This window comes from Mycobacterium sp. SMC-15 (genome assembly GCF_045310925.1).
Classification (GTDB): domain Bacteria; phylum Actinomycetota; class Actinomycetes; order Mycobacteriales; family Mycobacteriaceae; genus Mycobacterium.
On the sequence record NZ_JBJIAJ010000006.1, the window covers coordinates 114,356 to 168,010 of the forward strand.

General features: G+C 66.8%; 68 protein-coding genes (2 of these 68 only partly in view). 41 read left to right on the forward strand and 27 right to left on the reverse strand.

Annotated features, from left to right (window positions below):
• Positions 1-1,042, reverse strand: partial view of an FAD-dependent oxidoreductase gene (locus tag ACJH71_RS10910; RefSeq protein WP_406758037.1) — the 5' portion only. 464 nt of this gene lie to the left of the window's left edge; 1,042 of the gene's 1,506 nt are visible here — the first part of the coding sequence; its start codon is at positions 1,040-1,042; its stop codon lies beyond the left edge, outside the window.
• A gap of 126 nt (positions 1,043-1,168) precedes the next feature.
• On the opposite strand from ACJH71_RS10910, the gene ACJH71_RS10915 reads away from it, so the two are divergent.
• Positions 1,169-2,347 carry an alcohol dehydrogenase catalytic domain-containing protein gene (locus ACJH71_RS10915; RefSeq protein ID WP_406758038.1) on the forward strand — a complete coding sequence of 393 codons (1,179 nt, stop codon included), beginning with the start codon at positions 1,169-1,171 and terminating at the stop codon, positions 2,345-2,347.
• A gap of 1 nt (position 2,348) precedes the next feature.
• Here the strand turns inward: ACJH71_RS10915 and ACJH71_RS10920 are convergent, their stop codons facing one another.
• Positions 2,349-4,109 (reverse strand): glycoside hydrolase family 15 protein, encoded by a 1,761-nt coding sequence (locus ACJH71_RS10920; protein ID WP_406758039.1) that lies wholly within the window; start codon positions 4,107-4,109, stop codon positions 2,349-2,351.
• Positions 4,110-4,152: 43 nt separating this feature from the next.
• Here ACJH71_RS10920 and ACJH71_RS10925 point away from each other — a divergent pair, with 43 nt between their 5' ends.
• A complete protein-coding gene (locus ACJH71_RS10925; RefSeq protein ID WP_406758040.1) occupies positions 4,153-5,265 on the forward strand; it encodes an enolase C-terminal domain-like protein in 1,113 nt (370 codons plus the stop codon).
• On the opposite strand, the gene ACJH71_RS10930 is transcribed toward ACJH71_RS10925, so the two are convergent.
• The gene (locus tag ACJH71_RS10930; protein WP_406758041.1) at positions 5,228-5,878 is read right to left on the reverse strand and encodes a cutinase family protein; all 651 of its coding nucleotides are present in this window, start codon (positions 5,876-5,878) and stop codon (positions 5,228-5,230) included. The two genes, ACJH71_RS10925 and ACJH71_RS10930, sit on opposite strands and share 38 nt — an antisense overlap.
• 164 nt (positions 5,879-6,042) lie before the next feature.
• On the opposite strand from ACJH71_RS10930, the gene ACJH71_RS10935 reads away from it, so the two are divergent.
• From ACJH71_RS10935 to ACJH71_RS10955, 5 genes are all read left to right on the forward strand, one after another.
• Positions 6,043-6,465, forward strand: coding sequence for a hemophore-related protein (locus ACJH71_RS10935; protein WP_406758189.1), 423 nt, complete (start codon positions 6,043-6,045; stop codon positions 6,463-6,465).
• 3 nt (positions 6,466-6,468) lie between these two features.
• The gene (locus ACJH71_RS10940) at positions 6,469-7,005 is read left to right on the forward strand and encodes a DUF1360 domain-containing protein (protein ID WP_406758042.1); all 537 of its coding nucleotides are present in this window, start codon (positions 6,469-6,471) and stop codon (positions 7,003-7,005) included.
• A gap of 146 nt (positions 7,006-7,151) precedes the next feature.
• The gene (locus ACJH71_RS10945; protein ID WP_406758043.1) at positions 7,152-7,580 is read left to right on the forward strand and encodes an oxidoreductase; all 429 of its coding nucleotides are present in this window, start codon (positions 7,152-7,154) and stop codon (positions 7,578-7,580) included.
• Positions 7,577-9,067: a molybdopterin-dependent oxidoreductase gene (locus tag ACJH71_RS10950; RefSeq protein WP_406758190.1), complete on the forward strand. Its 1,491-nt coding sequence runs from the start codon at positions 7,577-7,579 to the stop codon at positions 9,065-9,067. The genes ACJH71_RS10945 and ACJH71_RS10950 overlap by 4 nt, the downstream gene beginning before the upstream one ends.
• A gap of 1 nt (position 9,068) precedes the next feature.
• A complete protein-coding gene (locus tag ACJH71_RS10955) occupies positions 9,069-9,335 on the forward strand; it encodes a hypothetical protein (RefSeq protein WP_406758044.1) in 267 nt (88 codons plus the stop codon).
• 69 nt (positions 9,336-9,404) lie between these two features.
• Here the strand turns inward: ACJH71_RS10955 and ACJH71_RS10960 are convergent, their stop codons facing one another.
• Entirely contained in the window at positions 9,405-9,689 is a 285-nt protein-coding gene (locus ACJH71_RS10960) for a hypothetical protein (RefSeq protein ID WP_406758045.1), read from the reverse strand.
• Entirely contained in the window at positions 9,686-10,717 is a 1,032-nt protein-coding gene (locus ACJH71_RS10965) for a hypothetical protein (RefSeq protein WP_406758046.1), read from the reverse strand. Before ACJH71_RS10965 ends, ACJH71_RS10960 begins: the two co-directional genes overlap by 4 nt.
• A gap of 112 nt (positions 10,718-10,829) precedes the next feature.
• On the opposite strand from ACJH71_RS10965, the gene ACJH71_RS10970 reads away from it, so the two are divergent.
• The 5 genes from ACJH71_RS10970 to ACJH71_RS10990 are packed head-to-tail and all read left to right on the forward strand — an operon-like array spanning position 10,830 to position 13,984.
• Entirely contained in the window at positions 10,830-11,399 is a 570-nt protein-coding gene (locus tag ACJH71_RS10970) for a type 1 glutamine amidotransferase domain-containing protein (protein ID WP_406758047.1), read from the forward strand.
• On the forward strand, positions 11,399-11,746 hold the full coding sequence (locus ACJH71_RS10975) for a hypothetical protein (RefSeq protein ID WP_406758048.1): 348 nt from the start codon (positions 11,399-11,401) through the stop codon (positions 11,744-11,746). Before ACJH71_RS10970 ends, ACJH71_RS10975 begins: the two co-directional genes overlap by 1 nt.
• Positions 11,747-11,766: 20 nt before the next feature.
• Positions 11,767-13,227: an aminotransferase class I/II-fold pyridoxal phosphate-dependent enzyme gene (locus ACJH71_RS10980; protein ID WP_406758191.1), complete on the forward strand. Its 1,461-nt coding sequence runs from the start codon at positions 11,767-11,769 to the stop codon at positions 13,225-13,227.
• A gap of 41 nt (positions 13,228-13,268) precedes the next feature.
• A complete protein-coding gene (locus ACJH71_RS10985; RefSeq protein ID WP_406758049.1) occupies positions 13,269-13,832 on the forward strand; it encodes a hemerythrin domain-containing protein in 564 nt (187 codons plus the stop codon).
• Complete coding sequence (locus ACJH71_RS10990) at positions 13,829-13,984, forward strand: hypothetical protein (RefSeq protein ID WP_406758050.1); 156 nt, start codon at positions 13,829-13,831, stop codon at positions 13,982-13,984. Before ACJH71_RS10985 ends, ACJH71_RS10990 begins: the two co-directional genes overlap by 4 nt.
• Before the next feature lie 35 nt (positions 13,985-14,019).
• Here the strand turns inward: ACJH71_RS10990 and ACJH71_RS10995 are convergent, their stop codons facing one another.
• A complete protein-coding gene (locus ACJH71_RS10995) occupies positions 14,020-14,961 on the reverse strand; it encodes an esterase family protein (RefSeq protein WP_406758051.1) in 942 nt (313 codons plus the stop codon).
• 257 nt (positions 14,962-15,218) lie between these two features.
• Here ACJH71_RS10995 and ACJH71_RS11000 point away from each other — a divergent pair, with 257 nt between their 5' ends.
• Both ACJH71_RS11000 and ACJH71_RS11005 read left to right on the forward strand, forming a co-directional pair.
• On the forward strand, positions 15,219-15,938 hold the full coding sequence (locus tag ACJH71_RS11000) for a cutinase family protein (protein WP_406758052.1): 720 nt from the start codon (positions 15,219-15,221) through the stop codon (positions 15,936-15,938).
• A complete protein-coding gene (locus ACJH71_RS11005; RefSeq protein WP_406758053.1) occupies positions 15,853-17,337 on the forward strand; it encodes an MFS transporter in 1,485 nt (494 codons plus the stop codon). The genes ACJH71_RS11000 and ACJH71_RS11005 overlap by 86 nt, the downstream gene beginning before the upstream one ends.
• Here the strand turns inward: ACJH71_RS11005 and ACJH71_RS11010 are convergent.
• Positions 17,334-17,645 carry an STAS domain-containing protein gene (locus ACJH71_RS11010; RefSeq protein WP_406758054.1) on the reverse strand — a complete coding sequence of 104 codons (312 nt, stop codon included), beginning with the start codon at positions 17,643-17,645 and terminating at the stop codon, positions 17,334-17,336. The genes ACJH71_RS11005 and ACJH71_RS11010 overlap by 4 nt on opposite strands.
• Before the next feature lie 404 nt (positions 17,646-18,049).
• Here ACJH71_RS11010 and ACJH71_RS11015 point away from each other — a divergent pair, with 404 nt between their 5' ends.
• The 3 genes from ACJH71_RS11015 (at position 18,050) to ACJH71_RS11025 (ending at position 21,104) form a co-directional block, all read left to right on the forward strand.
• Positions 18,050-19,141 (forward strand): glycosyltransferase, encoded by a 1,092-nt coding sequence (locus ACJH71_RS11015; protein ID WP_406758055.1) that lies wholly within the window; start codon positions 18,050-18,052, stop codon positions 19,139-19,141.
• Positions 19,053-20,273, forward strand: a complete 1,221-nt coding sequence (locus ACJH71_RS11020) for a glycosyltransferase (protein WP_406758056.1) — start codon at positions 19,053-19,055, stop codon at positions 20,271-20,273. The genes ACJH71_RS11015 and ACJH71_RS11020 overlap by 89 nt, the downstream gene beginning before the upstream one ends.
• Before the next feature lie 408 nt (positions 20,274-20,681).
• The gene (locus ACJH71_RS11025; RefSeq protein WP_406758057.1) at positions 20,682-21,104 is read left to right on the forward strand and encodes an ANTAR domain-containing protein; all 423 of its coding nucleotides are present in this window, start codon (positions 20,682-20,684) and stop codon (positions 21,102-21,104) included.
• A 9-nt stretch (positions 21,105-21,113) separates the two neighbouring features.
• On the opposite strand, the gene ACJH71_RS11030 is transcribed toward ACJH71_RS11025, so the two are convergent.
• Positions 21,114-21,842, reverse strand: coding sequence for an STAS domain-containing protein (locus ACJH71_RS11030; protein ID WP_406758058.1), 729 nt, complete (start codon positions 21,840-21,842; stop codon positions 21,114-21,116).
• A gap of 126 nt (positions 21,843-21,968) precedes the next feature.
• Complete coding sequence (locus ACJH71_RS11035; RefSeq protein WP_406758192.1) at positions 21,969-22,601, reverse strand: PAS and ANTAR domain-containing protein; 633 nt, start codon at positions 22,599-22,601, stop codon at positions 21,969-21,971.
• A 307-nt stretch (positions 22,602-22,908) separates the two neighbouring features.
• Here ACJH71_RS11035 and ACJH71_RS11040 point away from each other — a divergent pair, with 307 nt between their 5' ends.
• The 5 genes from ACJH71_RS11040 to ACJH71_RS11060 all read left to right on the forward strand — a co-directional run bounded on the left by ACJH71_RS11040 (position 22,909) and on the right by ACJH71_RS11060 (position 27,368).
• A complete protein-coding gene (locus ACJH71_RS11040; RefSeq protein ID WP_406758059.1) occupies positions 22,909-23,388 on the forward strand; it encodes an MPT63 family protein in 480 nt (159 codons plus the stop codon).
• A gap of 503 nt (positions 23,389-23,891) precedes the next feature.
• On the forward strand, positions 23,892-24,575 hold the full coding sequence (locus ACJH71_RS11045) for a UdgX family uracil-DNA binding protein (RefSeq protein WP_406758060.1): 684 nt from the start codon (positions 23,892-23,894) through the stop codon (positions 24,573-24,575).
• Between the two features lie 46 nt (positions 24,576-24,621).
• Positions 24,622-26,442 carry a thiamine pyrophosphate-requiring protein gene (locus tag ACJH71_RS11050; protein WP_406758061.1) on the forward strand — a complete coding sequence of 607 codons (1,821 nt, stop codon included), beginning with the start codon at positions 24,622-24,624 and terminating at the stop codon, positions 26,440-26,442.
• 6 nt (positions 26,443-26,448) lie between these two features.
• A complete protein-coding gene (locus ACJH71_RS11055; protein WP_406758062.1) occupies positions 26,449-27,144 on the forward strand; it encodes a HemK2/MTQ2 family protein methyltransferase in 696 nt (231 codons plus the stop codon).
• The gene (locus tag ACJH71_RS11060; protein ID WP_406758063.1) at positions 27,141-27,368 is read left to right on the forward strand and encodes a CDGSH iron-sulfur domain-containing protein; all 228 of its coding nucleotides are present in this window, start codon (positions 27,141-27,143) and stop codon (positions 27,366-27,368) included. Before ACJH71_RS11055 ends, ACJH71_RS11060 begins: the two co-directional genes overlap by 4 nt.
• Before the next feature lie 15 nt (positions 27,369-27,383).
• Here the strand turns inward: ACJH71_RS11060 and ACJH71_RS11065 are convergent, their stop codons facing one another.
• Positions 27,384-27,575, reverse strand: coding sequence for a hypothetical protein (locus ACJH71_RS11065; RefSeq protein ID WP_406758064.1), 192 nt, complete (start codon positions 27,573-27,575; stop codon positions 27,384-27,386).
• A complete protein-coding gene (locus ACJH71_RS11070) occupies positions 27,575-27,940 on the reverse strand; it encodes a helix-turn-helix transcriptional regulator (RefSeq protein ID WP_406758193.1) in 366 nt (121 codons plus the stop codon). Before ACJH71_RS11070 ends, ACJH71_RS11065 begins: the two co-directional genes overlap by 1 nt.
• Before the next feature lie 134 nt (positions 27,941-28,074).
• Here ACJH71_RS11070 and ACJH71_RS11075 point away from each other — a divergent pair, with 134 nt between their 5' ends.
• Both ACJH71_RS11075 and ACJH71_RS11080 read left to right on the forward strand, forming a co-directional pair.
• Entirely contained in the window at positions 28,075-28,497 is a 423-nt protein-coding gene (locus ACJH71_RS11075) for an Hsp20/alpha crystallin family protein (RefSeq protein ID WP_308484012.1), read from the forward strand.
• A gap of 50 nt (positions 28,498-28,547) precedes the next feature.
• Positions 28,548-28,820, forward strand: coding sequence for a hypothetical protein (locus ACJH71_RS11080; RefSeq protein ID WP_406758065.1), 273 nt, complete (start codon positions 28,548-28,550; stop codon positions 28,818-28,820).
• Positions 28,821-29,038: 218 nt separating this feature from the next.
• Here the strand turns inward: ACJH71_RS11080 and ACJH71_RS11085 are convergent, their stop codons facing one another.
• The 4 genes from ACJH71_RS11085 to ACJH71_RS11100 form a co-directional block, all read right to left on the reverse strand.
• Positions 29,039-29,866, reverse strand: coding sequence for an MEDS domain-containing protein (locus ACJH71_RS11085; RefSeq protein WP_406758066.1), 828 nt, complete (start codon positions 29,864-29,866; stop codon positions 29,039-29,041).
• Entirely contained in the window at positions 29,866-30,822 is a 957-nt protein-coding gene (locus ACJH71_RS11090; protein WP_406758067.1) for an anti-sigma factor RsbA family regulatory protein, read from the reverse strand. The genes ACJH71_RS11085 and ACJH71_RS11090 overlap by 1 nt, the downstream gene beginning before the upstream one ends.
• A 101-nt stretch (positions 30,823-30,923) precedes the next feature.
• Positions 30,924-31,079, reverse strand: coding sequence for a hypothetical protein (locus ACJH71_RS11095; RefSeq protein ID WP_406758068.1), 156 nt, complete (start codon positions 31,077-31,079; stop codon positions 30,924-30,926).
• Between the two features lie 15 nt (positions 31,080-31,094).
• Positions 31,095-31,328, reverse strand: a complete 234-nt coding sequence (locus ACJH71_RS11100; protein WP_406758069.1) for a hypothetical protein — start codon at positions 31,326-31,328, stop codon at positions 31,095-31,097.
• 242 nt (positions 31,329-31,570) lie between these two features.
• Here ACJH71_RS11100 and ACJH71_RS11105 point away from each other — a divergent pair, with 242 nt between their 5' ends.
• The 14 genes from ACJH71_RS11105 to ACJH71_RS11170 all read left to right on the forward strand — a co-directional run bounded on the left by ACJH71_RS11105 (position 31,571) and on the right by ACJH71_RS11170 (position 40,921).
• Entirely contained in the window at positions 31,571-31,981 is a 411-nt protein-coding gene (locus tag ACJH71_RS11105) for a hypothetical protein (protein WP_406758194.1), read from the forward strand.
• 13 nt (positions 31,982-31,994) lie between these two features.
• Entirely contained in the window at positions 31,995-32,741 is a 747-nt protein-coding gene (locus ACJH71_RS11110; RefSeq protein ID WP_406758070.1) for a gluconate 2-dehydrogenase subunit 3 family protein, read from the forward strand.
• A complete protein-coding gene (locus tag ACJH71_RS11115) occupies positions 32,741-34,414 on the forward strand; it encodes a GMC family oxidoreductase (protein WP_406758071.1) in 1,674 nt (557 codons plus the stop codon). Before ACJH71_RS11110 ends, ACJH71_RS11115 begins: the two co-directional genes overlap by 1 nt.
• Positions 34,411-35,421, forward strand: a complete 1,011-nt coding sequence (locus ACJH71_RS11120) for an SDR family oxidoreductase (protein ID WP_406758072.1) — start codon at positions 34,411-34,413, stop codon at positions 35,419-35,421. Before ACJH71_RS11115 ends, ACJH71_RS11120 begins: the two co-directional genes overlap by 4 nt.
• 39 nt (positions 35,422-35,460) lie before the next feature.
• Positions 35,461-35,631 (forward strand): hypothetical protein, encoded by a 171-nt coding sequence (locus ACJH71_RS11125; protein ID WP_406758073.1) that lies wholly within the window; start codon positions 35,461-35,463, stop codon positions 35,629-35,631.
• Between the two features lie 40 nt (positions 35,632-35,671).
• Positions 35,672-36,169 (forward strand): universal stress protein, encoded by a 498-nt coding sequence (locus tag ACJH71_RS11130; protein WP_406758074.1) that lies wholly within the window; start codon positions 35,672-35,674, stop codon positions 36,167-36,169.
• A 211-nt stretch (positions 36,170-36,380) separates the two neighbouring features.
• Positions 36,381-36,794 carry a ChaB family protein gene (locus tag ACJH71_RS11135; RefSeq protein WP_046282948.1) on the forward strand — a complete coding sequence of 138 codons (414 nt, stop codon included), beginning with the start codon at positions 36,381-36,383 and terminating at the stop codon, positions 36,792-36,794.
• Entirely contained in the window at positions 36,778-37,260 is a 483-nt protein-coding gene (locus tag ACJH71_RS11140; RefSeq protein ID WP_406758075.1) for a hypothetical protein, read from the forward strand. Before ACJH71_RS11135 ends, ACJH71_RS11140 begins: the two co-directional genes overlap by 17 nt.
• Positions 37,257-37,511 (forward strand): hypothetical protein, encoded by a 255-nt coding sequence (locus ACJH71_RS11145; RefSeq protein WP_406758076.1) that lies wholly within the window; start codon positions 37,257-37,259, stop codon positions 37,509-37,511. The genes ACJH71_RS11140 and ACJH71_RS11145 overlap by 4 nt, the downstream gene beginning before the upstream one ends.
• Complete coding sequence (locus ACJH71_RS11150; protein WP_406758077.1) at positions 37,508-37,801, forward strand: monovalent cation/H(+) antiporter subunit G; 294 nt, start codon at positions 37,508-37,510, stop codon at positions 37,799-37,801. The genes ACJH71_RS11145 and ACJH71_RS11150 overlap by 4 nt, the downstream gene beginning before the upstream one ends.
• Positions 37,798-38,049 (forward strand): Na(+)/H(+) antiporter subunit B, encoded by a 252-nt coding sequence (locus tag ACJH71_RS11155; protein ID WP_406758078.1) that lies wholly within the window; start codon positions 37,798-37,800, stop codon positions 38,047-38,049. Before ACJH71_RS11150 ends, ACJH71_RS11155 begins: the two co-directional genes overlap by 4 nt.
• A complete protein-coding gene (locus ACJH71_RS11160; RefSeq protein WP_406758079.1) occupies positions 38,046-38,789 on the forward strand; it encodes an MnhB domain-containing protein in 744 nt (247 codons plus the stop codon). Before ACJH71_RS11155 ends, ACJH71_RS11160 begins: the two co-directional genes overlap by 4 nt.
• Complete coding sequence (locus tag ACJH71_RS11165) at positions 38,786-39,130, forward strand: sodium:proton antiporter (RefSeq protein WP_406758080.1); 345 nt, start codon at positions 38,786-38,788, stop codon at positions 39,128-39,130. Before ACJH71_RS11160 ends, ACJH71_RS11165 begins: the two co-directional genes overlap by 4 nt.
• Before the next feature lie 6 nt (positions 39,131-39,136).
• The gene (locus tag ACJH71_RS11170) at positions 39,137-40,921 is read left to right on the forward strand and encodes a complex I subunit 5 family protein (RefSeq protein WP_406758081.1); all 1,785 of its coding nucleotides are present in this window, start codon (positions 39,137-39,139) and stop codon (positions 40,919-40,921) included.
• Here ACJH71_RS11170 and ACJH71_RS11175 read toward each other — a convergent pair.
• From ACJH71_RS11175 to ACJH71_RS11185, 3 genes are read right to left on the reverse strand one after another with little or no spacing between them, the layout of a single operon-like run.
• Positions 40,855-41,613, reverse strand: coding sequence for a metallophosphoesterase (locus ACJH71_RS11175; protein WP_406758082.1), 759 nt, complete (start codon positions 41,611-41,613; stop codon positions 40,855-40,857). The two genes, ACJH71_RS11170 and ACJH71_RS11175, sit on opposite strands and share 67 nt — an antisense overlap.
• On the reverse strand, positions 41,610-42,413 hold the full coding sequence (locus ACJH71_RS11180) for a BON domain-containing protein (protein WP_406758083.1): 804 nt from the start codon (positions 42,411-42,413) through the stop codon (positions 41,610-41,612). Before ACJH71_RS11180 ends, ACJH71_RS11175 begins: the two co-directional genes overlap by 4 nt.
• A complete protein-coding gene (locus ACJH71_RS11185; protein ID WP_406758084.1) occupies positions 42,406-43,095 on the reverse strand; it encodes an HAD family hydrolase in 690 nt (229 codons plus the stop codon). Before ACJH71_RS11185 ends, ACJH71_RS11180 begins: the two co-directional genes overlap by 8 nt.
• A 100-nt stretch (positions 43,096-43,195) precedes the next feature.
• On the opposite strand from ACJH71_RS11185, the gene ACJH71_RS11190 reads away from it, so the two are divergent.
• On the forward strand, positions 43,196-45,322 hold the full coding sequence (locus ACJH71_RS11190; RefSeq protein ID WP_406758085.1) for a catalase: 2,127 nt from the start codon (positions 43,196-43,198) through the stop codon (positions 45,320-45,322).
• A gap of 9 nt (positions 45,323-45,331) precedes the next feature.
• Here ACJH71_RS11190 and ACJH71_RS11195 read toward each other — a convergent pair whose 3' ends face one another.
• Together ACJH71_RS11195 and ACJH71_RS11200 are read right to left on the reverse strand one after the other, a co-directional pair.
• Entirely contained in the window at positions 45,332-45,769 is a 438-nt protein-coding gene (locus ACJH71_RS11195; protein WP_406758086.1) for an STAS domain-containing protein, read from the reverse strand.
• Positions 45,770-45,962: 193 nt separating this feature from the next.
• Positions 45,963-46,970 carry an iron-containing redox enzyme family protein gene (locus ACJH71_RS11200; RefSeq protein WP_406758087.1) on the reverse strand — a complete coding sequence of 336 codons (1,008 nt, stop codon included), beginning with the start codon at positions 46,968-46,970 and terminating at the stop codon, positions 45,963-45,965.
• 77 nt (positions 46,971-47,047) lie between these two features.
• Between ACJH71_RS11200 and ACJH71_RS11205 the strand changes: the two genes are divergently transcribed.
• Positions 47,048-48,031, forward strand: a complete 984-nt coding sequence (locus tag ACJH71_RS11205; RefSeq protein WP_406758088.1) for a TIGR03557 family F420-dependent LLM class oxidoreductase — start codon at positions 47,048-47,050, stop codon at positions 48,029-48,031.
• A 94-nt stretch (positions 48,032-48,125) separates the two neighbouring features.
• Positions 48,126-48,410, forward strand: a complete 285-nt coding sequence (locus tag ACJH71_RS11210) for a hypothetical protein (protein WP_406758089.1) — start codon at positions 48,126-48,128, stop codon at positions 48,408-48,410.
• Here ACJH71_RS11210 and ACJH71_RS11215 read toward each other — a convergent pair.
• The 7 genes from ACJH71_RS11215 to ACJH71_RS11245 all read right to left on the reverse strand — a co-directional run.
• Positions 48,324-48,719 (reverse strand): hypothetical protein, encoded by a 396-nt coding sequence (locus ACJH71_RS11215; protein ID WP_406758195.1) that lies wholly within the window; start codon positions 48,717-48,719, stop codon positions 48,324-48,326. The two genes, ACJH71_RS11210 and ACJH71_RS11215, sit on opposite strands and share 87 nt — an antisense overlap.
• A 5-nt stretch (positions 48,720-48,724) precedes the next feature.
• Entirely contained in the window at positions 48,725-50,521 is a 1,797-nt protein-coding gene (locus ACJH71_RS11220; protein WP_406758090.1) for an acetyl/propionyl/methylcrotonyl-CoA carboxylase subunit alpha, read from the reverse strand.
• 91 nt (positions 50,522-50,612) lie between these two features.
• A complete protein-coding gene (locus ACJH71_RS11225) occupies positions 50,613-51,029 on the reverse strand; it encodes a SufE family protein (protein WP_406758091.1) in 417 nt (138 codons plus the stop codon).
• Positions 51,029-51,940 (reverse strand): sulfurtransferase, encoded by a 912-nt coding sequence (locus tag ACJH71_RS11230; RefSeq protein WP_406758092.1) that lies wholly within the window; start codon positions 51,938-51,940, stop codon positions 51,029-51,031. The genes ACJH71_RS11225 and ACJH71_RS11230 overlap by 1 nt, the downstream gene beginning before the upstream one ends.
• Positions 51,941-52,021: 81 nt before the next feature.
• On the reverse strand, positions 52,022-52,663 hold the full coding sequence (locus tag ACJH71_RS11235) for a Maf family protein (RefSeq protein ID WP_406758093.1): 642 nt from the start codon (positions 52,661-52,663) through the stop codon (positions 52,022-52,024).
• Positions 52,664-52,681: 18 nt separating this feature from the next.
• On the reverse strand, positions 52,682-52,942 hold the full coding sequence (locus ACJH71_RS11240) for an acyl-CoA carboxylase subunit epsilon (protein ID WP_406758094.1): 261 nt from the start codon (positions 52,940-52,942) through the stop codon (positions 52,682-52,684).
• A gap of 49 nt (positions 52,943-52,991) precedes the next feature.
• Positions 52,992-53,655: the 3' portion of an acyl-CoA carboxylase subunit beta gene (locus ACJH71_RS11245; RefSeq protein WP_406758095.1), read on the reverse strand. The gene runs 989 nt beyond the window's last position; the window shows 664 of its 1,653 coding nt (coding positions 990-1,653); its start codon lies beyond the right edge, outside the window; its stop codon occupies positions 52,992-52,994.

A 53,655-nucleotide genomic window follows, 5' to 3' on the forward strand; every position in this document is an offset into this window, starting at 1 on the left:
CGTCGTTCTCCGGCAAGATGGGCCCGACATAGGGCAGCGCGTCGACGGGCGCGTAGTCCTGCGCTGACCAGAGATGGGTGCGGGTTGCGCCCGGATAGTTCCTGACCGTCCACGACTCGAGTTCGGCCAACGCATCGATGGGGTGCTTTTCCCGGCCGACGGTGTGCCCGGCCCCGCCGACCAGCAGCAGCTGCGAGCCGTTGACCGGGGCATAGCGCAGCGATCGCGTCGGTGAATCGGTGGAGATCATCATGGAGCGGGTGATCTCGCCGGGCACGTCGAAAGCCATGCAGTATGAGCGGCTGGGTTTGACTCGGGCGAAATATCCGCCACGGTCCAAGATCGGGATCCCGGTGGCCAGCACCAGCTGGGTGGCCCGCAGTTCCGCCTGCCTGCGCGGACCGCCTACTTCCAGTCGAAGACCGTGACGACTGCTGGAAACACGCTGTACCCGTGTGTGTTCCAGCAGTTGTCCGCCGGTGGCGAGCAACTCGGCGCGCAGCGCGTCGAGAAACTGCATCGGGTCGAACTGCGCTTGATCGCCCAGCCGTGCGCCGCCGTGGTAGGAGAACGGCACGTCGGCGTCCGCCTCCCACGTTGCCGGCAGACCCAGGGCGCGGCAGGCCTCGTACTCGGCGCGCGCCGCCGCCACGCCACGCTCGGACTGGGCGAAGCTGTAGGCGTCCTCGCGCTGGACCGGCACCCCGGTAGCCGCGCAGAACGACAGCAACCAGTCCTGTCCGGCGCGGTTGCCGTCCACGTATGCAGCCGCCAGACTCTTGCCCTGCTTCGCCGATATCGTCGACAGCTGAGTTCCCTGCAGCAGGCTGATCTTGGCGGTGGTGTTTCCCGTCGCGCAGGCGCCGACCGTCCTGGCCTCCAGCACCAGCACTTGGCGGCCGGCGCGCGCCAGCAGCACCGCGGTCATCAAGCCGGTGATGCCGGCACCCGCCACCACCACGTCGGCGATATCGGGCACATCGTCGGCGGTGCCCGAGGCCGGTGATGTTGTGATCCGGTCGGCGAGCCACAGCGAGGTCATGGTCGATCAGGTACCCCGCGGTACGGCCGTGAAACGTACGAGATTCGCCAGCATGCCCGAGGCGTTTGCACCGGGCTGCCGGCGGGTAGCCGGGCGGTGTTCGCGAGACACGACGGAGGCGACCCGATGCGGGCAGTCACATGGCAGGGCAAGCGCAAAGTTCAGGTCGACACGGTGCCTGATCCGGTGATCCAGAATCCGACCGACGCCGTCATCGAAGTGACGACCACCAACATCTGTGGATCCGATCTGCATCTCTACGAGGTGCTCGGTCCGTTCATGGACCCCGGCGACATCCTGGGGCACGAGCCGATCGGCATTGTGGCCGAAGTCGGTCGTTCGGTCAGCAATCTCAAACCGGGCGACCGGGTGGTCATCCCGTTCCAGATCGCCTGCGGTCATTGCTGTATGTGCCGACACGGTCTGCCGACCCAGTGCGACACAACTCGGGTGCGCGAGCAGGACACCGGAGCCGCACTGTTTGGTTACTCCAAGCTCTACGGTCAGGTTCCGGGCGCGCAAGCGCAGTACCTGCGGGTGCCGCAGGCGCAATACACTCACATCAAAGTACCTGAGGGCCCGCCGGATTCGCGCTTCGTGTATCTGTCCGACGTGCTGCCGACCGCGATGCAGGCAGTTGACTATGCCGCGATACCCGATGGCGGGTCGGTGACCGTGCTGGGCCTCGGACCGATCGGAGACATGGCGGCCCGGATCGCCACGCATCAGGGGGCCCGGGTTATCGGCGTGGATCTGGTGCCCGAGCGGTTGGGCCGGTTGGCGCGGCGAGGGATCGAAATCGTCGACCTGAGTGAGGTATCCGATCTGGGCGAGGTGATTCGTGACCGCACCGACGGCCGCGGAACCGATGCGGTGATCGATGCCGTCGGCATGGAGGCTCACGGCTCCGGCGGCGCCAAGGCCGTCCAGCAGCTCAGTTCCCTGCTGCCGGACGCCGTGGCGGGACCGTTGATCAGTAAGGCGGGCATCGACCGGCTCGCCGCGCTGTACTCCGCGATCGACATCGTGCGCCGCGGCGGCACCCTGTCGATCGTCGGAGTCTACGGCGGCAAACTCGACCCGTTGCCGATGTTTACCTTGTTCGACAAGCAGATCACCCTGCGGATGGGGCAGGCCAACGTCAAACCGCGCGTCGAGCGGCTGATACCGCTGCTGACCGACGACGACCCGCTGGGGGTCGATGCCTTCGCCACTCACGAGCTGTCGTTGGAACAGGCACGAGAGGCCTACGCGATGTTCCAGGAGAAGCGCGACGGCGCGGTGAAGATCACGCTCAAGCCGTAACTCAATCCGTGTCAGGGCGGGCCAACACGTGTGCGGCTTCGAACAGCAGCGCGTGCGCGAAGGCCTGCGGCAGATTGCCGCGCAACTGACGTTGGCCCACGTCGTATTCCTCGGACAGTAGGCCCGGCGGTCCGCACGCGGTGCGGCCTCGCTCGAACCATTGAAGCGCGGCAAGGTCATTGCCCTGCTGGTGATCGGAGAGCGCCATGACGAAGTTGCACAACAGGAACGCCCCCTCGGCCTCGCCGAGACCGCGCTGATCGGGCCGGTAGCGGTAGACGAACCCGTCTTGGGCGAGGTCCCGGCGCACGGCGGCCAAGGTGGCCAACGTACGGGCGTCGTCGGTCGCGACGGCTCCGCGCAGACCGGGCAGCAACAGAGCCGCGTCGATACCCGGGTCATCGGGTGCGCGCTGCCATCTGCCGTCTCGGTGCAGACAGTCGGCGCTGGTATCGCTGACGAGCCTGTCGGCCAGCTGTTGCCAGCGTGCCCCTTCAGCCAGCGACGCCACGCCGGCGATGCGGCGCAGCCCGGCTGCGCACATCAAACGGGAATGAGCCCAGCGTTGGTCGTCGAGTTCCCAGATGCCCGCGTCCGGTTCGGTGCAACGTTTTTCGATCGCCTCCACCAGGGTGTGCACCGCACCCCAGTGGGCGCCGTCCAATCGGTCAAGCCGGCCGGCTGCGGCCAGCAGCAGCAGCGCCTCGCCGAAGGTGTCGAGTTGGAACTGCTGGCCCACCCAGTTTCCGGTTTTGGCCGAGGCGCCCGGGTACCCGGGCAGCGACAGGTCGTGTTCGGGCGGTGGCGTCGTGGCGTCGACGCAGTAGGCCGGTCGCAGATCAGGCCCGTCGGCCAGCACCCGCTCGGTGACGAAGCGGACGGCGTCATCGAGCAGCGGATGCGGGCCGGCCGCCGCGATCGCCTGTCCGGTGTAGCACTGGTCGCGAATCCAGCAGTAGCGGTAGTCGTAGTTGCGCCCTTCTTTGGCCCGCTCCGGCAGCGACATCGTCGCCGCCGCGACCATGCCACCGCCGGTGCTGGTCAGGCCGCGCAATACGGCGTAGGACAGTTGCGCATCGACGTCGGCCAGGGTGCCGTTGACTTCGGGAACTGCTTGTCTCCAAGCGCTTTCGGTAGCAGACCAGGCCTGTGCCGCACCGGCGGGCTGCGCGGGCAGCTCGCGATCGGACAACTCCAAAACCAGATCGTGGTCGCTTCCCGGTGCGACGTCGAGCACCAGACGCAGCGATCCGTCGGCGGCGGGGCGGGCCTTCGCCGCGCCCGCCCAGCGGAATCGGCACGATCCCGACCGACCCGTCCAGACCCCAGCTTCGCAGGAGAGCCCCGACATGGCGGTGGCGCCGAAGTCGGCACGAACGTCGAGTGCGATCTGCATGCGCATCGGCCGATCGAGCGCGCGGATGCGACGTAACACCACGGCGGTGTGCATGTCGCCGGGGAAGGCCAGCGCCTCGCGGCACTCCACGATGCCATCGGTGGTGACCCAGCGGGAACGCCAGATCAGCGAGCGCTCCTCGTATCGCCCGCCCCACACGTAGCGCGGCACCGGGGTGACCGCATAGACCCCGGAGCCACCGAGCAGCGAACTGAAGACCGCCGGACTGTCCCAGCGGGGCAGGCACATCCAGCAGAAATCGCCACGCGGTCCGACCACGATCCCGCGCTCACCATCGGCGATCAACGCATACTGCCGCAACACCTGAGGCGGGAAGCGTTCGAGCAGCGGAAGTCCCTCGTCCATGGCGGATGCATACCCGCCGCCGCGCGCGGGTAGTCACCGATTCATGAGCCTGCCCTGCGGCATGCCGGTTCCGGTCGACTCGGTGGAGGCCGCCGCCTACTCGATTCCCACGGACGCGCCGGAATCCGACGGCACCGCCAGGTGGGATTCCACCACGATGGTGCTGGTGAGGGTGCACGCCGCCGGACACATCGGAACCGGCTACACCTACGCCGGTACGGCGGCGGCCACGGCGGTGCGTGACGAGCTGACCGAGGTTGTTACCGGTGGCGACGCCACCGTCCCGCCGGCTCGCTGGGCGGACATGGTGCACGCGGTGCGCAACCTGGGCCGGCCCGGCGTGGTGGCCGAGGCGATCGCCGCCGTCGACATCGCGCTGTGGGACCTGCGGGCCCGCCTGCTCGACGAACCGCTGACCGTCGCGCTGGGGGCGGTACACGAGGCCACCCCGATCTACGGCAGCGGGGGCTTCACCTCCTATGACGACGACGCGTTGTGCCGCCAGCTCGCCGGATGGGTGGAAGAGGGCATCGCCCGGGTCAAGATGAAAGTCGGCCGCGACCCCGCCGTCGACGCCGCACGCGTCGCCGCGGCCCGCCGGGCGATCGGCACCAGCACCGAGTTGTTCGTCGACGCCAACGGTGCCTATCAGCGCAAGCAGGCACTGGGCTGGGCGCAGCGCTTCGCCGAACATCAGGTGAGCTGGTTCGAGGAACCGGTCAGCTCGGACGACCTGGAAGGCCTGCATCTACTGCGCGACCGCAGTCCGGCGGGCATGGATATCGCCGCCGGCGAATACGGCTACGACGTTCCGTATTTCCAGCGCATGCTCGACGCTGGTGCCGTCGACTGTCTGCAGGCCGACGTCACCCGTTGCTTGGGCATTACCGGAGTGCTCAAGGTGGGTGCGCTGTGCGATGCCCGCGGTTTGGATCTGTCGTTGCATTGCGCACCCCAGATCAGCGCGCACGTCGGCACCGCACTGTGGCATCTGCGTCATTTGGAGTATTTCCACGACCATGTGCGGATCGAGCAGATGGCCTTCGACGGTGTTCTGCTTCCGCAAGCGGGCGGCGTGCTGCGTCCCGACCGCAGCTCTGCCGGGCACGGTCTTGCGGTCAAAGCGACTGACCTGGAACGCTTTCGGGTGGTTTGAGACGTTCGACGGCGAAGTCCGCCGCTTGCGCGGTCATGCCGTTGGCCGCGTACGCCGCGTGCGCGGCACCGTCCCCGCCCACCGAGCAGACCGGATCGCCGGGCGCGCACAGGTCGATCGTCTTGGCTGCATAGCCCGGCCCTACCGTCACCGGCGGCGCGCCGATGGAATTCAGGAACGCCGCGGACGGCTTTCCCAGCAGCGCCACGGCGGCGACGTGCCCGGCCGCCTCGGGCGGCAGGGCGGCCCCGAGCCCGCCGGCCGTCGGTTCGGTGACATACCCCATCAGCGCAGCGCCACGCGAGTATCCGCCAAGGACCAGTTGGGTGTTCGGACAACCGGTTGCCATATCGCGGACGTGGCCGGCTGCGTCGGTGACCCCGGTGGCGGACGGGCCGAATTCGGGTACTGCCGGAAAGTCGACCGGGTAGACATCCACGTTGCGACCCCAGGTGCGCCACCGTAGTGCATCGATGAACTGCTGACCGATCCATCCGACCCCGGGCGGTTCGCCGGTGCCACGCGCGAACACCACCTGAACGTCGGGGCAGCCGGCGGCTACTGCGTCGCCGGCGGCCGGCGAACACAACAGCGTGCAGCCAGACAGGGTCACCGCGGTGAGGATCCGAGTAATCACAGCACTTCGTCCGATACCCAGTACAACCAATGGGCAAACCGTGGTTTAGCTCGGGCAAAAACGGCAAGCCTAATTCGGTGCCGTCGTCGACGGAGCATGTGTCAAACATGAATTCTAGGATTGAAGGGGAGAAACCCATGATGACAACGTCTTTGACCAGGCTGGCCGCGGCCGGCGGCATGGCGCTGGCGTTGGCGAGCGGCACCGGACTGGCAAACGCCGCACCGGCGCAACCGACTCAGCCAGCGCAACCGGGGCAGCCGGCCCAGCCCAGCCAGCCAGCCCAGCCCGGCCAACCCGGCCAGCCGGGCCAATGGTCACAGAATCCCGCGGTGAACACGACCTGCAGCTATTCCCAGGTCGTTGCGGCAATGAACGCGCAATCACCTGACACCGCGGCACAATTCAACGCCACACCCATGGCGCAGTCGTTCCTGCAGAACTTCCTGGCCTCTCCGGCGCCGCAGCGTGAGCAGATGCTCGAGCAGGCCCAGGGGGTGCCGGAGGCGGCGCCGTTCGTCAACATGGTCGGTCCCATCGCCAAGACCTGTGACAAGTACTGAGTGATGGCTCAATCGCCCGGGGCCGGCGGCACCATCTCGGACGCGGCCAAGCGGGAAGCCGACGCGTACCGCGGCGACAACCCGCGTCCGCTGGGGGGATACGTGCTGGTGTTGCTGGTCTACGGCGGGTTGGTCGCGGCGGTAACCGTGGCCGCCGCGGCCACCGGCCGTCGTCTGCCGCAGGGCTGGGCGACCGCAGACTTGCTGACGGTGACTCTCGGGACGCACAAGCTGTCCAGAACGTTGGCCAAGGACGCGGTGACCAGCCCGTTGCGCGCACCTTTCGCCCACTACACGGGCACCGGTGGCCCCGCCGAAGTGATGGAGGAGACCAGGCACTCCAGCGCGGTGCGTCACAGCCTGGGGGAGCTGTTGACATGCCCGTTCTGTCTGGATATGTGGGTGGCCACCGCGTTCGCCGGCGGGCTGGTACTGGCCCCGAGGCTGACCCGGATGGTCGCGGGTACGTTCAGCGCGCTCGCAGGTGCTGATTTTCTGCAGCTGGCTTACGCGAAAGCCCAGCAGATGGCCCAGGAGTGAGACCGGAGATTCCTTGATGCCGAAGCAATCGACGACCACAGCACTGGCCGGCCACCTGACTGAGGCTTTGGAGCGCTCGGGCGTCTTGGATCGCCGCGATGCCGCGAGGTCGCCGGTCGTATCGAAGTGCGCAGGCTAGACCCGCAATGCGCAGCATCGCCTTCAACCTGCCGCGGACGGTGACGCTGGCCGCCGACGCCACCCTGCTGGGTTTGGCGGGCATGCATGCCTACATGTTGGCCACCGCCGTGCACCGTCCCGGGTACTTCGCGGGGTATTGCGCCACGGTGATCGTCGGCTGTGTCGTCGCCGCCGCGACTACCTGGATTGACGTCGACGACGTTGTGCCGGCCGCGGGCTGGGGGGCGGGCGGCATCTTGTGCACGGCTTTCCTGATCGGCTATCCGATCAGCCGGGTGGTCAGCCTGCCGGGCCTGCCGGCGCTGACCGGGCGATGGGATCTGGCTCCGGGCAACCTCGCGCTGGCCTGCGCGGCGGCCTTCTTGGTGCTGTATCTGACGGTGCTGACCGGGGTCAATGTGGCGTTCGGGCAGCGCAGGGGCTGGTATGACTGATGTTGCTCGACTATCCGGGTTGGCTGCGGATTGACCACTGGCTCAACGTCTTATTCCTGACCCTGTTGCTGCGCAGCGGCGTCGAGATCCTCTCCACCCATCCCAAGCTGTACTGGCACGCGGACAGCGCTCCCGGGACGGAGTGGGCTCGCTTCACCCGCAAGGTGATGCCCACCGACAAGCTTTACGACACCCTGGATGAGGAAGAGGACTACTCTCCGCTGATCGCGCTGCCTGGCCACAAAGCACTGGGCATGGGCCGGCATTGGCACTTCGCCGCGGTCATCGGCTGGGTTCTCGTCGGATTGTCTTACTACGTATTGCTTTTCGCGACCGGACAATGGCACCGGTACTGGCCGTACTCCTGGTCGATCTTCGCCGAGGCATGGAACGACGTCGTCACCTATGCCAGCTTCAACCTGCCGCCGCTGCTGCCGGGCGAACCGCTGGACGCCGTTCAGAAGCTGACCTATGCCGGGGTGATCTTCGTGCTGGCGCCATTTCAGATCCTCACCGGGGCCGCGCAGTCACCGGCGATCGAGGCTCGGTTCCCGCGGTACGTGCGGCTGTTCGGCGGCCGGCAGGCTGCCCGCAGCCTGCACTTCCTCGGCCTGGTCGCGTTCGCGGTGTTCATCGCGATCCACCTGGCGATGGTCTTCTTCTGGGGCTGGGGCCGGCTCACGGCATTGATGATCTTCGGGTCGGTTCGCAACACTTACTGGGCGACTGGTCTCTCAGTGCTCATCATCGCGACGATCGTCGCGGTCCACATTGCGGCCACCGTGTGGAGTCAGCGCAGCCCCGAGTCGGCGCGTCGGGTGCTCGGCGCGCTGATCAGCATTCCGCGCAAAGGTCTGCTGCGCCGCTTGGACTCTCGGCAGAACTACCCGGTGCGCATGCTCTCGACGGAGCACCGTGTCAATGGCAAGCCGCCGACCGCCGAATACTACAAGGTGATGGCGGTGCACAACTTCGTCGACTGGCGGCTGCGGGTCGGCGGACTGGTGGAGCAACCGGTGACGTTGGACTTGGCCGGGGTGCGTGCGCTGGCCGAGCCGCAGACCCAGCGCGTACTGCACAACTGCGTGCAGGGCTGGACGTCGGTCGGCGAGTGGTCCGGACTTGCGCTGGGAACCCTGGTGGACCTGGTGCGGCCGCTGCCGCAGGCTCGCTACATCTGCTTTATGAGCATGCAGGACAACAGCACAGATGAGCCGAGTGCGGAGGGCGGAGGCCAGTTCTACGAGGTACTCGACCTCAAACTGGCCCACAAACCGCAGATGCTGTTGGCCTATGCGATGAACGGCCGGCCGCTGCCCATCAAGCACGGGGCACCGCTGCGGCTTCGGGCCGAGACGCAGGTGGGCTTCAAAATGGCCAAGTGGATCAACCAGATCGAGTTCGTCGACGACTATGCCCATATCGGGAAGGGACGTGGTGGCTGGCGTGAGGACAACGTCTACTACGGCATGGACGGAGAGATCTGACGTGACCGCAATCGTCGATGCCCGTCCGGAACTGATCGATCTGAGCCAAGTCGCCAGCGATCGGGTGTCGGAACTGGTCACGGTGCGCGGCGGACACTGCGCGGCCTGCGGTGGAACCGATTTCGCGGTCGGTCAAGCGCTGTACCTGGGTTTCTTGTTCCTCGATGAAGACCACGACGCCTACCTCGTTGCACTGACCTGCCGTGATCCCGCTTGCCCGCAGCCGCGAACCGCGATCCGGCTGCGATACAAGGAATTCCTCGGCTAGCCCCCCGGCGTTGACTCTGCGTCCACGGCGGAGTGCACTCGCACTTTTGCGCCGTGGACGCAGAGTCAGTCAGCGGGGCAGGTCGGGGCGGGCCAGATCGAATCGCTCCACCAGATCCGCCACGTCGCGCAACTCGCCACAGATCGCGACAAAGCGGCGCTCGGCGTCGTCGTCGAGCAGGCCACGGCTGTGGTAGTACACCAGTCGGCGCAGCCGCCCGGCCAACGCAGTGCCCCACCGGATGCTCAGGTCATAGACCTGTTCCTCGCCGATCTCGCTGCACCGCCCCAGATCCCGCAGCGCGCGCAGCTGCTCGGTCAGCACCGCGACGTCGTCGTCGATGCTGATTGTCATAGCGGCGGCTTGGCGACGCTGACGACGACCGGCTGGCCCCGAAAGGTCAGGTATATCCGGTCGGGGCCGATCGCCATGCCGGACAGGGGAGCGGACCGGGCCGGCCCGGACGGTAGACCGGCCCGGTAGTCAAGGACACCCAGCAACGGAATGCTGGCGTGGGGGTAGCCGGTGAAAGTCGCCGACTCGAAAACGGTTATGTCGGTGTCGGTGGCGGCGTACACCCGGGTGTCGTCGGAGCCTAGGTAGCGGATCGGTGAGGAGACCGGCGAGCGGCCGATGACCTGTTGACCGTGCCCGCCGCGCGCGGGCTCGACGGCGTACAGCGTGTCGCCGCGAGCGTCGGCCAGATAGACCCGGGCTGTCGCGGTGCCGTCACCCGCCGCCACGAAAACTCTTGCGTCGTAATGACCGTGTTGCTCCGGCGGCGACGATGGGCCCTTGTAATACGAGAGCCCGCCCGGCCCATAGACGTGGTATTCGATGGTGCGCCCGCGGTTGGCGCCGTCGATGGCACCGGTGGGGCCCGCGGATACCCGAGCGCCGGGCAGCTTCCGCAGGCCGACCTCCTCGACCGGGGTCACCGTCGCCCCGTCGCTGGATAACGCGAGCAGCACCCGCATACCTGAATCCTCGGACAGATAGTTCGGCGCCGGCCCCGCGTCGATGTCGCCGATTTGCCGGAGGCCGGTCAACTCGACCGCTGCTACGCGATCGCGCGCCGGCTGCGGCACGAACACGGTCCGATCATCTGCGCGGCTGATCTGTACGTTGCGCCCGGCGCCCAGCGGTTGCGACAGCCGAACGGCCGCCGTGTCCGGCTGCTCAGGGTGATCGACCGCCGCCAATCGCCCGTCGTCGGTGAGTGCGAGCAGCGCGCCGGTGGCATAGGACCAGACGGGGGAGTGCAGTGGCATCCGCACCGGCACCGAGACGGCTTCCGCCGTGGTCTGCGAGACCGGGGCCGAGCAGCCCGCACAAGCCAGCAGGCCGGCCACTGTCGCCCCGAACCCGGCCCCCCAATTCATGACGGCGGGGTACCCCCGTAAGCGCAGTACTACACCGCTTCGTTTGTGCGACCGGGCAGCCGGGTATGCGGGTCGCTACCGGGAGCTGACGGCAGCACAGGAAGGAGAGGTCATGTCCGGATCGCTGGAAGGGCGACGGGTCGCATTTCTGGTGGCGCCGGAGGGTGTCGAACAGGTCGAGCTGACCGAACCGTGGCGCGCGGTCACTGAGGCCGGTGGGCGCCCGGCGCTGGTGTCCACAGCCGACGGCCCCGTTCAGGCCTTCAACCATCTGGACCGCGCCGACAAGTTCGACGTCGACCGGCAGGTCAAGGATGTGTCGACGGATGACTTCGATGCGCTGGTCCTGCCGGGCGGGGTGGCCAACCCCGACCAGTTGCGCACCGATGAACGCGCGGTGTCGTTCGTGCGGGAGTTCTTCGACGTGGGTAAACCGGTCGCCGTTATCTGCCATGGCCCATGGACACTGGTGGAAGCCGGAGTTGTTGCCGGCCGGCGGATTACGTCGTGGCCGAGCGTGCGTACCGACATCGTCAATGCGGGCGGTGATTGGGTGGACGAGGAGTTGGTGCGCTGCGACTGCGGGCCATCGATCCTCTTGTCGAGCCGTAAACCCGACGACCTGCCGGCCTTCTGCGATGCGCTGGTGGAAGAGTTCGCGGCGCGCGGGGCGACGTTGTGATGACAGAGCCGATGCCGGTACCGGTCGAGACCGACAACCGCCGCGCCCGGCTCTGGGTGAACTGGGCCGCTGCTCTGCTGACCGCCGCCGGGGCCGCCTTGGTGATGGTGGTAGCGACCGGCGCGGTGATGAGCACCGCCGCCTGTAGCACCGCCGAGTGTCCCGATCTCGGGCCCAGCGGAGCCGTGTTCGGACTGCTCTATTACGGCGCGCCGGCCATTGCCGCACTGACCATTCTGGCCTCCTTCTTCACGGCGGGACGCCGCCGCGGTTTCCTGGTGCCGGTGGCCGGTTGGGTGCTGCTGGGGGTCGATCTGCTGGCGCTGGTGATCGCCTTCCGACGCTGAACGACGGGCGGATGGCCGATATGGATCAGCGCCGAGCACCTGTTCTGGAAGCCCTGGCCGATTACCAACGCAGGGACCGTTATGGGTTCAGCCCGCCCGGACACCGCCGGGGACGTGGCGCAGACATGTCAGTGCTCGAGGTGTTGGGGGCCGACCTGTTCCGCGCCGATGTGCTCGCCCGCGGCGGCTTGGATGACTGGGAAGCACGCGCAGAGTTCTTGACCGATGCCGAGCAACTGATGGCCGACGCCGTGGGTGCCTCGACGGCATTCTTCTCCACCTGTGGCAGTTCGCTTTCCGTTCGTGCCGCGATGATGGCGGTGGCCGGCGGCGATAGCGGCGGGCTGCTGCTGCCGCGCGACAGTCACAAATCTGTGGTGGGCGGGTTGATCTTCTCCGGCATCCAGCCACGCTGGATCGCCCCACGCTGGGACGCCGAACGGCATCTGTGCCACCCGCCCTCACCGGAACGGGTGGCCGGTGCGTGGGAGGAGAATCCCGACGCCGCGGGTGCGCTGGTGGTCAGCCCGTCGCCGTACGGTACCTGCGCGGACCTGGCTGCCATCGCCGACATTTGTCATGAGCGGGGCAAGCCACTGATTGTCGATGAGGCCTGGGGCGCCCACCTGCCCTTCCATGAAGACCTGCCGACCTGGGCGATGGACGCCGGCGCCGACGTCTGCGTGGTCAGCGTGCACAAGATGGGAGCGGGTTTCGAGCAGGGCTCGGTCTACCACATCCAGGGCGATCTCATCGACCGGGAGCGACTGACGGCGTGCGCCGATCTGTTGATGACCACCAGCCCCAGCGTGCCGATCTACGCGGCACTGGACGGCTGGCGCCGCCAGATGGTGCACCACGGGCATGAACTACTGGACGCCGCAATCAAATTGGCGCGCGACGTGCGCGGGCGCATCGATGAGATACCCGACGTCGAGGTGCTCGAGCATGCGTTGTTGGGCAAGGAGGCCTCCCACGACCTGGACCGGCTGCAGGTGCTGGTCGACGTGTCGGCAACCGGGACGTCGGGCTATCAGGCCAGAGACTGGCTACGCGAACAGCGCTGCCTCGATGTGGGATTGGCCGATCACCGGCGCATCCTGATCACCATGTCCTTCGCCGATGACCACCGAACGGCTGACCGGCTGCTGGAGGCGCTGTGCGGGTGGCGCGACGCCGCGACGTCCTTCCAGCGACCGCCCGCGATCCGATTGCCTTCCCCGCGGGAACTGCAGCTGGAAACCGTGCAGTTGCCCCGGGATGCCTTCTTCGGCCCCACCGAGATGATCGCCGCAGCGCGGGCTGCCGGACGTATCGCTGCAGAGCAGATCACGCCGTATCCGCCGGGCGTGCCGGCCGTGGTGCCCGGCGAGCGGCTCAACACCGCCGTTATCGATTACCTGCGCTCGGGGCTGGCCGCCGGGATGGCGCTGCCCGACGCCGCGGATTCGTCACTCGAGTACATCCGAGTGGTGGCTTAGGCGCGGGTTTTGCCCCAACTGCGTCGGGGTAGCCCATAGCCATGGCACAGACGACATTGCACAGCCGGACAGACGTGGTCGATTTCCTCACCGAACAGCACCAGCGCATCAAAACGCTGTTCGACGAGACGCTGCTGGCCGCCGGCGGCGAGCGCGACGAGTCGTTCGTCCGGTTGCGCCGGCTGCTGGCCGTTCACGAGACGGCAGAAGAAGAGATCGTGCATCCGCGGGCAGCCCATGAGCTCGACAACGGCCGCGCGATGATCGACGCACGGCTGGCCGAGGAGAAGAAGGCCAAAGAGGCCCTGGGCGAGCTGGAGAACGTCAACGTCGATTCGGAGTTCTTCACCGAAAAGCTCCGGGAACTTCGCGACGACGTCCTCGAACATGCCGGCCACGAAGAACACGACGAATTTGCCCAGCTGCGTGACGAACTCAGCGAATCAGAACTGAAGCTGTTGGAGCGGGCGGTCAGGCTCGCCGAGGCGATCGCACCGACCAGGCCGCACGCTGGGGTCGAGGGCGCGCTTGCCAACGCCTTCGTCGGCCCGTTTGCCTCGATGGTGGACCGGGCACGCGACGCGATCCTGGGGTATGACTCATGATCGGCCTCGGGGTGTTGCTGCTGATCCTGGGTCTGGTTTTCAACATCTACGTGCTGTGGGCGGTCGGGATCGTCCTGTTGGTCGTGGGTGCGGTGTTCTGGATACTAGGGTCGGTGGGCCGGCCGGTGGCCGGCAGGCGCTACTGGTACTGATCGCCGTTGCTGGTCTTCCCCGCCGGGCACCCACGTCAGACTCGCCCGCCGGCGCCCAGCGTGCCTTGCATGTCGGGTTTCATGGCCACCAGTTGGGCGTTCCAATAGCCCCAACTGTGCACCCCGGCAGCGTCGATGTTGAACGTGGCGTTGTGACCGCCCGCACCGGTGTAGGCGTCGCGGAATGCGACGTTGCTCTGCATCACAACCTGCTCGATCACCTGGCCGGGCAGGCTGCCCTCGCCGATCTCCGACGGGGTGCCGTTGCCGCTGTAGATCCACAGCCGGGTTCCGTTGCCCGCCAGGCGCCCGGCCTGGACCGTCGGGTCGTTGCGTTGCCATCCTGCGCTGCCCGAGGGGCCCCACATGTCCTGGGGGTTGAAGCCGCCCTCGTCGTTCATCGCCATCCCGATCAACGTCGGCCCGTTGCCGCTGGACGGCGTCAGCAGCGCCGAAAGTGACGCGGCATAAGCGAATTGCTGCGGATGGTAGGCCGCTAAAATCAGTGCCGACGACCCGGACATGGAGATGCCCACCACCGCGTTGCGGGTGGAGCGCACACCTTTCCCGGAGAGGAAGTTCGGCAGTTCACTGGTCAGAAACGTCTCCCATTTATAGGTCTGTCCGTTGGCCGATCCGTACCAGTCGGTGTAGAAGCTGGAGCGCCCACCGACCGGTGCCACCACCGATATCCCGGAACCGGCGTACTCGCTGAACGCCGGCGTCTCGATGTCCCAGCCGCTGCGATCGTCGCGAGCGCGCAAACCGTCCAACAGGTAGACGGCCGGTGCGCCGCCGCCCTGGAATTCCACGGTGATGTTGTGCCCCATGCTCGGCGACGGCACAGAGAGGAATTCCGGCCCGGCAGCCGCGGCGGGCGGGGCCGATGCGCCCAAGCCGATCAATGCCGGCAGCAACGCCGTCGCCGCTGCGACCGCGCTGACCCGGCGCGGCCGGTGCGTTGCGTTGTTCCACATCGTTCTCCCCTTTCGCGCAGACCCGAGCACCAAGGCCCGTCGGCCGGGTGTGCGAGAGGGGAGAGATCGACACAGGGTCGGGAGGCTTTGGGTCCAGCCGTCGGCATTGCGAGATACCGCGGATGGCTGCCCTGCAGTCTGAAGACAGATATCTAACCTTCTTGTCTTAACAAAGTGGGGGACCGTTGTCCAGAGTGTTCGCCAAAGCGCTGCCGGGATATAAATTTTTTGGACATACGGTTTGAGGCGGTGGCGCGGTGGGCACCTACACCGACATGTCCGCGCGTACCAGCCTCGATTCCATTGGCCCGCTGGCAATCGCGGTATCGGTAGCCGGTACCGCGATGCTTCTGGCTTCCGGCGCTCCCACCGCTCGGGCTGCGCCGTGTCCCGACACCGAGGTGGTCTTCGCGCGGGGAACCGGTGAGCCGCCGGGCGTGGGCCCGACCGGTCAGGCGTTTCTCAATGCGCTGAACGCACGGCTGGGAACAAGCCCAGCCGTTTACGCGGTCAATTACCCGGCCAATGACCACTGGGACACCGGCGTCGACGGCATTCGGGACGCCGGTGCCCACGTCGTCTCCCGGGCGACCAGCTGTCCCAGAACCAAGATGGTGCTGGGCGGCTACTCACAGGGCGCGGCGGTCATGGGTTTCGTTACGTCGGCTCAGGTGCCCGACGGCGTCGATCCGGCGACAGTGCCCAAGCCGCTGGACCCCGACGTCGCCGACCATGTCGCTGCGGTCGTGTTGTTCGCCATGCCCAACGAACGGGCGATGAACTTCCTCAAAGAACCCACGATCGCGATCGGACCCCTGTATCAGGCCAAGACCCTGCAGGTGTGCGCCGTCGAGGACGCGGTGTGCTCTGACGGCATGAACTTCGCGGCACATGACAGCTACGCCGGCGACGACGCAACGATGGTCCAACAAGGGGCCGACTTCGCCGCCCGCCAGCTCCAAGGCCGGGTGGGATAGCCCGCTGGCCGGTCGCAGACATCGCCGCCGACGTTGGCGGCGCGAGCAGATCCGGGTCACCGATCCTGAGCAGGTCCGCCGCTCCATCCGCGGTACCGCCATCGGTAACTTCATGGAGTGGTACGACTTTGGGGTCTACGGCTATCTGGTCACCACCATCGCGCGGGTGTTCTACCCAGGCACCGGCACCGGCAGCCTGATCGGCGCCTTCGGCACCCTGGCAGCGGCGTTCGCGGTGCGCCCGATCGGCGGATTGGTCTTCGGCCCACTCGGTGATCGGATCGGGCGTAAGCGGGTGCTGGTCACCACCCTGCTGCTGATGACACTCGGCACCACCGCTACCGGGCTGCTTCCGAGCTACAGCGCTATCGGTGTCGCAGCACCCATCCTGCTCGTCGCGACGCGAATGGTGCAGGGCTTCTCCGCCGGCGGCGAATACGTCGGCGCGATGGTCTACGTCGGCGAACAGGCCCCGGACAACAAGCGCGGCATGATGGCCGGATTTCTACCGTTGAGTTCGCAGGCCGGCTACGTCGCAGCCGGCGCGCTGGTCACCGTACTGCAGAGTCGGTTGAGCGACGAGGAAATGCTTGGCTGGGGGTGGCGAATCCCGTTGTTGCTCAGCGCGCCACTGGGGCTCGCCGCCCTCTACCTGCGACTGCGTTTGGAGGAATCACCGGTCTATGAACAGGCGGGCGGCCGGCAGGAAGACTCCGACGACACCGCCGCGCGGCAACTGCGGCGCACCGCCAGGCAGTGGAGGCTCCTACTGCTGTGCATCGCACTGGTGCTGACCTACAACGTCACCGACTACCTGCTCACCGGGTATCTGCCCACGTACCTTCAGAGGACTGCGCAGATCCCACACACCGCCGGGCTGCTGGTGATCGTGCTGACGCTGTTGGTTCTGATGGCGACCGTGGTCCTGGTGGCCCGGCTGTCGGATCACATCGGAGTCAAACCGGTGCTGTGGACGGGATGCGCCATGCTGCTGGCTCTTTCGATTCCGGCGTTCAGCCTGATCCACTCCGCCCACGACTATCCGACGGCGTTCGCCGGAGTTCTGTTGGTCGGGCTGATGCTGCTGTGCTTCGATGCGACATTGCCGGCCACCCTGCCGGCCCTGTTTCCCACCCCGGTACGTTACGGGGCGCTGGCGATAGGGTTCAACCTGTCGGTCTCGGCATTCGGCGGCACCACACCCCTGATAGCCGAGACACTGGTCTCAAGCACCGGCAACCCGATGGCCCCGGCCTACCTTTTGGTCGCAGCCGGGGCTATCGGTGCGCTCGCGCTGGTATTCACCCCCGAAGTCGCCGGACGGCGACTACCCGGCTCGGGGCCGGCAGTGGAGAGCGAGGCACGGGCGCGCGAACTCGCCCGAGGACGCAAAAGCTAACGGACCTGCCGGAACCCCTGCACGCCGGCCAGCGCGTCAGCCACCGACGTGGTGGTGGGGAGTGCGTTTCCGGGATCGCAGATCCGCAGCAGGCGCGACACCGTGACACCGGGCACCGTCGTGCAATAGACCATCGTTTCGGCGCATCGGTCGGTTATCGTCTTGAGTGCCGAAAAGCCTGCGGTACCAATGAATTCCAGGTCATTAAGGTCAAGTACCAGCCACTCGCAGTAGCTCGCGCAACGTTGCACGTAGTCGGCCAGCTGGCCGGCGTTGGAGGCGTCGAGTTCACCGCCGACGCTGATCACTGCTCCTGAGCGTCCCCAGCGGGTGACGGAACGGGCGGTGCGGCTCGCCCAGGTATCTGACGGGGGAAGGGAATCTATTCGGGTCGCCGGGAACACCGATCCGGCGGTTCTTAAAGCGGGCATTGAATTACTCCATCAGTCGAAACTCGTACTGTGGATCGCGTCGATGCGAGTTACACCTTCACGGATGAGATGCAGGGAGGAAGCCTCCCTGGCTAGCGTGGTTGACGCGTCTTTCCGGGTGGCTGTTAACTCAACCTGCTAACGAACCTACGCCTATGTTCGGCCCACTGCAACGATTCGGTAACGGTGCTTTCTTCGACCGCCTCCGAATCCCCTTGTAGCAAACCGTTTCGGGGACCTTTTCCACGTTTAAGCGCCGGTGTCGCGGGTAACAACCGCTTATGGCATTTCCGCAGACCACCCAGCGTTCGCTGCTCGTCTGGCATGTGCACGGCTCGTGGATGGAATCCTTCGTCGCCGGCGAACACCGCTACCTCGTTCCGGTCAACGCCCCACGTGATCTCGACGGCCGGGGTTTGTGCGGTCGCGACTGGCCGAGGGCGCAGGAAGTGCCCCTGCCTGAACTGCGCGAACAAGAGATCGATCTGGTGGTGCTGCAGCGGCCACATGAGATCGAGCTGACCGCGCGGGTGCTGGGCCGGCGGCCCGGAATCGATGTTCCCGCGGTGTACGTCGAGCACAACACCCCGCGGCCGTTCGTGGTGGAGAGTCTGCACCCGATCGCGGACCGCGCAGACATCCCGCTGATCCACGTCACCGCGTTCAACCAGCTGATGTGGGACAACGGCCGTGCACCCACCAGGGTGATCGATCATGGCATCGCCGATCCGGGCCATCTGTACACCGGGGACATCGCGGCCGCCGGTGCCCTGATCAACGAACCGCTGCGGCGGTGGCGCACCGTCGGCGCGGACTTGCTGGGCCCGTTGGGGCAATCCGCGGCCGTCGATGTCTGGGGAATCGGCACCGAAGACCTCAACGATCCGGCGCATCGGTGCGCTGGCGTCGTCGGCCACGGTGACCTGCGCACCGACCAACTGATGAAGGAACTGGCGCACCGGCGGGTCTATCTGCACACCGCGCGCTGGACGTCGCTGGGTCTGTCGCTGCTGGAAGCCATGTTCCTGGGAATGCCGGTGGTGGCGGTGGCTGCCACGATGGCACCGATGGTGGTGCCCCCCGAGGCAGGCGTCGTCAGCGCGGACCTCGACACCTTGCGGACCGCGCTGAGCGGGTTGATCGCCGACCGCTACCTGGCCGAGGTGGTCGGTAAGGCGGCACGCAACTACGCCATGGAGCACTTCGGCCTCGACCGATTCCTTCATCAATGGGACCAGGTCATCGAGGCGCAGTGCAGCGCCGGGAGTAGCGGGGGGTACTGCCGTGAAGATCGCGATGATTTCCGAACATGCCAGCCCGCTGGCCGCGCTGGGTGGGGCCGATGCCGGCGGCCAGAACGTCCACGTCGCTGAGCTGTCGGCGGCGTTGGCCCGCCGTGGCCACGATGTCGACGTCTACACCCGCCGCGATGACCCGGAGCTGCCCGAGCGGGTGCGCACCGACCAGGGTTACACGGTGGTTCATGTGCCGGTGGGGCCGCCGCGCCAGGTGCCCAAAGATGAACTCTTGCGGTACATGGTCGCCTTCGGTCGGTACCTGGACGCGCAGTGGGACCGCGAGCGTCCCGACATCGCGCACGCACATTTCTGGATGTCCGGGATCGCCGCGCAGCTGGCCGCCAAACACCGGCGGGTGCCCACGGTTCAGACCTTTCATGCGTTGGGCGTGGTCAAGCAGCGACACCAGGGCCGGCGTGACACCAGCCCCGCGGAAAGGCTGCGGTTGGAGACCCGCGTCGCGGAAGAGGCGACATGGGTGACAGCTGGCTGCAGTGATGAGGCTTTCGAGTTGATGCGGCTGGGCCGAGACCGGTTGCGAATCTCGGTGGTGCCCGGTGGTGTCGACGTGGAGCGGTTCTCCCCGCGCGGTCCGGTCGCAGAACATTCCGGGCGGCGGCGCATCGTGGCGGTAGGGCGGTTTGTCCCCCGCAAGGGATTCGACACGGTGATAGAGGCATTGACGACGGTGCCCAGCGCTGAGCTGGTGATCGCCGGCGGACCGCAGCGGGCAGAACTCGAGACGGTTCCGGAAGCCTGTCGGCTGCTCAAACTGGCCGCCGACCTCGGTGTGGCAGAACGGGTGTCGCTGTGCGGCTCCGTCGCCCGGGCGGACATGCCGGCCTTGCTGCGCTCGGCGGATGTCGTTGCGTGTACGCCTTGGTACGAGCCGTTCGGCATCGTGCCGCTGGAGGCGATGGCCTGCGGCGTGCCGGTGGTGGCCTCGGCGGTGGGCGGCATGCTCGACACCGTCGTCCACGACGTGACGGGACTGCTGGTACCGCCAAAGGATCCGCGTGCCTGCGCGAATGCCATCAACGCCATCCTGCGGGATCGCCGAGCCGCGTCCGGCTTCGGCAAGGCCGGGCGAGAGCGGGCCCGCTCGAGGTACTCCTGGGACCGGGTCGCAACTGACACCCTGCGGGTGTACGACCGGCTCCTGCCCGTAGCGGCACCGGCGGCAACCCGGGTGTTGGGGACGGGCTGAGAACCGGGTGCACAAAGCTCTTGGTTCGGGGCAGGGTTTGTCTGTCACCGACGACGCTGGGGCGATTGCCGCTGCAGGCTGATCGGAGGAACATGGACACATCGAACGGGCGAGCTGAGCGGAACGAAGACATGGCGTTGACGAGCCGCAACGACATGATGCGCGATGTGGCGGATCTGGTTCACACGTTGAATCAGCGATCGCACATCGAATCCGACGGCGCGCTGGATGAGCTGGTGACAAACCTGCTTGCGCACATGTCCTGTGCTCAACACGCCGGTGTCACGCTCACGACGTCGAGCGGCGATGTCCAAACCCTTTCTGCGACAGACCGGTACCCGGCCGTGCTGGATGACATCCAGCGCCGGCAGCGGGAGGGGCCGTGCCTGGCGGCAGCCTGGAAGCATCATGTCGTTCGTCTGGATGACGTCAACAGCGACGAGCGCTGGCCGTCGTATTGCCAAGGTCGCGGCCACGACGCCGATCCGGTCGATCCTGGCGTTCGAACTGTTCACCGGCGAGGACACCACGGGTGCCCTGAACTTCTACTCCCACGCCGCCAACGCCTTCGACGACGACTCGGTGGAGTTGGGTTTGGCCCTGGCGACCCATGCCGCGCTGGCCTGGCACATGGTTCGCCGCGACGAACAGTTCCGCAGTGCGCTGGCCTCCCGCGACATCATCGGTCAGGCCAAAGGCATCCTCATGGAGCGGTTTGCCATCGACGCATTGCAAGCCTTCGAGCTGCTCAAACGACTGTCGCAGACCTCCAACACGCCGCTGGCTGAGGTGGCACAGCAATTGGTGAGACGCGACGGCCGGGCGCCGTGAGCTGGTGGGCTAAAGCCGGCTGTCCGGCCTGATCACCGCCCAGACGGTCTTGCCGGGACGAGTGGGTGTACTGCCCCACGCGCGACAGACCGCACCGACTACGGCCAAGCCTGACGCTCGGGCAGGCAAGCCGTCTGGGCCCTCGTGGAGCACAGCCGGGGCGGCATCGGCATCTTGGACCGCGATGGTGACCGTCGAGTCCGCCCTTTCCAGCAGGACAGTCGGTGAGCTGTCGGTATGGCGTAAGACGTTTTCCACGAGCACGTCCACGATCACCTTGGCCGTTGGTATCAGCTGATCCTGCGACCAGCTGGACAGCCACTCCGCGACGAAGTCACGGGAACGGCGCAAGCTGCTCAAGCGGCGTGGAAGTTCTGCGCTGACCCTGCAGCGGGTGCGTTTGGGGCGTGGCAGCGAGACCAACGCAGTCTCAAGGTTGGGGTGTGCCGGGACGTAGCGCGTCACACCGGTTTCGGAGAGCCGCGCCATGGTGTCGGGTCGCTCGCAGACCAACCGGATCGGGATATCGGGCCAAACGCTGACATGCCAACGAGCGCTGGTGAACACAGACCATGCCGAGCGCGCCGGGACTTCCAGGCCGCCGACGTCGACCAGCACCGCCGGCGGTTCGTCGAGCGCCGCCTTGATCACGCGGTCGCGCAGTTCGAGGTAGTTGCTGCTGTCCAGCGTTCCGACGGCGGTCAGCAGGCAAACCCCGCCAACGTCACTTGCCGACACAGTGACTGGACCTGGCGCCCTAGTCATGGCCGCACCCGGTCTTCAGTCCGTCGTCGCACTCGTTCACCACTAAGGGACCAATTACCCGCCAGTGCCGACAAGTTCACCTGTCGTGCTGCCGCAATTTCAGGTCACGGTCAACAGAGTGTGGTCCAGATCGGAGAGCACCGCTGACGGCAGTCTGCCGGTGAAAGCAGCCAGGAAGCGGGCTGCCAGGTCACGCACTTTGACATTGGTCTCCTGCGAGCGCCACACCAGGATGTCGAATGCGCGCTCGGCGGAGATGCCGTAGGCGACCATCAGAACGCCCTTGGCCTGCTCGATCACCGCACGGGACTCGGCGACCTCGGAGACCGCGGCGCTGACATCGGCCTGCAGCACATCGGTGACGTCGACGTAGAAGCCGGCCGTTCCGGTCACTGTGCCATCGTCGTCTAGCATGCGATCGCCGACCACGATCACCCAGTGCTCCTGGCCGCCGGTGTCGATGATCCGGTGCCGGCTGCTGAACGGCTCGCCCTCCACGACGCGCTCCAGCACCTCAGCCACCTGGGCGCGGTCCTCGGGATGCTTGTGCTGTAGCAGCAACTCGGTCGTGGGCGTCACCGTGCCCGGCTCGTAGCCGTGCATGCGGGCGACCGTATCCGACCACTCCCAGCGCTGCTCGCCGAGCCAGTAATGGAACCGTCCGACCCGTTGCGGCTCGCCGTGGCCGACCACCAGGTCGAGATCACTGTGGATCCCGGCGTCGTCGCCCATTGGCGTCACGAACGAAGCGTTGACATCCCCGACCACCGCATACCCGCCTTCTCGTACCCAACAGTATGAGCTGATTCCAACGGCCGGCGGGGGCAAACCGCGGCCTGGAATCGCAGGATGAATGCACGGACGATCCAGACCGGCGCTACCTGCTGAACGCCCGAGCGACGTAACTATCCACAATTTCGCCACGCCGCGCAACTACCAACGTGTTTTCCCGTCGGCCGTTCCGGGTAGGCGCTGTGACAGGCGTGTTCCAGCAAAGCGGACCGCCGCGAAGTATCGACTCGATGGAAGGAGTCAACAAGTGAAGCTCTCCAAGACTGCGGCCAAGACGGCCGCCGGCGCGGCCGGAATCGCCGCGCTGAGCGCTTTCTCCGCGACCACCGCCATGGCCGAGCCGGCGATCCAACCGTTCGGCACGCCCGAACAGCTCAACGACGGGGCGATGGCTACGTCCTACACGGTCAGCAACCTGGGCCCGGCCCACGTCACCATTCCGGGCTACCAGCCCCACGGCAAGTTGTATCAGGCCGACGTGACCGCTCGTGCGGACCGCGGCACGGTGACCCCGGTAGTCACCGACTTCAACGCCAGGGCGGCCAACAGCGACACCTACCGCGTGATCAACACGGTGCCCACGCCGGGCGGTATCAATCCCGGGCCCATCGCCCAGGGTGCTGCCGCCGACGGGAAGATCTACTTCGACGTGACCGGCCCGCCGCCGGACGGAGTGGTCTATAACGACGGCGTCCAGGACGTGCTGATCTGGACCAGCAAGGCCTGATGCCGAGCCGAGATGGGCCCGATCGGGGGGTCGGGCCCATGCGGATGACCGATCACGATGTTTATCCCAAGGCAACCGGGGTAAACGTCGTGATCGCGCGCCACTGACGGCGCGATATCGATGGAGCCGACTGGAGGACATCATGGGCGTGCTGGGAATAACGGGCAAGGCGCTAGGGTCGATGGCAGCGTTCGCAGGTGTCACGGCGGCGTCCGTAGTGGTGATGGCGGCGCCGGGTTCGGTTGGTCCGGCGAATGCGGACCCGGACTCTGAAGCCAACACAACAACTTCCACCACGAGTTCAGCGGTCACCACGGTCTCGGGGACCACTTCTGCCAGCGCCCCGGCCACCGGGAACTGAGGAGCGTCGCCTGCCCGGTCAGGCCTGCAATCGTTGCCACGATTAGCCCCCTGCGTTACGGGTATGTCTGACTCATGACGACCCTGGGTTACGCGTTGTCCTGCGAGGAGTTCCATCCCAACGAGCTGGCGGCGTCGGCGTAATGGTAGCGACCAAAGAGCCTGGGGCGCAGCGGTACCTGCCAGAGCGGCGGACGCTGAGCGCACTGCGTGAGGCGGCCGCGCAGTGCCGTGGTTGCACGCTGTACCGCGACGCGACGCAGACGGTGTTCGGCGAGGGGCGCCGGGGGGCGCCGCTGATGCTGGTCGGCGAGCAGCCCGGCGATCACGAGGATCTTGAGGGCCACCCGTTCGTCGGCCCGGCCGGGCGGTTGTTGGACCGTGCGATGCGCGACGCACACATTGATCCGTCGTCGGCGTATGTGACCAACGCGGTCAAGCACTTCAAGTTCACCCGCCGCGAGGGCAAGCGCCGGATCCACCAGAAGCCGGGCCGCACCGAGGTGGTGGCGTGCCGGCCGTGGCTGATCGCCGAGATCGACTCGGTGCGGCCAGAAGTGGTGATCTGTCTGGGCGCCACGGCCGCGCAGTCACTGCTGGGTGCGTCGTTTCGCGTCTCCAGCGGGCGCGGTGAGTTGCTGTGTCTGCCTGGCCTGGCGGGCTCCAACGGCCGGCCGCGGGTCCTGGCCACCGTTCATCCCTCGGCGGTGCTGCGGGACCGCAGTGACCAGCGTGCCCAGGCCTACGAGGCATTCGTCGACGACCTGCGGATAGCCCGCAGCGCCGTGACCGAAGGTAGCGCACCGCTGGTGCACCCCGCCGTTTGACAAAGCCGGTGGCGGGTAACCGTGTGCGTGTTGAAGGGAGCAACCAATGCCGAAGACCGCGGACTTCATCCTCGATAGGCTCCGTCAGTGGGGGGTGCACCGGATCTTCGGCTACCCCGGCGACGGCATTCTGTCGATGGTCGGCGCCTTGGACCGGGCCGGGGGAGACCCGGAACTCATCCAGCCGCGCCACGAAGAGATGGCGGCGTTCATGGCCACCGGCCACGCCAAATTCACCGGGGAGATCGGATGTTGCCTGGCCACCTCCGGCGGCGGGGCGATCCATCTGCTCAACGGGCTCTACGACGCCAAGCTTGACCACCAGCCGGTGGTTGCGATCATCGGTCAGCAGAAGCGGATGTCGCTGGGCGCGGCCTTCCAGCAGGAGATCGACCCCAACTCGTTGTACAAGGACGTCTCTTCGGACTTCGTCCAGACTTGCATGGCGCCGGTCCAGGCACGCCACCTGGTGGACCGGGCCTGCAAGGTGGCCCTGACCAATCGAACCGTGGCAACCATCATCCTTCCCGAGGACGTTGCCGAGGAGGAGGCGGTCCCTTCGCCACCGCGCCAGCATGGGGCCGTTTTCAGCAGCGTCGGGTGGACCAAACCGCGAATGATCCCGCCGCAGCACGAGCTGCGCAAAGCCGCCGAGATCCTCAACGAGGGTGAGAAGGTGGCGATCCTGGTGGGTGCGGGAGCCGCCGATGCCGCCGACGAAGTGGTGGAGGCCGCCGACCTGCTCGGCGCCGGCGTCGCCAAGACGTCATTGGGACGCGCCGCACTACCCGATGAACTGCCGTATGTGACCGGGCCGATTGGCCTGCTGGGCTCCACGGCCAGCGAGGCAATGATGTCGGGTGCCGACACCTTGCTCATGATCGGGACCAGTTTTCCCTACGCCGAGTGGCTGCCCAAGGAAGGGCAGGCCCGCGGGGTGGAGATCAACCACGACGGCCGGATGATCGGGGTGCGCTACCCGGTACAGGCCAACCTGATCGGCGACTCCAAAGACACCCTGGCCGAACTGATTCCGTTGCTGAACCGCAAGAAGGATCGGTCCTGGCGGCGCAAGATCGAAAGCGAAGTGGAGACCTGGTGGCGGGTTCTCGACGACCGGGCGCACGACAAGGCCAATCCGCTCAATCCCGAACTGGTGGTCCACGAGCTCTCCAAGCGCTTGCCCGACAACGCCGTCGTCACCACCGACGCGGGCTCGGTCGCCAACTGGTGGGCGCGGCATCTGCGGCTGCGGCGCGGCATGGCGGCCTCACTTGCTGGAAACCTTGCGACCATGGGCCCCGGCACGCCGTATGCGATCAGCGCCAAGCTCGCTCATCCGGACCGGCCGGTGATCGCCGTCGTCGGCGATGGTGTCTTCCAGATGAACGGCATGGCCGAGATGATCACCGTGAAGCGCTACCTGGACCGGCTGTCTGACGGGCCGCTGATCTTCTGCGTATTCAACAACCAGGACCTCAACCAGGTGACCTGGGAGCAGCGGGCCATGGGAGGGGAGCCCAAGTTCGAAGACTCGCAAATGATCCCAGACGTGCCCTACGCCGAATTCGCCAAACTTCTCGGGCTGACCGGAATTCGGTGTGACAGCCCGGACACCATCGGACAGGCCTGGGACCAAGCGCTGTCTGCGCCCGGGCCGGTGGTGCTGGAAGTCGTGGTGGACCCCGACATCCCGCCGGTGCCGCCACATATCGAAAAGATGATCGCCAAGAACACCGCTAAAGCGATCATCAAGGACCCGGACCGAGTAAGCGTGGTCACCAAGGGCGCAAAGCAGAAGATGCACGAGTTCACCGAATCGGCTAAGCAGTCGGTGCGCGACATCCGCAGCAAGAACGGCGGGTAATCGCCGATGACCACCTTGGGGGCGCCCGGCGCCCTGCGTCGTCGGCCGCCGAACTTAGACGGTGTCTACGTGCCGCAAGAGGATTCGCACCTTCTCATCGAGACCATGGAACGCACCGGGTTGGCCCGCCGGGCCAGGGTGCTGGACCTGTGCACCGGCAGTGGGATAGCGGCCATCGCGGCGGCCGAGCTGGGCGCGGACAGTGTCACCGCGTTCGATATCTGCCCGCGCGCGGTGCGCTGCGCCCGGGACAACGCGCGTGCCGCCGGCATGGACGTAGCGGTCCGGCGGGGGCCGTGGAGTGACGCGTTGTGCTGCGCCCCTTTCGATCTCGTGGTGACCAACCCGCCCTATGTGCCTTCGCCGCGGGATGGCGGGCCCATTCCTTCGGCGGGCGGTCCGGAACGGTCGTGGAACGGTGGTGTTGACGGGCGGGTCGTGTTGGATCCGCTCTGCCGGTCGGCGGCGACGCTGTTGCGTCGCGGCGGTTCCCTGCTGCTGGTGCAGTCCGCCCTCGCCGACGTCGCGCACTCACTGGGGAGGTTGCGGGAGTCGGGACTGTCAGCCGAGATTGCCGCGGTCAAGAATATTCCGTTCGGGCCGGTGCTTTCGGCGCGTGCGGGCTGGCTGGAATCCACCGGCCGGGTGTCGCACGGCTGCCGCGTGGAACAACTCGTGGTGATCCGGGCGGACAAGCCATGACGACGCCGGAGAAAAGAGTGGTACAACCGGTCCGCAACGGCCCGGTCCTGATCGCCGGCCCGGTCCGGATCGAGACGCCCGAGGGCGTCCTCGAATCCGATCGCTTCATGGTGGCTATCTGCACCTGTGGGCGCAGCCGCAACTATCCACTGTGCGACACCAGCCATCGGCGCCGGAAAACGTCAGACCGTCGTACCGACGCGGATGGTGTCAAAAGCGAGTAAATGCCGGCGGTTGGCTCATCGGTCGGCGTCGTAGCCGTCGTCGGGCAGTGGAACGCTGATGGCCTGATCGATCAGGTCGGCCGGGTTGGCATCGGTGTCGTCGGCATTCTCCAGAAGGGCGGGATCCAGTCCGTCGTCGTCGTCGCTCGCGTCGGCGGGGATCCGCTGTTCGGCGAGATCTGCCTCTGGAACATCAGGGTTGGTCATCATGACCCCTTTCGTTTCCGCGTTCGGGGCGGGTCGGCACGTTTGGCGGCGAGCAGCGCATAGTCCGTTTTCAGTTGGGAGTTGTCCGACCTCAGCTGGGTGTTGTCGGACTCCAATCGGGCGTTACGTGCTTCCAGGCCGAGGATCTGCCCGATACCTGCCACATTGATGCCGATCTCTACCAGCTCCGTGATCCGTCGAAGCCGCGCAAGATCGTCATCGCTGTAGCGGCGCGTACCGCCCGCAGTGCGCGCCGGGGTGAGCAGGCCGCGGCTCTCGTAGAGCCGCAAGGTCTGCGGACCGATCCCGGATAACTCGGCTGCCACCGAGATGCCGTATACCCCAAGCCCGGAGCGGGCATTCATCTCGTCGGCCACCGCGCTTCTCTTCCACTCGCCGAAAATTTCTGGTGCTCCTCTTGCGTGAACCTACCACCGGTGCTATATAAAAATCTATGTCGGCAGACATAGATGATCTGCCGCAGACCGAGGAGGTGGAGATGATGTTGATGCGTACCGACCCGTTCCGTGATCTCGACCGCTGGACCCAGCAGGTGCTGGGCACCGCGGCGCGACCGGCGGTCATGCCGATGGACGCCTGGCGTGACGGCGACCAGTTCATCGTCGAGTTCGACCTGCCTGGCGTGGCAGAGGATTCCCTGGATCTCGATGTCGAACGCAATGTGCTGACGGTGCATGCCGAACGTCCGGGCCTGGATCAAAGCCGCGAGATGGTGTCCGCGGAACGGCCACGCGGTGTGTTCAGCCGCCAGCTGTTCCTCGGTGACAATCTGGACGCCGGGCAGATCCAGGCCAGCTATCAAGACGGCGTGCTGCGGTTGACCATTCCGGTCGCCGAGAAGGCAAAGCCACGGCGGATCAAGATCGCCAGCAGCCACGGCGAGCGAGCCATCAACGCTTGATTGCGAGGGGCCGGGCGGCGGCCTGCTACCCGGTGTAGGAGGTGAGCGCAATGACCACCGACACTCTGGCCGCGGAGGTACTCGACGAGGCGGAGTACATCGTGCGCGCCGAATGGCTGCGCGTGTTGACCGCCGCAGTACCCGGGCACTGGACCGCGGTTCCCACCGAAATGCCCGTCGCCCGGCCTCGCTCCCTGAAGCTCGCCCTGTTGAGCGTCATTTCCGAACAGCGCGATGTATCGCTACCGGCCAGCCGCCAACACCGGCCGGCCACGCGGCGGCGAAACACGAGAGTGTGGCCCACGCAGCGGTCCCCTCCGTGACACCCCGGCGGTGACTCGTGCGTTGCTCACCGATGTCCGACCATTCGAGCGCCTTCGACGCAGACCGAGGCTGCGCGCGCATCGCCACCGATGTGGCAGCGAAACAGGCTGGGCTGCGCGCGATGTCACCGCAGGGCCCGACGGGGTCACGCTGCCGCCACTGCTCTCCCCGGCAGCAGCGTGCCTCGTCGTCCTCACAGAAGTCGATCAGCAGGGCGTCACACCGTCGCCTCAATGCTGACGTTGGCGAAGTCCAGTAAGTTGACCAGCCGGTGCACGACTGCTTGATCGCTGCGCAGTAAGGCCGTTCGGCCGTGGGCGGCGCAGAGGCGGTCGAGCAGGCAGAGCTGCCGGTGCCCGACGAAGTCCAAGTCCCGCGCGTCGATCTCGAGGGTGTCGTGCGACAGCAGCGGCAGGACCCGCTGCAGGGTGGTGAGGAACAGCGGCTCGCTGGCGGCGTCGAGAGTGCCGGCCAGCGCGATGGCATTGCGCCCGGCGGGCTGGGCATACAGCTGGAACGGCACCGAACTCGGTCCGGCCGCCGGGTGCAGGCACAACAAACCGGCCGCGGCCTCACCGAGTTCGGCGACGTTGTAGCCGCACATCGCCGCGACCGGCAGGGTGGAGATTCGCCGGTCTCCGAGGAATTCCAGAGCCGCCTGGGCGTCGCGCTGCGCGGGTGTGCGCGCTACCGGTGTGACATCGATGACGATCCGAAGGCCGCTGTAGCCGTCGGCGACCGCAGCGACCGCGGCCGCCGCATAGCGCTCGGTCATACGCTCGGCGTCGACGACGTCACCCCGGAACACGAAGTGCTCCGGCACGGTCTTGACATGTACCTCGCGGGCATCTGTTCCGAGCCCGGCCGCCGCCAAGGCCGCCCGCATCGTGGCGGGATCGTCCGCGCCGACGTAGGCGACTCGCTGGTCGAGGTTCAGACCGTCCGCGACATACTCCGCCGCGTGGTGCAGGAACTCCGCGGGATCCCGGTATTCCCAACCGACGTGGCCGAATTCGCCCGACCGATCTGCCCGATATGCACCCATCACGCCGACTTTCTCATCCGCAGATGCGCCTGCACCGTGGTTCCACTCGCCGCGGTGTGAATGCGTACCAGGTCGGCTGTCGCGTTGACCACGAAAAGCCCGCACCCGTGGTCGTAGTCGCTGATGATCGGCCGCCGGCCAGCCAACCGGTCAGTCAATCGACCGGAATCGCTGACCTGACATATCAATTGGTCGTCCGCCGCCCACAACAGCAGGGTGCACGGGCCCCTGCCATGCTGCAGGCTGTTGGAAGCCAGCTCGTTGACGATCAACTGCAGGTCTGCGATATCGGCGCCCGCGAAGCCGAACCAGCGGGCGTACTTGGCGGAGAACTGCCGGGCGCCGGCCAGATCGGTAAGTCGATGCAGGGTGTAGCTTGCCGCCGTGGGGCTGCTGGGCAGTGGCTCGTTGTAGCGCGCCCACGCGGCGTCGGGAGCAAAGCCGGAGCTGGCGCGTACCGGGTGCCCGGAAAGGCCCAGGCTCGGGTGGGTGATCTCGGCGTCGACGAGAATGTCGGAGTCCAGAGTTGTTGCGTCGTAAGGGCAAAGCATCGTGAGATCCCGTCCGATGAACGCCTCGTTGACCAGAGCCTCATGCTGCACGCAGGCCGGATACTCCAGCGTTGACCGGCCGCTCCAGACCGGCTCGCCTACCATCCGTACCGGACCCGACGGGTGTCGGGCAGCGAAAGCTCCCTGCACTCCGCCCAGAATGTGGGTGGGATTGCGCCCGACCTGGCTCATATCGGACAGGCTTGTCGACTCGAGTGCGCCTGCAGGCAGGGCATTGCGGAGCAGTGAGAGATTTGGCTCAGGTACCGCCACCAAGATCGGGAGATGGGCGGCCACCGCGTCGGCGATATACGGCACCAGGCAATCAAGGTATTCCTGCGGGGAACGGTAGAACAGCGCGATATGCCTGAAGGAGCCGCGATCAGCGTCGGCAGCGACGGTCATCGAGTGTGCCCCTGTCATCCAACGTGAACGGGCCGCAGAGCTAGCTCAACCTCGGCTCTGCGAGGCACGGCCCGTCGGTTTGCGCTGAGTCGCGGCCGGCATCAATACCAGTAGCGCCGACCGGCGACCGGACGACCGATCGCGCCCAGAATCCACAGTGCAGCGCCGACGACCAGCAGGATGACGCCGATCGTCCAGAGGACATTGATCTTGAAGATGAGCGCCAGAATAAGCAGGACCACTCCGAGGGCAATCATTACCGATCCCTTCTCTCACACAATCAAACCGACCGCACCCAGCGAAGAGGGCTGCGGTAAACGGCAATCGGATACAACCGGGTTGAACCCGAGGTAGTTCAACGGACCCGCCAACGTGGTGACAGCGATGGTTCCGGCGTTTGCACAGCTCGTTTGGCTACCGTGGAAGTAGTCGCGCTGCCATGCAGCGAAGACGCCGACCAGCAGCCAGATCAGCACAATGGTCCCGGCCAATCCACCGATTCGCATCCGTCCTCCGTTCATCTGTACCCCGATCAGTTCCCCGTTCGACCCTTGTCGAAACCTGAGAGCCATTTCGGGAGCCGAGCGATGTTTGGCCGCGGTCGTGGGCGGGGTACTGCCGGGATTCGGGGGACATTGCCGAATGGAATGGGGGTGCGCGGATGATGTTGCTGGAAACAGGCGAATCCGGCGCGCGGGCAGGCAGTCACGCGGAGTGGATCGGCGAAGCCGGCGATATCGTCGATCGGATGCTGCGCAATGTCGCGCATGGCCGCTTCGAAAGATCCTTATCGGCGATGACGGCGTTCGCCGCGATGGTCACGACCGCCGAAATCTACCTCGAGCATTACAAGGCCGGCTTCGGCAATAAGTGGATGTGGAGCCCGGTTCTGGTTACGCCGCCGGTGGTGGTCGCCGGGATCGGTGGGGTGTTCTCCCGCCGCTGGGCCAAGCGCTGGCTGCCGTTGACCGCAGGGGTGTACGCCGCCAACGGCCTACTGGGGGAGTACCTGCACGCTCGCGGGGTGGCCCGAAAGCCCGGAGGCTGGAAGATGGCGTCCTACAACGTTCCGATGGGGCCGCCGATCGCAGCGCCCGGCCTGATGGCGATGGTCGGCGGGATGGGCTTGCTGGCGGCGGTGCTACGCCGCGAACGCTGAGGTGCCGGCAGCCATGGCCGACACCTCCCGTCCCGACCACCTGCCGAATCTGCGGGCGGATCGTCAACCGCCGCACCCGTCCTGGCTGCCCCGGCAACGCCGCGGCGTCACGCCGCAGATGATCGGGCGCTATCCGGATTTCGACGTGCTGGCGTCGAAGGACAGCTGGGACGAGGCCACCAGACAGGTGGTGCTGGCCCGGCTGGAACCGCCGCGGCCGCTGCGGTTCTTCACCGCGGCGGAGGAGCCTACGCTGCGGGCATTCTGTGACATCGTGCTGGCGCAAGACGGCGAGCCTCGGGTGCCGGTCGCCGAATTCGTCGATGCCAAGCTGGTCGACGGTCAGCTCGACGGTTACCAGTACGCCGACATGCCCGACGATCGGGACACCTGGCGTCTGGTGTTGCGCGGCTTGGACGAGGCCGCCGGCCAGCGGTACGGCAAGGCGTCATTCGCGCAGGCCGAGGTGCCCACCCAGCTGGCTCTGGTCGATCAGTTCTCCCGAGGCCGGTTGCAGGGTGGCTCCTGGTCGCAGCTGAACCAGACCCGGGCCTGGTCGGTGTGTATGCGAATGACCCTGTCGGCGTTCTACTCCCACCCCTGGGCGTGGAACGAGATCGGCTTCGGCGGCCCGGCCTACCCGCGCGGATTCATGCGGCTCGGCGGACCGAGCGGTCCGGCGGCGGCGCGTGAACCGTTCGAAACTCGCGGTGCCATCGACAAGGACCCGGTGGAGCTGGTGCAAGAAGAGGATTCGTAGTGGGCGATTTCTGGCGCGGTCTGCTCAAGGGATCGTTGGGCCCACCAGCCAATGACTCGCGGTTCCTGCTGGATGTGCAGTCGCGAGAGCTGCCCGGCGAGAAGACGATGCGCCGGTATGGCGCCGATGACGAGGTCGACTTGGTGGTCGTCGGCGCTGGTGCCGGGGGATCGGTGCTGGCGCAACGACTGGCGCGGGCCGGCTGGCGCGCGGTGATCATTGAGGCGGGACCGTTCTGGCATCCCGACAGCGACTGGGTCTCCGACGAAGCCGGATCACATCCGTTGTACTGGACGCAGAAGCGCATCATCGGCGGGGACGATCCGATCGAACTGGGTAAGAATAATTCCGGCCGCGGCGTCGGCGGCTCGATGGTGCACTACGCCGGCTACTGTCCACGTTTTCATCCCAGCGACTTGCGCACATTCAGCCTCGACGGGGTGGGGGCGGATTGGCCGATCGACTATGAGGATATCCGTCGTCACTACGAAGTTCTCGAGGCTGAACTGCCAGTCGCCGGGCAGAACTGGCCATGGGGATATCCGCACCGCTACCCGTCGTCGCCACACCCGATCTCCGCTGCCGCATCCAGGCTGTGGGAAGGAGCCCGCAATCTGGGGATTGAGATGCGGGTAGGCCCGGTCGGAATCGTCAACGGCACCTTTGGAAATCGACCGCATTGTATCTACCGCGGCTACTGCCTGCAGGGCTGCAAGGTCAACGCCAAGGCAAGCCCGTACGTCACCCATCTGCCCGACGCGCTGGCACACGGTGTGGAGATCCGTGCGGACTGCATGGCTTCCCGCATCGAACTCGATGACTCCGGGGCGGCTAGTGGTGTCGTCTACTACGACAACATCGGCAACGAGCATCTGCAGCGTGCCAAGGTTGTGGCGGTCGCCGGGTACTCGATCGAAACCCCAAGGCTGCTACTCAATTCGACCAGCGCCCGGTTCCCGCACGGGCTCGGAAACAACTCCGATCAGGTCGGCCGCTACGTCATGGTTCAAGGTGCGGCTCAGACCGCGGGCCGTTGGTCCGAGGAACTGCGGATGTACAAGGCGCCGCCGCCGCAGGTGACCAGCGAACAGTTCTACGAGACCGACTCCGCTCGGGGATTCGCCCGCGGATTCTCCATCCAGACCGTGTCGCCGCTGCCGATCGGCTGGTCGGAGCACGTGCTCGCCGACGGGCACTGGGGAAGGGCGATGCGCGAGTACATGCGCGACTACAACCACTGGAGCACGATCGGCGTACTCAATGAACTGCTGCCCCTGCCCGACAACAGGATCACCCTCGCCGACGAAGTCGATGGCTATGGGATCCCGGTGGCCCGAATGGACTACACGCGCTGCGAGAACGACAAGGCGAACATGGCCTACTCGACCCGGGTGATCACCGAGATCCTGCACGCGGCGGGCGCCCAGGACGTATTGACCATCCAGCGCTACGCCCATCTGATCGGTGGCGCTCGGATGGGTACCGCGCCGGAGAACTCCGTCGTCGACGCAGACCACCGGGTGTGGGGTGTGCCGAACCTGTTCATCTCCGACGGCTCGGTCTGCCCAACTCAGGGGTCGGCCAACCCGGCGCTGACCATCATGGCGCTGGCTTCGCGGCTCGCCGAGCGCCTTGCCGGTAAGCGCATCTCGCAGAAGGGAGTCCAGCCATGACACAGACCGTCGTCGTCACCGGAGCCAGCGCCGGGATCGGCCGGGCCGTTGCACAGCTGTACGGCAAACGCGGCGCCAATGTCGCCCTGCTCGCGCGCGGTGAGGCAGGCCTGCGCGGCGCGGCGCGTGATGTCGAAGAGGCCGGGGGCACCGCGCTGCCCATTCCCACCGACGTCGCCGACCCCGACGCGGTGGCGGCCGCCGCCGATCGTGTCGAGGCCGAGTTCGGGCCGATCGACACCTGGATCAACGTCGCCTTCGCATCGGTTTTCGCGCCGTTCACCGAGATCGGGCCCGCGGAGTTCAAACGTGTGACCGAGGTCTGCTATCTCGGCTTCGTCTACGGCACCATGGCGGCGTTGGCCCGGATGAAGCCGCGTGACCACGGCACTGTTGTACAGGTGGGCTCGGCCCTGGGGGAGCGCTCGATCCCGTTGCAGTCGGCCTACTGCGGCGCCAAGCACGCCGTCAACGGCTTCACCGAATCGGTGCGTTGCGAGCTGCTGCATGACGGTTCGAAGGTGAACATCACCCTCGTTCAGATGCCGGCGGTCAATACCCCACAGTTCTCCTGGGTGCTGTCCCGGCTTCCCCGCCACCCGCAGCCGGTGCCGCCGATCTACCAGCCGCAGCTGGTGGCCAAAGCGGTGCTGCGGGCCGCCGACCATCCCCGGCGCAAGCAGTACTGGGTGGGCGAAAGCACCGTAGCCACCTTGCTGGCTCAGCGATTCGCCGCGCCATTGCTCGATCGCTATTTGGCCCGCACCGGATACGACTCGCAGCAGACCGGCGAGCGCGTCGACGGCGACAAGCCATACAACCTCTGGGAACCGCTCGACGAACGGCCGGGCACCGACCACGGTGCACGCGGGGCGTTCGACGACTCCTCGCACGCGCACAGCCCGCAGATCTGGGCGGCCCGTCACGCCGCCGGCATGGTGGCCGGGGCCGCCACCGCGCTGGGGGTGGCCGGGGCTGGGGTACTGGCCGCACGTCGGCCGCGTTGAGCCCGACGAAGAGACGAAGACGAGGAAAGGAAGCCGGCAATGGCTGGAAAGAAAGGCCAGAAGGCCGAGGCAGACGTCGAACCCGACGCCCACCAGGCGTGGTCGCGTGCCGGCAAGGGTGAAGACGGCAGCTATGTGGGGCGGACAAGTCCCGATGATGCCTTCGATGCCGGCGAAACCGGCGCCGAAGCCAGAAGCGACGACACGTAGAGGTTTGACCCGAAGGTGCAATGGCTAACCTGCGCCCATTATGGCTTCGAATACCGCAGGAATCGTAGTCGGCGTCGACGGGTCGCCGGCGTCGCAGGACGCTGTGCGCTGGGGCGCCCAGGAAGCTGAACGCCGCGCACTACCACTGACTCTGGTCCATGCGGCGTCAACCCGGCTGTCACCTCTGATGGCCCGCTGGATGGTGTTCGGTCAACATGAACTGCCGCACCGTCGTGTGCAACGGATCGTCGATGACGCCGTCGGAGTCGCGACCGACAGCGCCTCAGACGGCGCGCCCGCGCAGCTGAACACCAAGGTGGAGTTCGCGGACCCGGTTGACGCGCTCGAAGAATTGTCGCGACAAGCCGATCTGGTCGTCGTCGGATCGAGCAGCCGGCGACGGTTGCGGCATCTGTTCTTCGGCTCGGTCGGCTCGGCGCTGTCGCCGCGCTGTCACTGCCCACTGGCCGTTTTGCACGATGACGACCTAGCGGCGCCCTCGGACGCTGCGGTACAGGCCGACCCGACGGGTTGGTGACCGGCACCGCTCAGGCCGGGGCTGCCGGCAGCGGGTGGCACACCGAGATGAATTGGGCATGGCCGGTGTCCAATTGACGGAATCATTCGGCGCACACACTTGTCGGGTTTGCCCGATCGGCGTGCCGACGAATCGTGGCCTCTTTCGAAATGGTTGCTGAGCCGTTTCAGGGGGTAACCAACCCCGATCACAGTCGCTGATTGGAGGTCTCATGCCCAAGACGACGAAGAGCGGCACCGCCAAACGCGGCGAGTTGCCCAGCACGCTGCAGCGCTCCGGCGCCAAGGCGCAACGCACCTTCGCCAAAGCGCACGATGCTGCCGCCAAGGAATACGGCAGCGAGCAGCGGGCGCACCGGGTCGCTTATGCGGCGCTCAAGCACAGTTTCGAGAAGGTCGGGGACCATTGGGAGCCCAAAAAGAAGCGCGGCCCGTCGGATAAGCGCGCGGCTGGCGGAGGTCCGAACAACTCCGGACCCTCCGCGGAGGGCGTCGATGCCAACGCCAGCAAGCAGCATCTGCTGGATGTCGCCCGCCGACTGGACATTCACGGACGATCGACGATGCGGAAATCCGAACTGGTCACGGCGATCAAGAAGCACAATCGCCGTGTCCGCGGTAAATAGCCGGCTCACGGGAGCTCTCGCCGAAACACTGTTGTGGTGGCTGGCCACCGGCGCGGTGTGGGTGGTGACGCTGACTGGGCGGTCCACCCCCGAGATGCTTGCCGGGGCACTGTGCACGCTGCCGTGTGCCGCGGTTGCCCGTGCGGCGCGGCGGGCCAACGGCGGTGAGTGGCGCTTTCGGCTGGTATGGCTGCGCTGGGCGGCGGTGGTCGCCGGTGAGTTGCTGACGCAACCCGCCAAGGTGTGGGCTTACCTCCTGATTCCGTCACGGCGTGCCCAATCGGCGGTCGACTCGGTGACGTTGCCCCGGGAGCCGGCAGCGGTGGCTGCCGCCCGCAGTACCGCCGCAACCATGGCGTTGGCCACCACCCCCGGCACCGTGGTGCTCGACGCGGCCGGGCACGCGGTGCGGGTACACCGGGTCGGGCAACGTCCCGGCAGGTTGGAGAAGGCGGTGCGGCGGTGAGCCCGGGAGAGGCGGCTGCGCTGGCGCTGCAGGCCGGGGTGTTCGCGCCGGGAATGTGGATGGCGTCACGCGGTTCGCCCCGGCGGCGCTTGGTCGGCCTGGAATTCGCCGGTGTCGGCGCCGTATCCACCTTGATGGTGCTGGCCGTCTCGTGGCACCAGGACTGGACCCTGATCGTTCCACTGGTGTTGGTGCTGATCACGCTTCCCGGAACCCTGGTTTACACCCGGCTGCTGACGAGCAAGCCATGATCGCCTGGCTGTTGATCTTCGGTGGCGTATCAGTCATGGCGTGCAGCGCGGTTGGGGCCGCGGCGGTCGGAGGTGTGTTGGACCGGCTGCACCTGCTGAGCGTGACCACGTCCGTCGGCTTCCCGCTGATGGCGCTGGGCCTGATAGTGCAACGCGGCATCTCCGAAGCGTCGGCGATGGTTGTGCTCATCGCCGCGCTGGTGTTGTTGTCCGCGCCGGTGATGTCGGCGGCCACCGCTCGGCTGACCGCCCACGAAGCCGGTGTGGTGGAAGCCGATTCGCCGCCATGACCGCACTGATCCTGGTCTCGCTCACAACGGTCGGTATCACCGGAGCCATCGTCGCGCTGACCGGCGACCCACAGCGCCAGGCGATCATGCTGTCGGTTTTCGGCCTGGCGCTGACGGTGTTGTTCGTGCTCCTGCAGGCGCCCGACGTGGCGTTGTCCCAGTTGCTGATCGGCGGGGTGGTCGTGCCCTTGATGGTGATGCTGACCGTCCGGACGGTGCAGCGTCAACACCGGGAGATCGGCCGGTGAGCCGCGGCGTGCGCGCGGCGCTGTTCCTCGCCGGCGCGGCCGGACTTGGCGTGCTGCTGTGGCTGGGATTCGCCGGGCTTCCCGCGTTCGGTCAGGCGCATCACCCGTATCGGGATCTGGCGGTGCGGGCCGCGTTCTCGCACGCCACCGCCAACGTGGTGGCGTCGGTGAATTTCGACCAGCGCGCCCTGGACACGCTTGTCGAGGAGACCATCCTGGTCGCCTCGGTGACCGGGGTGATGGCCCTGCTGCGGCCTGCTGTCGAGGAGCGTGAATATCACAACCGCGGTCGCCGAACGGCCCTGGACGCCACCCAGTTCGTCGGATATCTACTGTTTCCGGTGACCCTGGCGGTGGGAGTCGATGTGGTGGTGCACGGACATCTGACCCCCGGTGGGGGTTTCCAGGGTGGGGTACTGCTGGCCGCCGGTCTGCACCTGCTCTACGTCACCGGAAGCTTCCGGGCGCTGGATCGATTGCGTCCGGTCAACGTCTTCGACGTGGGCGAGGCGCTGGGCGCAGCGGCATTCGTCGCCATCGGCCTCGTCGCCTTGATCACCGGCGGAGCGTTCCTACTCAACACGTTGCCGACCGGCACTCGGGGCCAGTTGCTGTCGGCAGGGACGGTACCGCTGCTCAATGCGGCGGTCGGTATCGCGGTGGCATGCGGCATAACCGTGTTGCTCGCACAGTTCCTGGCTCAGGAGATCACTGTCGCGCCGCGACGGGAGAAATCGTGAGCGGCTACCTCTATGGCGTGGCGGGTTGGCTGGTATTGGTCGGATCGTTCGGAATCGTACGTAGCCGCAACCTGATTCACGCAGTGGTGTGCCTGTCGGTGGCGCAGGCGGGCACCTACCTGTTGCTGTTGACCGTCGGCTACCAGCGTGGCGCGGCGCCACCGATCTTTGTCGATTCTCCCGGCCCGACTGCTGTGGTCGACCCCGTGGTGCAGGCGATGACTCTTACCGACATCGTCATTCAGGCCACCGTCACCGCATTGCTTCTGGCGTTGGCCATCCAAGTCCACAAGCGCCACCACACCCTGGACCCGGATCAGCTCTCGGCACTGCGAGGCTGAATCGCCGTGCCGGCCAGCACCTCCGCTCTGTTGCCGACGCTGGTCGCGGTGCCGATCCTCATGGCATGCCTGCTGTTGGCGCTGAGCGGGCGGGTCTCTCGGCCGGTGGCCAATGCGGTGGTGCTGGCCGTATCGGCGGCCTGCACCGCGGGCAGCGGCTGTGTGCTGGCTGCGGCGTCGAGCCACACGGTGGTGGCCTGGATCGGTGACTGGCGCCCGCAGTCCGGCTTGGCGGTCGGTATTGCCCTGGCCGCGGATCCACTCTCGGCGGGATTGGCGGTGCTGGTCGGCTCCCTGACCGTGTGCGCGGCGTTGTACAGCCGCCGCGGCCTCGATGAGGCTGGCACGCGCTTCGACGTGCTGCTGTTGATCTTCCTGGCGGCGATGAACGGCTTCGTGTTGGCCGCCGACCTGTTCAACCTGTTCGTGTTCTTCGAGCTGATGGGTGCGGTCGGTTACGCGTTGACCGGCATCAAGATCGAGGATCGCTCGGCGATCCAGGGGGCGCTCAACTTCGGGATCATTCAGTCGCTCAGTGCGTGCGTGACCCTGATCGGCATCACCATGCTCTATGGGCGCGTCGGCCAGTTGGGCATGGCCCAGCTCGGGGCGGCCCTACGGGGCGGCCCGCCTGACGCCCTGGTGGTGGCCGCCTTTGTATTGGTGTCGGCGGCACTTCTGGTCAAGGCCGCCATTGTCCCGCTGCACTTCTGGCTGGCCGACGCGCATGCGGTCGCGCCGGCCGGTGTGTGCGTCTTGTTCTCCGGAGTCATGGTGGAGCTGGGTCTCTATGGGCTGTGGCGGGTGTATTGGGAGGTGTTCGCGGGTGTGCTGCCCCCGCAGGTAGTCAGCCGAGTCTTCGTGCTGGCAGGAGTGCTGACCGCGGCGGTCGGCGCGGTGATGTGCCTGTTGCAGCGCCACCTCAAGCGGCTGCTGGCCTACTCCACCGTCGGTCACATGGGGTTGGCGCTGGTGGCCACCGCGACACTGACCGCTCACGGGGTAGCCGGCGCAGCGGTCTACCTGATCGGCCACGCCGGGGCGAAGTCGGCACTGTTCCTGATCGTGGGGATTCTGCTGGACCGCCACCACAGCGTCGACGAATGGGAGTTGGCGGGACGCGGCCGGGGCCAGCGGATGCTGGCCGCCTGCTTTGGCATCGCGGCCGTCGCCCTGGCCGGCCTTCCGCCGTTCGGGACCGCGCTCGGCAAGTCCCTGTGCGAGGAGGCGATCGGCAGCGGGTGGGGAGCGGCGCTGTTCTTAGCTGTTTCAGCACTCACCGGTGGTGCCGTGCTGCGGGCCGGCATCCGTTGTTTCACCGGTGTCGGCGGACGAACCGAGCCGTCCGACGACGTGGCCTCCGGGCGCCGGACCCGAGGCGACGAGGAACCCGACACCTGGCTGCGGCGAACACCGGCCAGCATGTACCTGGCGATCGGGATGCTGCTGGCCGGTTGCCTGGCCGCCGGCCTACTGCCCGGGGTCGCGCGCGGGGCGCAGAGCGCCGCAGCACGTTTCGTCGAAGTCGGCGCAGCGTCCGCCGCAACTGTGCCGGGCTGGACGGTGGCCGGGGCCGCCATGAGTGCCGGCGGCGCCCTGACGGCGGCATTGGTGGCGGCCGCCGGACTGGTCCGCTGGAATCCGGTGGCACATCGGATGGCCACCGCTGCCGCCGCGCCACTGCTCAGCACACTGCGTGCCGTGCATTCGGGGCACATCGGGGACTACGTCGCGTGGATGTTCGCGGCGCTGGCCGTACTGGCTGCCGCTATCGGATTACCGCTGACTTGATACACGGCGTAGGGCGCGCGGATCAGCGGCCGAGCCACATTGCGTACCGCGACGCCACCGGCGGTGCGGCCCTGTTCGGTTCCGGCGTGGGCGTGGCCGTGCACAGCCAGGTCGGCTCCGGCGTCGTCGATAGCCTCGGCCAGCAGGCACGAGCCCAGAAACGGATAGATCTCCGGCGGTTCGCCGTACAGCGTGTCGGCGACGGGGGAGTAGTGCAGCAGCGCGATCCGATAGTCCGTGCGCAGCGCGCGCAGGCCATCACGCAGCTGGTCGGATGCCGTTTGAGTGGCGCCGACGAAAGCCTTCATCTCCGGTTCGCCGAAGGCCGTCGCGCATCTGCCGGCGAAGCCGCCGCCGAATCCCTTCACGCCGGCGACGCCGACCCGCTGCTGTCGCACGTCGACGGTGTGGGTCTCGCCTTCCAGCACGGCGATCCCGGCATTGCGCAGTGCCGCGGTGATCTCGTGCTGCTGATTCTGGTGGTAGTCGTGGTTGCCGAGCACGCACACCACCGGTACCGGGCAGTCGCTGAGCTCATCGGCGACCACCTGGCCCTCGGCGGCGGTCCCGTGCCGGGTCAGGTCGCCGGCGACCACCAGCATGTCGGCGCGGGCATCGATATCGTGCCAGCGCATCGTGCCGCGCGAATCCTCGCCCAGATGAATGTCACCGACGGCCGCAACCCGAATCACCCGGTCACCTGCTCTGCGGGTTCGAACAGTTGCACCACTTCGATCTCGTTGATCACGGTGCGCGGAGCGACGATGCGCCGCACAGCCGATTCGATCCTCGCTCGGCGTTGCGGGCCGTTGACCGACCCGGTGAGACACACCGACTCGTCGTCGATCTCGATCCCGATCCCCAGCTCTGAAATCTCGGGGTCTTCGGCGAGCCTGCGGCGTATGACGGCGACCAGATGGGCGGGCGGCTGCGGCTGCTCGGTGTGGTCGTCGTCGACGATGGACAGCCCACACAGCAAGTGCCAGAAGGCCTCGGCGAACGGGGAATTTCGCAGCCGGCGGCGCACCTGTGGCCACTCCACCTGCTCGCGCAGAATCCGCGCGACGATGAGCAGCTCGGCGAAATCACAACGGTGACAATCCAGCACCGCAAGCTTCTGCACCATCAGATCGGTAGCGGTGATGACCCGCGTGATCACCGAACCGACTTGGATCGGCGGAGCGCTGGAGATGGTGTCGGCGCTGATCGGGATCTCGCCGAGGTGATGGATCAGGTCCACTAGCACGTCACCGTCGAAGACCTTGAGCAGCCAGTCTTCCGGCGGCTGGACACGTGACATGCCGGCCTCGGCGAGCACTATCGCCGCCCGCTCGGCTTCGGACGGCTCGACCAGCAGGTCGATGTCGTGGTGGGAGTGCGGACCGCCGCGGGCATATACCGCCGCGCCGCCGGCCAGGGCGAAGGGCACGTCGGCGCGATGCAGTGCGCCGACTGTCCGGGTCAGGGTGGCCAGGAAAGCGGATTCATCCATGGGCGCCCCGCCCCTTGGCCAGGCCGGCGATCGGCGTTTGATCCAGGTGCCCCAGCAGATCCTCGGCGTTGTCGAAAACTACCGTCGCACCGGCCGTTTCCAATTCGGCGCGCGAGACGCCGCCGCTGAGCAGTCCGATACAGGGCAGCCCGGCCCGCACGCACGCCTGGGCATCCCAGACCGCGTCACCCACGAAGACGGCGCGCTCCGCCGTTGCTCCGACCCGGTCCAGCGCAATGGAGATGATGTCCGGATTCGGCTTCGCGACGTCGACATCGGCCGAAGAGGTGACCGCCGCGACCAGGTCGTCGCAACCGAGCACCTTGCGCAGAACCGCCAACTCGTTCTCGGGTGCCGAGGTGGCCAGCACCACCGGAAGATCAAGAGCGACTACGTGTTCCAACAGCTTGCGGGCGCCCGGTAGCGGCGACAGCAAGTCCGATGACTGCAGATAGTACTGCGAGTGCAGGTCCTCCAGGCGCCGGCGGACATCGTCGGGTGCGTCGTCGGACAGCAGGCGCACCAACTCCGATCCGTCCATTCCGATGGCGCGGTGGATGCGCCACGACTCCACCTCGTGGTCTAGCTCGGCGAACGCACGCCGCCAGGCGTGCACGTGCAGGTAGTTCGAATCGACCAGGGTGCCGTCGACGTCGAACAACACAGCCGATTGGGCGCTCACGCTCTTCCCCTCCCGTTCGCGAATGGTTCTGGCCGTTTGCGGATGACCTGGCTGGGATACCCACCCAGGGACTTCCCAAATACCGACGAGAGGAAAAGCGGTGGCTACCGAGGACCGTGACGGCAAGCAGCGACAACTCGACGATTACCGGGTCGACCGGCAGTCCGGATACCTCACGACGCAGCAGGGCGTGCGCGTCGACCACACCGACGACGCACTGACTGTCGGTGAGCGTGGGCCCACCCTGCTGGAGGACTTCCACGCCCGGGAGAAGATCACCCACTTCGATCACGAGCGGATTCCCGAACGCGTGGTGCATGCCCGCGGGGCGGGCGCCTACGGCTACTTCGAGCCCTATGACGACTCGCTTGCGCAGTACACCGCGGCACGCTTTCTGACCACGCCGGGCACCAGGACGCCGGTGTTCGTGCGGTTCTCCACCGTGGCCGGCTCGCGCGGTTCGGCCGACACCGTGCGTGACGTGCGCGGATTCGCCACCAAGTTCTACACCGATCAGGGCAACTACGATCTGGTGGGCAACAACTTTCCGGTGTTCTTCATCCAGGACGGCATCAAGTTCCCGGACTTCGTGCATGCGGTGAAACCCGAGCCGGACAACGAGATTCCGCAGGCACAGTCGGCTCACGACACGCTGTGGGACTTCGTGTCACTGCAGCCGGAGACCCTGCACGCCATTATGTGGCTGATGTCGGATCGCGCCCTGCCGCGCAGCTACCGGATGATGCAGGGCTTCGGCGTGCACACATTCCGCTTCGTGAATGCAAGCGGCGAGGGAACGTTCGTGAAGTTCCACTGGAAGCCGAAGCTGGGCGTGCACTCGCTGATCTGGGACGAATGCCAGAAGATCGCCGGCAAGGACCCCGACTTCAACCGGCGCGATCTGTGGGACGCCATCGAGGCCGGCCAATTCCCGGAATGGGAACTCGGTGTCCAGCTGGTGGCAGAAGACGACGAGTTCGCATTCGATTTCGACCTGCTGGACGCCACCAAAATCATTCCCGAAGAACAGGTTCCGGTGCGCCCGGTCGGCAAGATGGTGCTCAATCGCAACCCGGAGAACTTCTTCGCCGAAACCGAGCAGGTGGCGTTCTGCACGGCCAACGTCGTGCCCGGAATCGACTTCACCAACGACCCGTTGCTGCAGTTCCGCAACTTCTCCTACCTGGACACGCAATTGATCCGGCTCGGCGGCCCGAACTTTGCTCAGCTGCCGATCAATCGGCCGGTGGCCCAGGTGCGCAATAACCAGCACGACGGTTACGGCCAACACGCGATTCCGCAGGGCAAGTCCAGCTACTACAAGAACTCGTTGGGTGGTGGCTGCCCAGCCTTGGCTGACGAGGGCGTGTTCCGGCACTACACCGAGAAGCTGGACGGGGCCAAGATCCGCAAGCGCGCCGCCAGTTTCGAGAACCACTACAGCCAGGCGCGGATGTTCTATCGAAGCATGTCCGCCCCCGAGGCGAAGCACATCGTCGCCGCTTACGCCTTTGAACTGGGGAAATGCGAACACGTTGAGATCCGGCAGCGCGCCGTCGAACAGCTCAACCGCATCGACCACGACCTGGCGCGCCACGTGGCCGAGAAACTGGGGCTGGCCACACCCGACGAGCAGCCCGTCGAGGAGGTGGTGCGCTCACCTGCGCTCTCGCAGCTGACCGATGCCGGTACCCCCGCGGGTGAGGAGGCGCCCGGCATCGAAAGCCGCAAGATCGCGGTGCTGGCCGCCGACGGCGTGGACGTGGTGGGCGTCGAACGGTTCGTCGGGGCGATGCGGGAACGCGGGGCGATCGCCGAAGTGCTGGCGCCGGTCGCCGGCGGCGAACTCGCCGGTGGCTCCGGTGGCCGGCTGAGTGTGGACCGGGCCTTCACGACGATGGCATCGGTGCTCTACGACGCGGTGGTGGTGCCGTGTGGGCCAGACGCCGTGGAGGCGCTGTCCGGCGACGGATATGCGGTGCACTTCGTGACGGAGGCCTACAAACACCTCAAGGTGATCGGGGCATTCGGGGCGGGGGTGGAGCTGCTGCCCAAGGCCGGCATCTCCGAGCAGCCGGCCGAGGACACCACGGTGGTCGCCACGGCCGGGGTAGTGACCACCACGGCCGCGGCGAAGGACCTGAACGACGAGTTCTTCGACGCGTTCGCCGCGGCACTCGCCGAACACCGCGTCTGGAGCCGCTCGGCCGACGCGGTTCCTGCCTAGATCGCTAGATCAAGGAACCAGGCGAAGCGGCCGCCCGGACCGCTGCACTTCGCTCAACGCGTCCGTCAGGGACTCCACCAGCGGAAGTCGCGAGTGTGGGTCGCAGATCCGCAGCAAGGTGCACAGTGCGGGACTCGGGACCACCTTCAAGTTGGTCTGCGTGCTGGAACATTGCGCGCTGATCGACCGAAGGGCTGAAAACCCGTTGGTTCCAATGAATGTCAGTTCAGACAGATCCACTACCAGCCATTCGCAGCATTCGGCGCAGCGCTTGGCGTAGTCGGCGAATGGGCTGGCATTCGCCGCGTCGATCTCGCCGTTCACGGCGACGACGGCTCCGGTGCGACCCCAATGGACCGTGAATTTGGCGGTATGATTCCGCCAAACTTGGGTGGCTTCCGTTGCGGGAGTGGCGAATGCGTTCTGAGTAACCTTGCTGATCGTCATGCTGTGGCTCCATCAGTCGACGAATCGTGCTGTTGGATCACGTCAACGTAATCACTTCCGGGGCTGCGCTTACGCGGTGACGTTTCACTGCGGCTGTGAACTCAACCGGAGGAATCAGACGTTACCCAGAACCGATCCGATTGGCAAAGAGGTGCCCGACAATTTCGGGAAAATCCCAGTGAAACCTTAATTTTCACGTTGTGAGCAGGGACGAACGTCCCGCTGACCAGGCCGACGTCATGAGGTCGGCGAGCCGACTTTCCACAGCGGCGAGAGCTCGGATACCGAATACGACATCCGTCTCCAAATGCGGATTGCCTTCCAACAGGTCGCCGATCACGTCATTGCGGACCACCTGTTCGTGGACCGCATCGGCCTCGACGTGCTCGGCGTAGAACGCCACGCACGGCTGCGGCGCACCCATCCGCCGCAGCGCCGCGACCAGCCGGCTCGAGCCCGGAGGTGAGGTGATCTCGGTCGCCGCGAAGTGCCCGGCGGCCGCACCCCGCCAGCGGCGATGCAACCCGAACAGCGACATCAGGTTCACCACCGCCAGCGACTCGGCGGGAACAACATCGAGGTAGGCGAGGTAACCGGCATCCAGCCCGGCAGCGGTGAGCAGGTCGGCGAAGAGCTGCTGGTGTACCCGCGCACCCCGCCCGGCGCCGAACTCGTCGAACTCGATCGCGACGAACGACGCCTTGGCCTGGCCGGTCAGGCGGGGGATGATCCAAGCGTGCGGATCGCCCTCCTTGAGGTGGTAGAGCGACCGGTGGACGAAGTACTCGCGTGCCTGCTCCCAGGTGCCCTGATCACGCAGATACCACGAGGGCCCGCTGCCCTGCATGGGCTCGGTTGCCGCGGCATCCATTTCGGCATTGGCCGTCGCGTGGGGCGGTATCACCCCGACGTCTCGGCGGACGGCATCGAGAAACGCGTGTTCGAGCTGGGCACGCAGGTCCAACAGGGTGGCGTCCCACTCCCAGCCCGGGTCCACCCCGGCGAACCCGCGGTAATGCAGCTCGTAGCAGACGTAGAGCGCCAAGTGAAGGTCGCGGCCGTAGGGGTCGGCATCGGTGCTCGGGGAGATGAACTTCTGGACTGTGCCGGCGGGCCGGCGCAAGAGGTCGCACACCGCCGCAGACAACGGCCCGCACGTGGCGGGTAGGCGGCGTTCGGTGTGGATCGTTGCGGTGGACACGCTTGCGGATACCCGCCACCTGGACTGCGCCAAACGGGCCCCCGTTTCGGTGGTCGGCCGTTGGGTATTCGGGCAGCATGACACGCTTCGGCTACACCCTGATGACCGAACAGAGCGGGCCCGCGGAGCTGGTCGGCTACGCCGCCGCCGCCGAGGAACGCGGTTTCGACTTCGCGGTGTGCAGCGATCATTTCTCTCCGTGGCTGGCGTCGCAGGGCCACGCCCCCAACGCGTGGGCGCTGCTGGGCGCGGTCGCGCAGGCCACACAAGACATAGGCCTGTACAGCTACGTGACCTGTCCGACGATGCGCTATCACCCGGCGATCGTGGCCCAGCAGGCTGCCACCGTGCAGATCTTGGCCGAGGGCCGGTTCACCCTGGGTCTGGGCAGCGGGGAGAACCTCAACGAGCACATCGTGACGGGAGCGGGGTGGCCGAACGTAGCGCGCAGGCAGGCCATGCTCGCCGAAGCCATCAAGATCATCCGCGAGCTGCTGATGGGGGAGACCGTCGACCACCACGGCGACTATTTCCAAGTCGACCAGGCGCGGCTGTGGGACCTGCCGGACATCCCGGTCGCGTTGGCCGTGGCCATGTCGGGGCCCAAAGGTGTCGACCGATTCGCCGCAGCGGCCGATCACCTGATCGCAGTGCAGCCCGACCGTGATCTGGTCCACTCCTGGCACGCCGCACGACAGACGGCCGGATTGGCGGGCGGGCGAATCATCGGGCAGCTACCGGTGTGCTGGGATCTCGACCGGGATCAGGCAATACAGCGCGCCCACCGGCAGTTCCGCTGGTTCGGCGGCGGCTGGTCGGTCAATTCCGAGCTGCCGACACCGGCGGCGTTCGCGGCCGCGACCCGCTACGTGCAGCCGCGCGACGTCGCCGGGGCCATACCCTGCGGGCCGGAACTGGATCCCATTGTCGACGCCGTCGGCGCCTACCGGGACGCCGGTTTCACCGACATCGCGCTGATCCAGATCGGCGGGGAGGCCCAGGAGGCCTTCCTCAAGGAGGCCGCAGAGCCGCTGCTGGCGGCACTGCGCGACGCACCTTAAAGGCCACTGCGAGCGCGGCGGAGCCGGGCGTAGCAGGTGGCCGCCATCAGCGCAGCGGGTTTCGGGTGCAAGCGCCGAGGGTACAAGGGGCCTCATGAGCGACATCAGCGACACCGATGAGGGAATCGATCAGAGGCGTACGACCCAGCCGCGGGCCGGACTGGTGTTCAAGGACCGCCGGGAGTTGCCGGGATTGGCCATGCTGCTGATGGCGGCGCTGGCATTGGTGGGCTTCATGAGCGCCGCCGCCCAGCACGATGCCGGGTGGACGCTGGGCTTCGGGATCGCGGTCCTAGCGTTGGCGATCGGCGGTTTGGCCTGGGTCTTCATCGGGCGAAACCGCACCACCCACGCCGGTCATCACCGGCGTCAGACCTAACGCGCCCGCAGCGAACCGGGACACCGCCTGTGCCCCGGTCATCGCGGCCTGCGCATGACTTGGCCGGTGCCGGCTGGCGATCTCACCCGAGGTGGGATTCAGCGTCACCTCGGCCAACAGTTCCCCCGTCGTCGGCTCGCAGACCGCCCACAGGTAGCGCGAGTCGTCGGCCCAGCCTGATTCCGCCTTCGCGACGTAATCCGGATCCGTCTCACCGAGTTCGGCTAGGGGCACACGGTCGTCTATACGATCGTCGGCCCGTGGTATCCGCAGATACCACGGGCCGGCGTTGATCTCGACAGGCTCGATGTCGGTTACTTGATCTCGCAGAGCACGGTGCCCTGCGTGATGGCCGATCCGGCCTCCGCCGACAGGCCGGTGATGACACCGTCCTTGTGCGCGGTGACCGGGTTCTCCATCTTCATGGCCTCCAGGACGACGACCAGGTCACCGGCGGCGACCTCCTGGCCCTCCTCGACGGCCACCTTCACCACGGTGCCCTGCATCGGTGCGGTCACTGCGTCACCGGACGCTGCCGCGCCGCCGTGCGCGCCACGCTTGCGGGCCTTGGGCTTCTTCCGGATGGCTCCAGCGGCGCCGCCGGCTCCGCCGCCGCCCAGCGCCAGGTCACCCGGCAGCGACACCTCCAGGCGACGGCCGCCGACCTCGACGACCACCTTCTGCCGCGGCTGCACGTCCTCGTCGTCGAGGGGCTCACCGCCGGTGAAGGGCTCGATGTTGTTCTCGAACTCGGTCTCGATCCAGCGGGTGTGAACCGTGAAGCCGTTCTCGTCGCCGACGAACGCCGGGTCGCGGACCACCACACGGTCGAACGGGATGACCGTGGCCAGACCCTCGACGTGGAACTCGTCCAGGGCGCGCCGGGCGCGCTCCAGGGCTTCGGTGCGGGTCGCGCCGGTGACGATCAGCTTGGCCAGCATCGAGTCGAACTGTCCGCCGATCACCGAACCGGTCTCCACGCCGGAGTCCATCCGGATGCCCGGGCCGGTCGGCGGGTCGAAGCGGGTGACCGGGCCGGGGGCGGGCAGGAAGCCGCGACCGGCGTCCTCGCCGTTGATGCGGAACTCGATCGAGTGGCCGCGCGGCTCGGGGTCCTCGGTGAGGTCGAGCGTCTCGCCGTTGGCGATCCGGAACTGCTCACGCACCAGGTCGATGCCCGAGGTCTCCTCGGTGACCGGGTGTTCCACCTGCAGTCGGGTGTTGACCTCCAGGAAGCTGATCAAGCCGTCCTGGCCGACCAGGTACTCCACGGTCCCGGCGCCGTAGTAGCCGGCCTCCTTGCAGATCCGCTTGGCGGACTCGTGGATCTCCTTGCGCTGTGCGTCGGTCAGGAACGGCGCGGGGGCCTCCTCGACCAGCTTCTGGAAGCGGCGCTGCAGCGAGCAGTCGCGGGTTCCCGCGACGACGACATTGCCGTGCTGGTCGGCGATGACCTGGGCCTCGACGTGGCGCGGCTTGTCCAGGTAGCGCTCCACGAAGCACTCGCCGCGACCGAAGGCCGCAATCGCCTCACGGGTGGCCGACTCGAACAGCTCGGGAATCTCCTCGAGGGTGCGCGCCACCTTCATGCCGCGACCGCCGCCACCGAACGCGGCCTTGATCGCCACCGGCACGCCGAACTCCTTGGCGAAGGCCACCACCTCGTCGGCATCCTTGACCGGGTCCGGGGTGCCGGGAACCAGCGGAGCCTTGGCGCGGGCGGCGATGTGGCGTGCGGTGACCTTGTCGCCGAGGTCGCGAATCGACTGCGGGCTCGGCCCGATCCAGATCAGCCCGGCGTCGATGACGGCCTGAGCGAAGTCGGCGTTCTCCGAGAGGAAGCCGTAGCCGGGGTGGATGGCGTTGGCGCCGGACTGGGCCGCGGCGTCGAGGATCTTCTCGAACACCAGGTACGACTCGGCCGAGGTCTGCCCACCCAGGGCGAACGCCTCATCGGCAAGCCGGACGTGGGGTGCGTCGGCATCGGGTTCGGCGTACACGGCCACGCTGGCCAATCCGGCGTCGCGCGCGGCGCGGATCACCCGGACTGCGATCTCCCCGCGGTTGGCGACGAGCACCTTGGAGATCTTCGAGCTGGCATGGTTCGCCACTGGCCCTCCTGATGGCATGTTTAAGAAATGTCTTTAAGAATCTAGCTTCAGGCAGTGTAAAGCGCGACCGCTGAACCTGTTCCAGTGCCCCTTATGCGGCGCGTAAATGCCGCTTGATGCGGGTCAACATGGCCGACATACCCCGCAGGCGCAACGGGCTGATCAGGGCGGCCAGCCCCAGCCGAGACGCGAAATCCTCCGGCACGCCCAGGATGACGTCGGCCGGCTGGCCGTCGAGGCCGGCGGCCCAGATCGATGCGAAGCCGCGCGTCGTCGGCGCCTCTACCGGCGCGCTGAAGTACAGCCGTACCCGCTGCGGGTCGGCGGCATCGACATGCAGGAACAACGGCGACTGGCACTCCGGTACCGGTTCCATGGCGGATTCGGTCAGTTCATCGGGCAGGTCGGGCAGTTCGTCGGCGAACTCGATCAGCAGCTTGAGCTTGTCCTGGCCTTCGACTTCGGCGAAGTCGGACACCACCTGCGCCAATCCCTCCGGCAGGCTCATCAGCTGGCTGAACCCTCCTGGGCTCCTCGCAGCTGTCCGGGTTCGGGGCCGTCGACGATCGGCACGCGCACGGTGTTGCCCCACTCGGTCCAGGAACCGTCGTAGTTGCGGACATCGGCGAGGCCGAGCAGGTGGGTCAGAACGAACCAGGTGTGGCTGGAGCGTTCCCCGATGCGGCAGTAGGCGATCGGCTTGTCGTCGGGCTTGAGGAAGGCGTAGAGCGCCTCGAGCTCCTCGCGCTTGCGGAACCGGCCGGCGTCGTCGGCCGCCTTGCTCCATGGGATCGACACCGCGGTGGGGATGTGGCCACCGCGCAGCACGCCCTCCTCCGGGTATTCCGGCATGTGGGTGCGTTCGCCGGTGTACTCCTGCGGCGAGCGGACGTCGATCAGCGGCACCTGGCCGATGTTGGCCAGCACGTCGTCCTTGTAGGCCCGAATGGGGGCGTCGTTGCGTTTGACGACGGGGTAACCGGCGGTGGTCCTCGACGGCACGTCCAGAGTGGTCTCGCGGCCCGAGGAAACCCACAGGTCGCGTCCGCCGTCGAGCAGCCGCACGTCCTCGTGGCCGAACAGGGTGAACACCCACAGCGCGTAGGCGGCCCACCAGTTGGACTTGTCGCCGTAGATCACCACGGTGTCGTCGCGGGAGATGCCCTTGCGGTTCATCAGGTCGGCGAACTGCTCACCGGTGATGTAGTCGCGGACCGGGGAATCGTTGAGATCGGTGACCCAGTCGATCTTGACCGCGGTGGGGATGTGGCCGATGTCGTAGAGCAAGACGTCCTCGTCGGACTCCACCACGACGAGGCCGGGCGTGCCCAGATTGCCCGCGAGCCAGTCGGCTGTCACCAACCGTTCCGGGTGAGCGTAGGACTGCAGGGCGGGGCTGGGGTCGGCAGGAACTGGCACGATCCCGAGCCTACCGGTCGGTAACCGCTGTGCCACTTTCTTGCCCGGAAATCTCTGCGACGTCAGGTGGGCGTGACCTGGTCAGGCGACGGGGTTGGCCGCCCACAGGGCAGCGACCGAGAGCCCGGCCGGGCGCAGCAGCCGGCGAAGCATCGGCAGGCTGATGCCGATGACGCTGGAGGGATCACCGTCGACGCCGTCGACGAACCAGCCGCCCAGGCCATCCAGAGTGAATCCGCCGGCGACCCGCAGTGGCTCGCCGCTGGCCAGGTAGGCCTCCAGGTCGTCGTCATCAGGGCGGCCGAAACGCACTGTGGTGACAGCGGTTTCGGTGAACTGATGAGTGATCTCGTTGTTGCGCAACCGGATCAGGCTGTGGCCGGTGTGGAGCTGGCCGGAATTGCCGGCCATGCCACGCCAGCGGTCGCGGGCCTCATCGACCGTCGGCGGCTTGCCGCACAGCTTGCCGTCGATGTAGAGCATCGAATCACAGCCGAACACAACGCAATCGGTACTCACCGGAGGTCGCAGAGTGGACGCGACCTGCTCAGCCTTTGCGGCAGCCAGGGCGCCGGTCACGTCATCCGGGGAAGCAGTGGCGGGCAGGCCGGCCATCACGGCGTCCTCGTCGACACCGGATACCACCACCAGCGGGTCGATCCCTGCGCCGCGCAGGACGGCCAGCCGGCCTGCGGATGCCGAGCCGAGGACCAGCCTCGTCAAAAGTTCGTCACCGTCGGGTCATCGGCGCATGTGGGTGCGTTCCCGCAGCGTGATCAGCTGCCAGCTGAACACCGGAATCCGCAGCTTGTCGACGGGGTGGCCCCACAGATTGCGGTCCCGCGCACCGGCTTCGGCACCCGCGCCGCCTGCCGTGCCGAGCACCGCGACCAACGCCGCGATCTCCGCGTCGGTGGGGTTGCCCCGCAGCACCTTGATGTGCGGTTCGGCCGTCGCAGCAGTCTCTTCGACGGCCGTGGTCGCTTCGTTCTCTTCGCTCACAAGCTCACTCCGCTCTCGTGGCTCACCGGAGCTGTACTGCTCGCGTCGATCACAGGGGAATATTTCCGTGCTTCTTGGGCAGCGGCTGGACGATCTTGCGTTCCAGCAGCCGCAGCGACGCCGCGATGTAACCGCGGGTGTGCGACGGCGGGATCACCGCGTCGACGTAGCCCCGCTCGGCGGCGACGTAGGGATTTACCAGCGTGTCCTCGTACTCCTGCTGCAGTTGGAGACGCAGCGCGTCGACGTCGTCGCCGTTCTTCGAGGCCTCGGTGAGCTGCTGGCGGTAGACGAACCCGACCGCGCCCGAGGCGCCCATCACCGCGATCTGGGCCGTCGGCCAGGCCACGTTGACGTCGGCGCCCATCTCCTTGGACCCCATCACGCAGTACGCGCCGCCGTAGGCCTTGCGGGTGATGACGGTGATCTTGGCGACGGTGGCCTCACCGTAGGCGTAGAGCAGCTTGGCGCCGCGCCGGATGATGCCGTTGTACTCCTGCTCGGTACCGGGCAGGAAGCCGGGCACGTCGACCAGCAGCACGATCGGGATGTTGAAGCAGTCGCAGGTCCGGATGAACCGGGCGGCCTTCTCCGAGGCGTTGATGTCCAGGCAGCCGGCGAACTGGGTGGGCTGGTTGGCCACAATGCCGACCGTGCGCCCCTCGATACGGCCGAAGCCGACGATGATGTTCTGCGCGTAACCGGACTGGACC

Excerpts from the sequence above, each read along its gene's own strand:
- ACJH71_RS10915 (WP_406758038.1), top strand. The coding sequence starts at position 1,169 with ATGCGGGCAGTCACATGGCAGGGCAAGCGCAAAGTTCAGGTCGACACG.
- ACJH71_RS10920 (WP_406758039.1), bottom strand. The coding sequence starts at position 4,109 with ATGGACGAGGGACTTCCGCTGCTCGAACGCTTCCCGCCTCAGGTGTTG.
- ACJH71_RS10925 (WP_406758040.1), top strand. The coding sequence starts at position 4,153 with ATGAGCCTGCCCTGCGGCATGCCGGTTCCGGTCGACTCGGTGGAGGCC.
- ACJH71_RS10935 (WP_406758189.1), top strand. The coding sequence starts at position 6,043 with ATGACAACGTCTTTGACCAGGCTGGCCGCGGCCGGCGGCATGGCGCTG.
- ACJH71_RS10940 (WP_406758042.1), top strand. The coding sequence starts at position 6,469 with ATGGCTCAATCGCCCGGGGCCGGCGGCACCATCTCGGACGCGGCCAAG.
- ACJH71_RS10945 (WP_406758043.1), top strand. The coding sequence starts at position 7,152 with ATGCGCAGCATCGCCTTCAACCTGCCGCGGACGGTGACGCTGGCCGCC.
- ACJH71_RS10960 (WP_406758045.1), bottom strand. The coding sequence starts at position 9,689 with ATGACAATCAGCATCGACGACGACGTCGCGGTGCTGACCGAGCAGCTG.
- ACJH71_RS10965 (WP_406758046.1), bottom strand. The coding sequence starts at position 10,717 with ATGAATTGGGGGGCCGGGTTCGGGGCGACAGTGGCCGGCCTGCTGGCT.
- ACJH71_RS10970 (WP_406758047.1), top strand. The coding sequence starts at position 10,830 with ATGTCCGGATCGCTGGAAGGGCGACGGGTCGCATTTCTGGTGGCGCCG.
- ACJH71_RS10975 (WP_406758048.1), top strand. The coding sequence starts at position 11,399 with ATGACAGAGCCGATGCCGGTACCGGTCGAGACCGACAACCGCCGCGCC.
- ACJH71_RS10980 (WP_406758191.1), top strand. The coding sequence starts at position 11,767 with ATGGATCAGCGCCGAGCACCTGTTCTGGAAGCCCTGGCCGATTACCAA.
- ACJH71_RS10985 (WP_406758049.1), top strand. The coding sequence starts at position 13,269 with ATGGCACAGACGACATTGCACAGCCGGACAGACGTGGTCGATTTCCTC.
- ACJH71_RS10990 (WP_406758050.1), top strand. The coding sequence starts at position 13,829 with ATGATCGGCCTCGGGGTGTTGCTGCTGATCCTGGGTCTGGTTTTCAAC.
- ACJH71_RS10995 (WP_406758051.1), bottom strand. The coding sequence starts at position 14,961 with ATGTGGAACAACGCAACGCACCGGCCGCGCCGGGTCAGCGCGGTCGCA.
- ACJH71_RS11005 (WP_406758053.1), top strand. The coding sequence starts at position 15,853 with ATGACAGCTACGCCGGCGACGACGCAACGATGGTCCAACAAGGGGCCG.
- ACJH71_RS11015 (WP_406758055.1), top strand. The coding sequence starts at position 18,050 with ATGGCATTTCCGCAGACCACCCAGCGTTCGCTGCTCGTCTGGCATGTG.
- ACJH71_RS11025 (WP_406758057.1), top strand. The coding sequence starts at position 20,682 with ATGTCGTTCGTCTGGATGACGTCAACAGCGACGAGCGCTGGCCGTCGT.
- ACJH71_RS11035 (WP_406758192.1), bottom strand. The coding sequence starts at position 22,601 with ATGGGCGACGACGCCGGGATCCACAGTGATCTCGACCTGGTGGTCGGC.
- ACJH71_RS11045 (WP_406758060.1), top strand. The coding sequence starts at position 23,892 with ATGGTAGCGACCAAAGAGCCTGGGGCGCAGCGGTACCTGCCAGAGCGG.
- ACJH71_RS11050 (WP_406758061.1), top strand. The coding sequence starts at position 24,622 with ATGCCGAAGACCGCGGACTTCATCCTCGATAGGCTCCGTCAGTGGGGG.
- ACJH71_RS11055 (WP_406758062.1), top strand. The coding sequence starts at position 26,449 with ATGACCACCTTGGGGGCGCCCGGCGCCCTGCGTCGTCGGCCGCCGAAC.
- ACJH71_RS11060 (WP_406758063.1), top strand. The coding sequence starts at position 27,141 with ATGACGACGCCGGAGAAAAGAGTGGTACAACCGGTCCGCAACGGCCCG.
- ACJH71_RS11065 (WP_406758064.1), bottom strand. The coding sequence starts at position 27,575 with ATGACCAACCCTGATGTTCCAGAGGCAGATCTCGCCGAACAGCGGATC.
- ACJH71_RS11070 (WP_406758193.1), bottom strand. The coding sequence starts at position 27,940 with ATGAATGCCCGCTCCGGGCTTGGGGTATACGGCATCTCGGTGGCAGCC.
- ACJH71_RS11075 (WP_308484012.1), top strand. The coding sequence starts at position 28,075 with ATGATGTTGATGCGTACCGACCCGTTCCGTGATCTCGACCGCTGGACC.
- ACJH71_RS11080 (WP_406758065.1), top strand. The coding sequence starts at position 28,548 with ATGACCACCGACACTCTGGCCGCGGAGGTACTCGACGAGGCGGAGTAC.
- ACJH71_RS11085 (WP_406758066.1), bottom strand. The coding sequence starts at position 29,866 with ATGGGTGCATATCGGGCAGATCGGTCGGGCGAATTCGGCCACGTCGGT.
- ACJH71_RS11090 (WP_406758067.1), bottom strand. The coding sequence starts at position 30,822 with ATGACCGTCGCTGCCGACGCTGATCGCGGCTCCTTCAGGCATATCGCG.
- ACJH71_RS11095 (WP_406758068.1), bottom strand. The coding sequence starts at position 31,079 with ATGATTGCCCTCGGAGTGGTCCTGCTTATTCTGGCGCTCATCTTCAAG.
- ACJH71_RS11100 (WP_406758069.1), bottom strand. The coding sequence starts at position 31,328 with ATGCGAATCGGTGGATTGGCCGGGACCATTGTGCTGATCTGGCTGCTG.
- ACJH71_RS11105 (WP_406758194.1), top strand. The coding sequence starts at position 31,571 with ATGCTGCGCAATGTCGCGCATGGCCGCTTCGAAAGATCCTTATCGGCG.
- ACJH71_RS11110 (WP_406758070.1), top strand. The coding sequence starts at position 31,995 with ATGGCCGACACCTCCCGTCCCGACCACCTGCCGAATCTGCGGGCGGAT.
- ACJH71_RS11120 (WP_406758072.1), top strand. The coding sequence starts at position 34,411 with ATGACACAGACCGTCGTCGTCACCGGAGCCAGCGCCGGGATCGGCCGG.
- ACJH71_RS11125 (WP_406758073.1), top strand. The coding sequence starts at position 35,461 with ATGGCTGGAAAGAAAGGCCAGAAGGCCGAGGCAGACGTCGAACCCGAC.
- ACJH71_RS11130 (WP_406758074.1), top strand. The coding sequence starts at position 35,672 with ATGGCTTCGAATACCGCAGGAATCGTAGTCGGCGTCGACGGGTCGCCG.
- ACJH71_RS11135 (WP_046282948.1), top strand. The coding sequence starts at position 36,381 with ATGCCCAAGACGACGAAGAGCGGCACCGCCAAACGCGGCGAGTTGCCC.
- ACJH71_RS11150 (WP_406758077.1), top strand. The coding sequence starts at position 37,508 with ATGATCGCCTGGCTGTTGATCTTCGGTGGCGTATCAGTCATGGCGTGC.
- ACJH71_RS11155 (WP_406758078.1), top strand. The coding sequence starts at position 37,798 with ATGACCGCACTGATCCTGGTCTCGCTCACAACGGTCGGTATCACCGGA.
- ACJH71_RS11180 (WP_406758083.1), bottom strand. The coding sequence starts at position 42,413 with ATGGATGAATCCGCTTTCCTGGCCACCCTGACCCGGACAGTCGGCGCA.
- ACJH71_RS11195 (WP_406758086.1), bottom strand. The coding sequence starts at position 45,769 with ATGACGATCAGCAAGGTTACTCAGAACGCATTCGCCACTCCCGCAACG.
- ACJH71_RS11205 (WP_406758088.1), top strand. The coding sequence starts at position 47,048 with ATGACACGCTTCGGCTACACCCTGATGACCGAACAGAGCGGGCCCGCG.
- ACJH71_RS11210 (WP_406758089.1), top strand. The coding sequence starts at position 48,126 with ATGAGCGACATCAGCGACACCGATGAGGGAATCGATCAGAGGCGTACG.
- ACJH71_RS11225 (WP_406758091.1), bottom strand. The coding sequence starts at position 51,029 with ATGAGCCTGCCGGAGGGATTGGCGCAGGTGGTGTCCGACTTCGCCGAA.